Below are 56,710 nucleotides of genomic sequence, written 5' to 3' on the forward strand. Positions count from 1 at the left end.
TCAACGGCGTGGCCGGCACCCGTTTCGCGGTGTGGGCGCCGACCGCGCAGCGGGTCTCGGTGGTCGGCGACTTCAACCTGTGGGACGGCCGCCGGCATCCGATGCGGCTGCGCCACGAAGCCGGCATCTGGGAACTGTTCATCCCGCGCATCACCGTCGGCGAGCGCTACAAGTATGAGCTGCTGTCGGCCAGCGGGCAACTGCTGCCGCAGAAGGCCGACCCGGTCGCCCGCGCCACCGAAGTGCCGCCGTCGACCTCGTCCATCGTGGCCCCGGTCCAGGTCCATGTCTGGCAGGACGAGGCATGGATGGCCGCGCGCCCCAGCCGCGAGACGCCCAATGCGCCGATCTCGATCTATGAAATGCATGCCGGCTCCTGGCAGCGCGAGGCCAGCGACTCCAACCGCAGCCTGACCTGGGACGAGCTGGGCGACCGGCTGATCCCCTATGTCACCGACCTCGGCTTCACCCACGTGCAGATGCTGCCCGTGATGGAGCACCCGTTCGGCGGCTCCTGGGGCTACCAGCCGCTGGCGCAGTTCGCGCCGACCGCGCGCTTCGGCCCGCCCGAGGCGTTCGCCCGCTTCGTCGACCGCTGCCATGCGGCCGGCCTGGGCGTGCTGCTGGACTGGGTGCCGGCGCATTTCCCGTCCGACGCCCACGGCATCGCCCGCTTCGACGGCACCGCGCAGTACGAGCATGAAGACCCGCGCGAAGGCTTCCACCACGACTGGAACACGCTGATCTACAACTTCGGCCGCAACGAGGTGCGCGACTTCCTGATTTCCGGCGCGCTCGAATGGCTGGAGGAGTATCACATCGACGGCCTGCGGGTCGACGCGGTGGCGTCCATGCTGTACCGCGACTACAGCCGCAAGCACGGCGAATGGGTGCCGAACATCCATGGCGGCCGAGAGAACCTGGAAGCGGTCGCCTTCCTGCGTGAACTGAACCGGGTCGTCGCCGAGCGCTGCCCGGGCGCCCTGATGATCGCCGAGGAATCGACGTCCTGGCCCGGCGTGACCGCGCCGCTCGACCAGGGCGGCCTGGGCTTTGCCTACAAGTGGAACATGGGCTGGATGCATGACACGCTGGAATACATCGAGCGCGATTCGCTGTTCCGCCGCTACCACCACGGCGAACTGATGCACAGCATCAGCTATGCGTGGAGCGAGCGCTACGTGCTGCCGGTGTCGCATGACGAGGTGGTCTACGGCAAGCACTCGCTGCTGGGCAAGATGCCCGGCGACGAATGGCAGAAGCGCGCCAACCTGCGCGCCTACCTCGGCTTCATGTGGACCCATCCGGGCAAGAAGCTGCTGTTCATGGGCAGCGAGCTCGGCCAGTGGGAGGAATGGGACCATGACGGCACGCTGCCCTGGCACCTGCTGGACGACGAACGCCATCTCGGCATCCACACGCTGGTGCGCGACCTGAACCACGTGTATGCGGCCGAGCCGTCGATGCACAGCGCCGACGCCGACCCGCGCGGCTTCGCCTGGGTGGTGCAGGACGACTTCGACAACAGCGTCTACGCCTACCTGCGCCGGGGCGACGCCGCGGTCGGCGACGAGCCGCTGCTGGTGGTGCTGAACATGACGCCCGTGGTGCGCCACGACTACCGCGTGGGCGTGCCCGGCGTCGAAGGCCTGGGCATGTCTGCCTGGCGCACGATATTGAACACCGACGCCGCCGTCTACGGCGGCAGCAACGTCGGCAATCCGGAAACACTGATCGCGCAGGACCATCCCAGCCACGGCTATTCCCAGTCGCTGTCGATGACCCTGCCACCCCTATCCGCAATGATACTGAAAAGGAGTACTTGACTATGGCGCTTGCCAGGACCCCGGCCCGCATGACCGCAGGAACGCCCTACCCGCTGGGCGCAACCCCTGATGGCTCTGGCACCAACTTCGCCGTATTTTCGGCGAATGCAGAAAAGATCGAACTGTGCCTGTTCGATCCGACCGGCCGCCGCGAGATCGCGCGCCACACGCTGCCCGAGTGCACCGACGAGGTGTGGCACGGCTACCTGCCGCGCGTGCAGCCCGGCCAGCTCTACGGCTTCCGCGCCTATGGCCCGTACCAGCCGGAAAACGGCCACCGCTTCAACCACAACAAGCTGCTGATGGATCCATACGCGAAGTCCGTCAGCGGCACGCTGCGCTGGAGCGACGCGCTGTATGGCTACCGGCTCGAATCGTCCCGCGCCGACCTGTCCTTCGACCGCCGCGACAGCGCCGCCTTCATGCCGAAGGCCGTGGTGGTCGACGACTACTACAACTGGGGCAACGACCGCTCGCCGGAGATCCCCTGGGAAAAGACCGTGTTCTACGAGGCCCATCTGCGCGGCCTCACGATGAAGAACGAGAACATCGAACAGGAAGCGCGCGGCACCTTCGCCGCGCTGGCCGACCCGTACATGATCGAGCACCTGCAGAAGCTGGGCATCACCTCGATCGAGCTGCTGCCGGTGCACGCGTTCCTGCAGGACCGCCGCCTGCAGGAAAAGAAGCTGCGCAACTACTGGGGCTACAACACCATGTCCTTCTTCGCGCCCGAGCCGCGCTACCTGTCGGACGGCTCGCTCAACGAGATGCGCATGGCCATCCGCCAGCTGCACAAGGCCGGCATCGAGGTCATCCTCGACGTGGTCTACAATCATACCTGCGAGGAAAGCGAGCTCGGCCCGACCCTGTCCTTCCGCGGCCTCGACAACGCCAGCTACTACCGGCTGCATGCCGACAACGCACGCCACTGCGTCAATGACACCGGATGCGGCAACACCGTCAACCTGACCCATCCGCGCGTGCTGCAGATGGTGACCGACTCGCTGCGCTACTGGGTCGACAAGTTCCACATCGACGGCTTCCGCTTCGACCTCGGCGTCACGCTCGGCCGCGAGGCCCACGGCTTCGACGCCGGCAGCGGCTTCTTCGACGCGGTGCGCCAGGACCCTACCCTGTCGAAGGTCAAGCTCATCTCCGAGCCGTGGGACATCGGTCCCGGCGGCTACCAGGTCGGCCAGCATCCCCCAGGCTGGGCCGAGTGGAACGGCGCCTACCGCGACGACGTGCGGCGCTTCTGGAAAGGCGACAACGGCGTGCGCCCGGCGCTGGCCGCGCGCCTGCTCGGCTCCGCCGACCTGTTCAACCACCGCCGCCGCCGGCCGTGGGCCTCGGTCAACTTCATCACGGCCCATGACGGCTTCACGATGAACGACCTGGTCAGCTATAACGAGAAGCACAACGAGGCCAACGCCGAGAACAACCAGGACGGCGCGAACGACAACCAGAGCTTCAACTGGGGCGCCGAAGGCCCGACCGACGACGCCGGCATCATCATCACCCGCGAGAAGATCAAGCGCGCGATGCTGATGACGCTGATGTTCTCCAACGGCACGCCGATGCTGCTGGGCGGCGACGAGTTCGGCCGCACGCAGAACGGCAACAACAATGCGTACTGCCATGACGACGACCTGAGCTGGTTCGACTGGAGCGCGCTGGAAAGCGACGCCGGCCAGGCGATGACCGACTTCACGCGCCGCTGCATCGCCGCCCGCGCCGAGCATCCGACGCTGCACCTGCCGCGCTTCTACACCGGCAACACCGAAGTCGCGCCCGGCCTGATGGACGCCAGCTGGTTCGACGAGTCCGGCAACGACATGACGCCGGAGATGTGGCAGTTCGCCGAGGGCCGCATGCTGACGCTGCGCCGGGTCGCGCAAAGCGAGCCGAACGGCCGCGTGTCGGCCACGCTGCTGCTGCTCAACGCGTACTCGGAAGAGCGTGAATTCACGCTGCCGGCGCCGTTCCAGGATTGGGAAATCCTGGTCGATGCGGCCGAGGCGATCGACGTCGACGAAAATCCGGCATCGGAAGAAGCCAGCGCCGAAGGCGGCGCGCCGCAGGGCGAGGCCGCCGGCCAGGGCGAAGCGACGGCCGCAGCCGCAGACGCCGCAGACGCTGCGCAGGGCGAGGCCGTCGAACCGGCTGCGCCGGCCAAGCGCGTGCGGGCCATCGTCGACAACCGCATATCGGTGGCAGCGCACAGCGCGGTGCTGCTGGGCGTGCGCAGCGTCGCCCTCTGACAGGCACAGTAACCGGAGATTATCTTGAGCAATGAAACCCTGCTGGCGCTGGCCGAAATGGCCGGCATCTCGCCGACGTGGATAGACGCGTTCGGCACCCCGCAAACCGTGTCGCTCGAATCGATCCGCGCGATGCTGGCCGCGCTGGGCATGCCCAGCGCCAATGAAGCCGAGTGCGAGGCCAGCATTGCGGCGCTGGCGACCGAGCGCGCCACGCGGCCGCTGCCGCCGCTATTGACCGCGCAGGTCGGCATGCCGATACCGATAGGCCGGCACCCGGTGCTGCGCGGACGGCCCTACCGGGTCGAGCTGGAAGACGGCAGCGTGGTGGAAGGCCGTTTTTCGGAAGACCCCGAGCAGGCGCTGGAAATCGCGCCGCTGCAGGCGCTGGGCTACCACCAGCTCGAGGTCGGCGAACACCGGGTGACGCTGGCGGTGGCGCCGACGCGCTGCTACAGCGTGTCCGATGCCGCCGCCAGCGCCACCGGCACGCCGGTCGGCGAGCCGCGGCTGTGGGGCATCAGCACCCAGCTCTATTCGCTGCGGCGCCCCGGCGACGGCGGCATCGGCGACTTCGGCGGCCTTGCGCGCTTCGTGCGCCAGGCCGCGGCGCGCGGCGCAGCCGCGGTCGCCATCAGCCCGGTGCATGCAATGTTCTCCGACGACCTGCACCGCTTCAGCCCCTATGGCCCGTCCAGCCGCGTGCTGTTCAACGCGCTGCACATCGACCCGTCGGCGGTGATGGGCGAGGAAACGCTGCGGCAGGTGCTGCAGGAAAACGGACTGGCCGAGGAAGGCGCGCGGCTGGAAGCCAATGAGCTGGTGGACTGGCCGGCCTCCTCCACCTGGAAATTCAAGGTGATGCGCGCGCTGTACCGGCGCTTCACCGCCGCCGGCGGCGCGCCGCTCGCGGCATTCGACGCCTACCGCGCCGAGGAAGGCGACGTCGTCGAGGATCATGCGCGCTTCGAGGCGATGCATGCGTGGCTGCGCGGCCAGGGCCGCAACGGCGACTGGCGCAGCTGGCCCGAGGAATACCGCGACCCGCGCGGCGAGGCGATCGAGGCATTCGCGCGCGAGCATGCGGACGAGGTCGGCTTTCACGCCTTCCTGCAGTGGCAGGCCGCAATCGGCCTGCAGCAGGCGCAGATCGTCGCGCGCGAAGCCGGCATGGCGATCGGCCTCATCAGCGACCTCGCGGTCGGCGCCGACCCGGCCGGCAGCCAGGCATGGAGCCGCTACAACCAGATGCTGCACGGCCTGTCGGTCGGCGCGCCGCCGGACGTGCTGGCGCCGCTCGGCCAGAACTGGGGCCTGGGCGCATTCTCGCCGGTGGCGCTGCGCCGCAACGGCTTCCAGGCCTACCTGGAAATGCTGCGCTCGGCCTTCCGCCATGCCGGCGGCGTGCGCATCGACCACATACTGGGCCTGACCCGCATGTGGCTGGTGCCCGACGGCTTCGCCGCCACCGAGGGCGCCTACCTGCGCTTCCCGTTCGACGACCTGCTGCGGCTGATCGCGCTGGAAAGCTGGCGCAACCGCGGCATCGTCATCGGCGAGGACCTGGGCACGGTGCCGCCCGGCTTCGACGAACGGCTGGCCAGCGCCGGCATACTCGGCATCCGCCTGCTGTGGTTCCAGCGCCGCGACAGCCGTTTCCTGCCGCCGTCGGCATGGTCGAAGGACGCGATGGCGACCACCACCACCCATGACCTGCCGACCGTGTCGGGATGGTGGAAGGCGCTCGACATCGGCTGGCGCGCGCGGCTCGACATGCTCGGGCCCAACGCCATCGAGTCCGGCGAACTCGACATCCGCAATGGCGAACGCAGCGCGCTGTGGCAGGCGATGTCGGAAGCCGGCGTGCTCGCATCGCGCGAGGACCTGCATCCGCCCTCGCTGGACAATCCGCCGATCGACCATGCGATCGCCTACGTCGGCATGACGCCGGCGCCGCTGGTGCTGATCCCGGTCGAAGACCTGCTGGGGCTGGAGGAAGCGCCCAACCTGCCGGGCACCACCGACCAGCATCCCAACTGGCGGCGACGCCTGCCGGGCGTGGTCGACAGCCTGCTCGACACGCCGGCGACGAAGACCCGCATCGACATCCTCAACCAGACGCGCCAGCCGCCGGAGCAGCAAGCATGAGCATTCCCCGCGCCACTGCACGCCTGCAGTTCAACAGCGACTTCACGCTGACCGACGCGCTGGAAGTGGTCGACTACTACGCCGACATGGGCGTGAGCCACATCTATGCGTCGCCGCTGCTGGGCGCGCGCAAGGGCTCGACCCACGGCTACGACATCGTCGACCCGACCCGGGTCAATCCCGAGTTGGGCGGCGAGCCGGCCCTCAAGGCGCTGGTGGCGAAACTGCGCCAGCGCGGCATGGGCCTGCTGCTCGACATCGTGCCCAATCACATGGGCGTCGGCGGCCCGGAAAACCCGTGGTGGCTGGACGTGCTGGAATGGGGCCGCCAGAGCGTCTATGCGCACTGGTTCGACATCAACTGGAACGCGGCCGACCCGGCGCTGACCGGCAAGATCCTGCTGCCCTTCCTCGGCGCGCCGTATGGCGAGGCGCTGGAAAACGGCCAGATCGCGCTGCGTTTCGATGATGCCACCGGCGGCTTCTGGTTCTCGCATCACGCGGAGCGCTTCCCGCTGGCGCCGTCGACCTATGCGCAGGTGCTGACCGCGGTGCCGGCGCTGCGCACGATGACCGCCGGGCTGGAAGCCGGCGCCGCGGCCGACGACCAGGCCGCGCAGCGCAGCCATGCCGCCGCCTGCGCCGCGCTGCGCGAGCTGTGGCAGAAGCCCGAAGGCCGCGCCGCGCTGGAACAGGCGCTGGCGCAGTTCTCGGCCGACAGCCCCGAGGGCCGGCAGCGGCTGCACGGGCTGCTGGAGCAGCAGCATTACCGGCTGACCTGGTGGCGCAATGCGGCCGAGGAAATCAACTGGCGCCGCTTCTTCGAGGTCAGCGAGCTGGCCGGCGTGCGGGTCGAGGCGGACGACGTGTTTGACGCGACCCATGCGTGCATCTTCCGGCTGTATGCGGAAGGCGTGATCGACGGCGTCCGGGTCGACCATGTCGACGGCCTGGCGCTGCCGGCGCAGTACTGCCGCAAGCTGCGCGAGCGGCTGCAGGCCCTGAACGGCCAGCGGCCGGCCGATGTGCCGGGCGGCGAGCCGTACATCGTCATCGAGAAAATTTTGACTGGCGACGAGACCGTGCGCACCGGCTGGAAGGTGCATGGCACCACCGGCTATGAATTCATGGACCAGGTCAGCGCGCTGCTGCACGACCCGGCCGGCGCCGAGCCGCTGCAGCACCTGTGGTTCGAGGTCAGCGGCGACAGCCGCAGCTTCGACGCCCATGTGCAGGCGGCGCGGCGGCAGCTGCTGGCCGAGAACTTTGTCGGCGAGATCGATTCGCTGGTGCGCGCGCTGCATGCGGTCGCGCGCACCGAGCTGGCCACGCGCGACGTCGCCGCCGCGCCGATACGGCGCGTACTGGTCGAGCTGCTGGTGGCCTTCCCGGCCTACCGGACCTATGTGCACGAAGCCGGACGCGAGCCGGAAGACCAGGCATTGCTGGAGCGCGCGCTCAACGAGGCGCGGACGCGCGTGCGCACCGCCGACCAGCCGCTGCTAGCGCTGCTGGCGCGCTGGCTGGGCGGCGAGACGCCGTCCTCCATCGCCGACCCGGCGGCGCGCGCGGAACGCCTCGCGGCGATCACCCGCTTCCAGCAGCTGACGCCGCCGCTGGCCGCCAAGTCGGTCGAGGACACCGCGTTCTACCGCTATGGCCGGCTGCTGTCGCGCAACGAGGTCGGCGGCGACCCGGGCCGTTTCGCGCTGCCGGCCGCGGCCTTCCACCAGGCCAACCTGCAGCGGCTGCGCGACTTTCCGCATACGCTGCTGGCGACCGCCACCCACGACCACAAGCGCGGCGAGGACGTGCGCGCGCGGCTGGCGGTGCTGTCCGAACTGCCGCAGGCGTGGGCCGAGTCGGTGCGCAAGTGGATGGCCGAGCACCAGCCGCTGCGAATCGACCTCGGCGGCGGCCAGTTCGCGCCGTCCGCGCCCGACCAGGCGATGCTGTACCAGATGATCGTCGGCGCCTGGCCGCTGGAGCTGGCGCCGGAAGACCATGACGGCCTGAAGGCCTATGCCGAGCGGGTCGCGGTATGGCAGGAAAAAGCCTGGCGCGAAGCCAAGCGCCAGACCAGCTGGGTCACGCCGAATGCGGCCTACGAGGACGGCTGCCGCGCCTTCCTGATGCACCTGATGGATGGCGGCCGCTGCGCGCCGTTCATCGCCGACCTGCGGACCTGGGTCGACCGCCTGGCCCTGCCCGGCATCTGCAACAGCCTGACCCAGACCGTGCTGAGGCTGGCGTCGCCCGGCGTGCCCGACCTCTACCAGGGCGCCGAGTTCTGGGACCTGAGCCTGGTCGATCCCGACAACCGGCGGCTGGTGAACTACGATGCCCGCCGCGCGGCGCTGGCGGCGTCGGAACATCAGCCCGACTTCGACCCGATGCTGTGGCAAAGCATGCAGGTCAAGCAGCCGCTGATCCAGCGCGTGCTCAAGCTGCGCGCGGCCGAGCCGGCCCTGTTCGACGAGGGCGACTACGTGCCGCTGCAGGCGCGCGGCGCGAAGGCGGACCATGTCGTCGCCTTCCTGCGCCGCCACCAGGGCCGCACGCTGCTGGTCGCCGCGCTGCGGCTGCCGGCAAGCGGCCCGCAGCCCGGCAGCGATGCCTGGGGCGACACCGTGCTGGAGCTGCCGCAGGCGGTGGCGCAGTGGCGCGACGTGCTGTCGGCCGACCATCTGGTCCAGGCCGATGGCGACACCTTGCCGCTGGCGCTGGTGCTGGGCGAGCGGCCGGTGGCGGTGCTGATGGCGGGGTGACGGCCGGATGACGGAAGACAGCCCCGCGCATCGCGCCGATAGCGGGGCATAGCAGTCAACGCGCATGGCCCGACCGGGCGTCCGACACCGTGCGGACGCCCGGTCGGGCCATCTGCGCTGGCGCGGCCCCAGGGCAGGCGCCGCGCAAATTCATCCGGTGCTGCAGGAATGCCGGTAATTTGAGAAAATTCAGGCCGGCGCAATCCTGCCTACCCTATTCATCCAGCCAAAGCGTCCAGTCCCGTTGATGCAGATGCGCGACCACAATGACTACCTCATCCTCGCCAGACCGCAAGCTCGATACGACCGCATGTGACCGCGAACCGATCCATATCCCGGGCGGCATCCAGCCGCACGGCTACCTGGTCAATGTCAGCCAGGACGGCTTCCGGGTGCGACAGGCAAGCGAGAATGTCACCGCGCTGTTCGGCCGGCCGCTGGACGACATCCTTGGCCGCGCGCTCGACGACCTGGTCGGCACGGCTGCGGTGGAAGTGATCGCGCGCTCGCTGCTCAATGCCACCCAGATGCCGCAGCCAGTCTATGCCGGCGCCGTCGCGCTCGGCGAGGCAGGATACTTCGATGTCATCGTCCACCGCTCGGGCAAGGCGACCCTGATCGAGTTCGAGCCGGTGCAGCGCAGCGGCGCCGCCGATTTCCGCCTTCTCTACGCGGTCATGGGACGCTTCCTGAAAACCCTGTCGCATGTCGATTCGGTCGACGCCGTCTGCGAGTACGCGGTGCGCTCGATCAGGGAGCTGACCGGCATGGGCCGCGTCTTCCTGTACAGCTTCGACCATAACGAGGACGCGCTGGTGATGGCCGAGTCGGTGAAGCCGGGCTATCCGTCATATAGCGGCCAGCGCTTCCCGGCCTCGGACATACCGCACCAGGCGCGCCGGCTCTACGTGGCCAACCATGTGCGCCTGATCGCCGACGCCAATTACGAGCCGGCCCGGCTGGCGCCCCTGCTCGACCCTGAAACCGGCGCGCCGACCGACCTCGGCTTCGCCGGCCTGCGCGCGGTGTCGCCGGTGCACCTGCAGTACATGAAGAACATGGGCACGCTGGCGTCGATGTCGATCTCGCTGATCATCAAGGGCCGGCTCTGGGGCATGATCTCGTGCCACGACAAGAACCCGCATTTCATCCCGTTCGAGGTGCGCACCGCCTGCGAGCAGCTGGGCCAGATCCTGGCGCTGCGCATCGAGTCCATCAACGAAAACAACGAGTATGCATACCGGCTGCGGCTGCGCGGCAGGCTGGTGTCCATCCTGGCCGCGCTCAGCCAGCCCGAGGAATTCGTCCACAACATGGCCAGCGCGTCGCAGGACCTGCTGATGCTGATGGACGCCGCGGGCGCCGCGCTGGTGTTCGAGGGCGACACCATCCTGTTCGGCCGCACGCCGCCGCGCGCCGAGGTCGACGGGCTGGTCGAATGGCTGGGCGCGGGCAATGACGAACTGGTCCACACCAATTGCCTGTCGCGCGACTACCCGCCGGCCGCGGCCTTCACGGAATGCGCCAGCGGCATGCTGGCGATGTCGATCTCGCGCACGCGGCGGCATTACCTGATCTGGTTCCGGCCGGAGGTGGTGCGGTCGGTGGAATGGGCCGGCAATCCGGCCCACAAGGACGATGTCCAGGCGGCTCCGCTGACGCCGCGCAAGAGCTTCGAACTATGGCGCGAGACGGTGCGGCACACGTCGGCGCCGTGGCAGCGCGGCGAACTGGAAGTCGCGCTCGAATTCCGCAGCGCCATCCTCGGCATCGTGCTGGCGCGGGCCGAGGAAATGGCCGGCCTGGCCGACGAGCTCGGGCGCGCCAACAAGGAGCTGGAGTCGTTTTCGTACTCGGTGTCGCATGACCTGCGCGCGCCGCTGCGGCACATCGTCGGCTTCGCCGACCTGCTCAGCGAACTCGAAGGCAGCTCGCTGAACGACCGCGCCAAGCGCTACCTGAAGAACATCGGCGATTCGGCGCGCTTCGCCGGCAAGCTGGTCGACGACCTGCTCAGTTTCTCGCAGATGGGCCGGTCGGCGCTGCACGTGGCCGCGACCGACATGCAGCAGGTAGTGAAGGCCGCGATCAGGCGGGTGTCGCAGGATGCGCAGGGCAGGCAGATCGAATGGTCGATCGGGCCGCTGCCGGTCATCCGCTGCGATGCGACATTCATCGAACTTGCCGTTTATAACCTGTTGTCGAATGCCGTAAAATACAGCCGCGATCGTCCGGTGGCGCACATCTCGGTCCATGCCGAAATCAAGGACGACGCAACCGTTTTCCATTTCTCCGACGACGGCGTCGGCTTCAGCATGGAGTACGCGCACAAGCTGTTCGCGGTGTTCCAGCGTCTGCACCGGATGGAGGAATTCGAGGGTACCGGGATCGGCCTGGCCAATGTGCGGCGCATCGTGGAGCGCCACAACGGCCAGGTCTGGGCCAAGGGCGTCCTCAATGAAGGCGCCGTGTTCTCATTTTCGATACCCAAGCAATTACCTGTCTAGGAAGAATTGAATCCGATGCTGAAACCCATACTGCTGGTCGAAGACAATCCCAAGGACCTGGAACTGACCCTGGTCGCGCTGGAGCGCAGCCAGCTCGCCAACGAGGTGATCGTCGTGGAAGACGGCGCCGAGGCGCTCGACTACCTGTACCGGCGCGGCAAGTTCGGCGACCTGCCGGCGGGCAAGCCGGCGGTGGTGCTGCTCGACTTGAAGTTGCCCAAGGTCGACGGGCTCGAAGTGCTGAAGGAAATACGCGGGTCGACCGAAATGCGCAGCCTGCCGGTCGTGATGCTGACCTCGTCCCGCGAAGAACAGGACCTGGTGCGCAGCTACGAGCTGGGCGTCAATGCCTACGTGGTCAAACCGGTCGAATTCCGGGAATTCGTGAAGGCCATCGCCGACCTCGGCATCTTCTGGGCCGTACTCAACGAGCCGCCGCCGGGCCATACCAAGGTGCTGCGCCGGCACTGAGCCAGGCGCGGCTCAGGCGGGCGCGGTCTGCCGCAGACCCTGCCGGATGATCTGCTGCAGGTCGCTCAGCTGGTACGGCTTTTTCAGATAGCTCACATCCTGCCCGTCGAGCTCCGGCGAGCGGCCGTAGCCCGACGCGATCGCCACCGGCATCTGCGGATAGCGCGAACGCACCAGCGCCACCAGCTCGATGCCGGACATCTTCGGCAGCGTGATATCGGTCAGCAGCATCGCGTAGGCTTCTTTTTCCAGCAGCGCCAGCGCCTCCTCCGCAGTGGGGACGCCGGTCGCCTCGTGCCCCAGTTCTTCCAGCATCATCAGCGTCAGGTCCAGCAGGTCGGCATTGTCCTCGACCAGCAGCAGGCGCTGCGGCGCCGGTTCGCGCGCGGCAGCCGGCGCCGAGGCGGCTGCGGCCGCCGCCGGCCTGCGGTCCAGGATCTGCCGCACCTTGGTCGCCAGCTGTTCGCGCCGGTAGGGCTTGGACAGCAGCGTGACGCCCGGGTCCAGCCGGCCGCCGTGGACGATCGCGTTTTCCGCATAGCCTGAGGTGTACAGCACGCCCATGCCGGGCAGCAGCGCGCGTGCGCGGTCGACCAGCTCCGTGCTGCGCAGCGGGCCGGGCATCACGACGTCGGTGAACAGCAGGTCGAAGGATTCCCCGTTTTCGATGATGGCAAGCGCGGACGCGGCGTCGCCCGCCTCCACCACCTGGTAGCCCAGCCCCTCCAGCATCTGGACCACCGTGGCGCGCAGCGCCGGGTCGTCTTCTACCGCGAGGATGCGCTCGCTGCCGCCGGCGGCATTCGCCGACTGGTGCGCGCGCTGCGACTCCACCGGCTCCATGCTGCGCGGCAGGTAGACGCTGACCGTGGTGCCCGTGCCCAGCGTGCTCTCCAGCGCGATGTGGCCGCCGCTCTGCTGCACGAAGCCATAGGCCATCGACAGGCCCAGGCCGGTGCCCTCGCCCGGCAGCTTGGTGGTGAAGAACGGCTCGAAGACCCGCTCGATCAGTTCCGGCGGGATGCCGCAGCCGGTGTCGGACACGGCCACCCGGATGTACTGGCCGGGACGCACTTCCGGGTGGGCGCTCGCATAGCGCTGGTCCAGCTCCACATTTTCCGCGACCAGGGTCAACTGGCCGCGCCCGCCCATCGCGTCGCGCGCATTGAGCGCCAGGTTCAGGATCACGTTTTCAAACTGGCTGGTGTCGATCAGGCTGTTCCACAGCCCGTCGGCGAAGCCGGTATGCACCTCGATGCCTTCGCCCAGCGTATGGCGGACCATCTGGTGCATGTTGTGCAGGATGCCGTCGAGCGGCACGACCACCGGCTCCAGCGGCTGCTGGCGGGCAAAGGCCAGCAGCTGCGTCGCCAGGTTGGCGCCGCGCTCGACCGCGGCCATGGCGACATCGACCCGGCCGCGGTCGGCCTGCGTGATGGCGAGATTCTGGCCCAGCAGCTGCAGGTTGCCGCCGATGATCTGCAATACATTGTTGAAGTCGTGCGCGACGCCGCCGGTCAGCTGGCCGATCGCTTCGAGCTTCTGCGCCTGGTGCAGCGCCGCCTGGCTCAACTCCAGCTCGCGGGTGCGCTGCAGCAGCTGTTCCTGGCTCGTCTGGAGCGACGCATAGGCTTCGTCGCGCTCGGCGCGGGCGCGGTAGGCCTGCGCATGGTAGCGCACCCGCGCCACCAGTTCGGCGCGGGCCGGCCACTTGACCAGGTAGTCGTTGGCGCCGGCGGTGAAGCCGCGCACCTTTTGCTCGGGCGCATCCTGCGACGAGACCAGGATGATCGGGATATTCACGGTTTCCGGCAGCGCGCGCAGCGCCCGGATGACGGAGAAGCCGTCCATGGTCGGCATGCACAGGTCGATCAGGATGACCGAAGGCCGATAGCCAAGCGCCTTCTGCACCGTCATCCTGGCGTCGTACAGGCATGAAACGTCGATGTCGGATTCAGCCGTCAGCATGTCGCAGGCAAGGCTGGCCGCGATTTCCTGGTCATCCACCACGAGTACGCGCAGCAGGTGGTTCTTGTCAGATTCCATACCTACGGCTTTTGCCTATCATTCATACCCCGCTCCGGAAATGTGCCAAAAGCACAATGTTGCCATAAACCACTAAAACTGGTCGCAATTGGCTATCGTCACCGACCAATCGGTGTTCGTCAATGCAACTTCCGGTCACGTTTTCGGGAAACGAGGAATCTTTTGACGAAATCGGTGTCCCGATAGTTCGTTCTTTTGAAAGGCATTATCAAGATGATTAGAAAACGCCTGATACCCGTCCTGCTCGCGATGTCGTTTTGCACCACGGCATTTTCCAACCCGGTATTCACCCCGGCGGCTACCGACGAGCAATATTGCGGCAAGCTCGCGCAGATCGGCGCCAGCGCCTGGCGCACGCGCACCGACGGCTATCCGATGGACCGGGTGCTCACCGAGGTCAACGCCATCCTCAGCACCAAGCCGGACACGCGGGACGATGCGCAGGAGGTCATCGTCGCCATCTATGCCGACCAGTCGGTGAATTCGTCCAGGCAGGCCTATTCCAAAGTCTACGAAGACTGCCGCCAGTAGCCCTCCGTCACATCCCGCCCTCATAACAGCGTCGCCCCGCCTGGACCTCACAGCGCGGGGCTGCTGTCCTGTATCGCCTCGATGCGGCGCTGGCGTTCCTGCTGGATGACCTGCGCGGCGGCAGGTTCCGGAAAGCCCAGGCTGTGCAGCACGAACTGGGACAGCTGCAGTCCGGATTCCAGGGTTTCCGGCACGACCAGGCTGGCGCCGGCGCGCAGCAGCGCTTCCGCATGCGCCTCGTCCCGCGCCCGGGCGAACAGCTGCACGTCCGGATAGTCGCGCCGTATCGTGCGCGCCGCGTGCAGCGCCGAGGCCGAATGGTCCATGGTCAGCACGATGGCGGCGGCGCGCCCGGCGGCAAGCCGGTGCAGAAGTTCGCCGCGGGCGGCGTCGCCGTAGTGCAGGCGGCCGGCCTGGTCGGGCAGCTGGGCCACCAGCTGCGGGTCGTTGTCGATGGCGACATAGGCGATGCCCTGGCTGTCCAGTATCTGCGCCAGCATGCGGCCGATGCGGCCGAAGCCGACGATGATCACGTGGTTGGCCTGCGGCGCGGGCACCTCCGGCGCCGCGGGCAGCGGATGCCGGCGCTGCCACCAGTCGCCGTAGCGGCGGCCCAGCCGCGCCGCCAGCGGCGTGGCGAACATGCTGCAGGCCACCACCAGCATCATGAAGTGCCCGACCTCGGGCGCCAGCAGGCGGCTGGCCACCGCCTGCCCGACGACGATGAAGGCGAACTCGCCGCCCTGCCCCAGCAGCAGCCCGCCTTCCACCGCGCGGCCCCACGGCAGGCCGCCGACCCGCAGCACCAGGCTGACCACGGCGGCCTTCACGATGAACAGGCCGGGCACCGAAAGCAGCAGCCAGAACGGCGCGCCGGCTGCCTCGCGCAGATCGGTCTGCATGCCGACCGACATGAAGAACAGTCCCATCAGCAGGTTGCGGAACGGCGCGATGACGACCTCGACCTCGTGCCGGAACTGGGTCTCGGCCAGCAGCAGCCCGGCCAGGAAGGCGCCCAGCGCCAGCGACAGGCCGGCGGCGGCGGTCAGGCCGGCGATGCCCAGCGTGATCAGCAGCGTCAGCGCCATGAATACCTCGGGCTGGCGCTGGCGCAGGAACAGCCGCAGCAGCGGCTCGAGCGCGCGCCGGCCGAGCAGGTAGATCAGCGCCACCGCGGCCACCGACTTCGCCAGCGTCAGCCCCAGCAGCGGCAGCCAGCCGGCGCCGGTGCCGCCGGCCAGCACGCCGAGCAGGATGAAGATCGGCACCACCGCCAGGTCCTGCATCATCAGGATGGAAAAGGCTGCCTGTCCCAGCGGATACCCGAGCGCCTGCCGTTCGGTCAGCAATTGCATGACGACCGCGGTGGAGGACAGGGACAGCACCAGCCCGAGCACCAACGCGGCTTCGGCCCGGTTGCCGAACAGCCAGGCAAGCAGCCCGATCGCCAGCGCCGACAGCAGCACCTGCGCACCGCCGCCGCCGATAACCCAGCGCCGCAGCGCCCAGAGCCGGGACGCCGACAGTTCCAGCCCGATCATGAACATCAGGAACAGCACGCCGAGTTCGGCCAGCGGCGCAATGCCCTGGGGACGCTGGAACACCAGGTAGCGCAGCCACGAATGCTCGCCGGCCCACAGCCCGAGCCCGTAAGGCCCGACGATCACGCCTGCGCCGAGAAAGCCCAGCACCTGGTTGATGTTCAGCCGCTGCAGCAGCGGCATCAGCACGCCCGCCAGGGCCAGGAACAGCAGCGCCTCGCGCAGGAAAGGCAATGCGTCGGTGTGTTGCACGTGTTTATCCTTGTTTGCGGGGCCGGCAGGCGTCGTGGCCCGGCAGAACAGGGATTATTGCATTGCGGAGCATCGCCGAAGGAAAGACTGCGGCCCGGCAACCGCTGTTTGCGATGCGTCAGCCGCCGGTCCCGCCCTCGCGGCTGAGACGGATGAGGAGGCGCACGACCTCGCGCACGATCTGGCGGTACGGTTCGTCGAGCAGCTTCAGGTCGGCCAGCAGCTTCAGGTCGGCCGGCCCGGGACTGCCGGCCGGGGTTGCCGTTTCCTGCCGGGCCGCATCGCTGCCGTAGCGCAGCCAGTCGACCGGCACCACCAGCCATTCGGCCAGGACGCGCATCTTGTCCTGGGTCGGGATTGCATCGCCCACCAGCCACTTGCGCGCCGCATGAACGGTGATCGGCGGGCCTGGAAAGCGGATATTGAATTCCCGTGCGAGTTCGGTCGGACTATCGGGCGAATGATGCGTTTGCCGCAGCATGTTTTTCAGGCGCTGGCTGAATGCCTGGCGCTCGTTGAAAATCTTGACCATTAGGCAACGCTCCTTACTTGTGGTTACAAGCAGCGGTTTCCTGACCGGCCATCCGGCACGGCCAGGCAGTGCAAATGTGACGATTCCAGGCAATGATGCGATGGCGGCCTCACCGCAAAACCTTGATTCTACGACAATATTATCAGCGAGCTCAGTTGTCGAAACGAAATGCTCTCGATACCGTGTCGACGAGGGTACTCTAACGTTCCGCGCCATTTTGCAAGCGCCTGGCGATCGTTTCTGACGCCGATATTTCGATTAACGCAAACTTTATTGCGAAACGCCTAGTACCAATGGCCACCCCGTACCGTACATCACCCGTATGCTGGTCCTATTGGCAATATTTAAAACTTGTTTAAAAGCTACCCATGCCGTTCCGAATAGAAATATTATAATGACAAGTGTTGTAAATATGTTGAATGAATGAAATCTTTTTATTTAGCAATTTACTTTGGAGTAAGAAAAATTGATACTTGGTATGTGTACTAACAATTATCCTTTTCATTAACACCTCTTCGCCGCCGCCATGAGAATTGCCGTACTCGATAACGATCGTCACCAGTCCGAACTGGTGTGCCAGGTACTCTCTACCGCGGGGCACGGATGCCAGACCTTCGGCTCCAGCCGGGAGCTGATGACGCAGGCGCGTCGCGACAGCTTCGATATGCTGATCATCCACTGGCACCTGCCGGAAGGCGGCGCGTCGGAAGCGGTGCACTGGGTGCGCGACCGGTTCTCGGCGACCTTTCCGATCATGTTCATCACCGGCCGCTCGAATGAGGACGACATCGTTGCCGGCCTTGCCGCCGGCGCCGACGACTACATGATCAAGCCGATCCGGCGCGGCGAGCTGGTGGCGCGGGTGCAGGCATTGCTGCGCCGCGCCTACCCGACCCAGAACGCGGTCGAGCAGATCCAGTTCGGCGGCTATGTATTCCAGTCGCGCACCGGCCGCGTGACGATGCAGGGCAAGCCGATCGACGTCACGCAGAAGGAATTCGACCTCGCGCTGCTGTTCTTCCGCAACCTCGGCCGCCCGCTGTCGCGCGCCTACATACTCGAGGCGGTCTGGTCGCGGGACGTGCAGATCCCGTCGCGCACCATGGACACCCATGTGTCGCGCGTGCGCAGCAAGCTGCAGCTTCGCCCGGAACACGGTTTCCGCCTCGCGCCGGTCTACAGCTACGGCTACCGGCTGGAGCAGATGTCGTCCGGCGGCGTGAACAATGCCGCCCACAATGGCAGCAAGCACAGCCCCGTGAACGACAGCGACGCGGCCGACTGAGTCCGGCCAACGCCCGGCGCCGGACGGCAGCAGGGGGAGCACGGTATAATTGGCCCTCAATTTTCCCCCTTTGTTCCATGCAACTGCTTGCCGTCGGGCTTAACCACCACACCGCGCCGCTCTCGCTGCGCGAAAAAGTCGCCTTTCCGTCTGACCGGATAGGCCACGCCGTGGCGTCCGCGCGCAACTGGTTCGGCGGCCAGCTGGCCGGCGGCGGCGAAGCCGCCATTCTCTCCACCTGCAACCGCACCGAACTGTATTCCGCCAACCGGCTGCAGGCAGGCGCCGACCAGGCGGTCGACGCGACCGGCCGCTTCCTTGCCGAATATCACCAGCTTCCCTACGCCGACCTGCGGCCCTACCTGTACATGCTGCCGCAGGACAATGCGGTGCGCCACGCGTTCCGCGTCGCCTCCGGCCTCGACTCGATGGTGCTCGGCGAACCGCAGATCCTGGGACAGATGAAGGATGCGGTGCGCCAGGCGGAAGCCGCCGGCGGGCTGGGGACTTACCTGCACCAGATGTTCCAGCGCACGTTCGCCGTGGCCAAGGAAGTGCGCAGCACCACCGAGATCGGCGCGCACAGCGTGTCGATGGCGGCGGCTGCGGTGCGCTTGTCGCAGCGTATTTTCGACCGCATTTCCGACCAGAACGTGCTGTTCATCGGCGCCGGTGAAATGATCGAACTGTGCGCCACGCATTTCTGCGCGCAGAACCCGAAGAGCCTGACGATAGCCAACCGCACGCTGGAACGCGGCGAAGCGCTGGCGCACCGTTTCAACGGCCGCGCCATCATGCTGGCCGACCTGCCGGACCAGCTTGCCCAGTTCGATATCGTTGTCTCCTGCACCGCATCGTCGCTGCCGATCATCGGCCTCGGCCTGGTCGAACGTGCAATCAAGGCGCGCCGCCACAAGCCGGTGTTCATGGTCGACCTGGCCGTGCCGCGCGACATCGAGTCGGAAGTCGGACGTCTCGACGACGTGTTCCTCTACACCGTCGACGACCTCGGCGCCGCGGTCCAGACCGGCATGGAAAACCGCCAGGCCGCGGTCAGCCAGGCCGAAGCCATCATCGAGACCCGGGTCCAGTCCTTCATGCACTGGATGGACAGCCGGGCGGTGGTGCCGGTGATCCAGGAACTGCATGAAAGCAGCGAGCAGATGCGCACCGCCGAACTGGAGCGAGCGCGCCGCCTGCTGGCGCGCGGCGAGGATGTCGACGCCGTGCTGGAAGCCCTGTCCAAGGGGCTGACCGCGAAATTCCTGCATGGCCCGCAGCAGGCGCTGCACCATGCGCAGGGCGACGAGCGGGCCCGCCTCGCAACCCTGCTGCCGCAATTGTTCCGTACCCGGCGCTAGCGGCGCTGCACTGTCCCGCCCGTCCGCGGCCTGCCGGCTGCGTCCCAGTACCGCCCATTCCGGAAATAAACGATGAAACCATCCATGCTCGCCCGCCTCGACCAGCTCGCCAACCGGCTGGAAGAAATCAATTCCCTGCTGATGCAGGAAGGCGTCACCGACAACATGGAGCAGTACAGGAAGCTCAACCGCGAACATGCCGAACTCGGCCCGCTGGTCGACCTCTACCAGCAGTACACCCAGGCCGCGAGCGACGTCGAGACCGCGCAGGGCATGCTGGCCGACCCGGACATGAAGGAGTTCGCGCAGGAAGAAATCGGCGCGGCGAAAGCCCGCATGGAGCAGATGGAAATCGACCTGCAGAAGCTGCTGCTGCCGAAGGACCCGAACGACGAGCGCAACATCTTCCTCGAGATCCGCGCCGGCACCGGCGGCGACGAGTCGGCGCTGTTCGCCGGCGACCTGCTGCGCATGTACACCCGCTATGCCGAGCGGCAGCGCTGGCAGGTCGAGATGGTGTCGGAGTCGGCGTCGGAAGTCGGCGGCTACAAGGAAGTCATCGTGCGCATCGTCGGTTTCGGCGCGTACTCGCGGCTCAAGTTCGAGTCCGGCGGCCACCGCGTGCAGCGGGTGCCGGCGACCGAGACCCAGGGCCGCATCCATACGTCGGCCTGCACGGTCGCGGTGATGCCGGAAGCCGACGAGATCGGCGACGTCGACATCAACCCGGCCGACCTGCGCATCGACACCTACCGCGCGTCCGGCGCCGGCGGCCAGCACATCAACAAGACTGACTCGGCGGTGCGCATCACCCACCTGCCGACCGGGCTGGTGGTCGAATGCCAGGACGACCGCAGCCAGCACAAGAACAAGGCGTCGGCGCTGAAAGTGCTGGCGGCGCGGCTGAAGGATGCGCAGCTGCGGGCGCAGCAGACCAAGGAAGCCGCGACCCGCAAGTCGCTGATCGGCTCGGGCGACCGGAGCGAGCGCATCCGCACCTATAATTTCCCGCAGGGCCGGATGACCGACCACCGCATCAACCTGACGCTGTACAAGCTGGACTTCATCATGGACGGCGACCTCGATGAACTGACCAACGCACTGATGGCCGAACACCAGGCCGAGCTGCTGGCCGCCCTGGGCGACGACCTGTAAAACTTCCCGAGAATGGAACCCACCATGAACCCTTACCGTCCCGTACTGCTCGCCGCCGCCTTCATTTCCATCGTCCTGCTCGGCGTTGCGCTTTACCTGCAGCATGGCATGAACATGCTGCCCTGCCCGCTGTGCGTGCTCCAGCGCTACGCCTTCGCCGCGGTGGCGCTGATCTGCCTGGTGGCTGCCGGCCTGCCGCCCGGCGGCCAGCGCGCCGGCGCCGGGCTGGGCCTGCTGGCCGCGCTGGCCGGCCTGGGCACCGCCGGCTGGCACCTGTGGATCAAGGCGCATCCGAATGTCTCGTGCGGCATCGACCCGCTGGAAACCTCGCTCAACACCATCCCGACCGCGCAGCTGCTGCCTTTCCTGTTCCAGGCCGACGGCCTGTGCACCACTGAATATGCACCGATCATCGGCCTGTCGATTCCGCAATGGTCGCTGATCTGGTTCGCCGTGCTGGCCATCGTGCTGGGACGCACCGCGCTGCGCGGCATTCCCCGCCGATGAGCGACAGCGCGCCGCTGGCCGGCCGCTCGCTGGCGCAGGTGCTGGCGCAATCGCCGCTGGACCCGCTCGAGACCCGCATCCTGCTGGGCCATGCGCTGGGACTGTCGCGGGTGCAGCTGATCACCCGCGCCGACCGGCTGCTCGACGCCGGCGAGGCGGCCCGCCTGCAGCAACTGTTCGCGCGCCGGCTGGCCGGCGAGCCGGTCGCCTACCTGACCGGCGAGCGCGAGTTCTACGGCCTGGACTTCAAAGTCACGCCGGCGGTGCTGATCCCGCGCCCCGACACCGAGTTGCTGGTGGAACTGGTCTGCGCCCGGCTGCCCCGGGGCGGCAGCGTCCTCGACCTGGGCACCGGCTCGGGCGCCATCGCGGTCGCCATCGCCCATGCCCGGCCGGATGCGCAGGTCAGCGCGCTCGACGCCAGCGCCGCGGCGCTGGACGTGGCCCGCTTCAATGCGGCGCGCCACGACGTGCGGGTCGATTTCCTGCAGAGCGACTGGTACGCCGGGCTGGCCTCGCAACGGTATTCGATGATCGTCGCCAACCCGCCCTACATCGTTGCCGGCGACAGTCACCTGTCGCAGGGCGACCTGCGCTTCGAGCCGGTCGATGCGCTGACCGACCATGCGGACGGCCTGTCGGCGCTGCGGGCCATCGTCGCCGGCGCGCCGGGCTTCCTTGCGGAAGGCGGCTGGCTGCTGATGGAGCATGGCTACGACCAGGCCGCGCCGGTGCGGGCCCTGCTGCAGGGCTGGAGCCAGGTAGAAAGCTGGCGCGACCTGGCAGGAATAGAACGCGTGACCGGGGCAACCCGTAGGGTGTAATAGGCGAAGCGCATTACACCGCGCCCCGCACGGGGAAATCGGTGGTTTTTCGACCGGTGTTGCGATGCGCCGGCGCCTGTTACAACCTACGAATCTGCTACGGCATCGCCCCGGATTGCGTATCATCCAACGCTTGTTTTCACATTCAATCCCTATGCTGCCTTCCATCGAACAACGCCTGGCCAACGAACTGGCCGCCCGGCCGGCGCAGGTTGCCGCCGCCATTGCCCTGCTGGACGAGGGCGCCACCGTGCCCTTCATCGCGCGCTACCGCAAGGAAGCCACCGGCGGGCTGGACGACATCCAGCTGCGCCTGCTCGAAGAACGGCTGCGCTACCTGCGCGAACTCGAGGACCGCCGCGCCGCGGTGATCGCCTCGATCGAGGAGCAGGGCAAGATGACGCCGGCGCTGCTGGACGCCATCAGCCATGCCGAGGACAAGACGCGGCTGGAAGACCTGTACCTGCCCTACCGCCAGAAACGCCGCACCAAGGCCCAGATCGCGGTCGAGGCCGGCCTTGCGCCGCTGGCCGAGGCGCTGCTGGCGGACCCGATGCTGAGCCCCGAGGCGGAAGCCGAAAAATACCTGAAGCCCGCCTTCAAGACCGACGGCGCCGACAATCCCGGCGTGCCGGACGTGAAGGCCGCGCTCGACGGCGCCCGCCAGATCCTGATGGAACGCTTCGCCGAGGACGCCGGCCTGCTCGGCGCGCTGCGCGACTACCTGCAGGAGCATGCGGTGGTCGAGTCGAAAGTGGTCGAGGGCAAGCAGGACGCCGGCGAAAAGTTCGCCGATTACTTCGACTATTCGGAAACCCTGTCCACCATCCCGTCGCACCGCGCGCTGGCGCTGTTCCGCGGCCGCCGCGAGGAAATGCTGAACGTGGCGATGCGCCTGGACAGCGAGGAGGAAAAGCCGAAATGGGATGCGCCGCATAACCCGTGCGAAGGCCGGATCGCCGCCCGCTTCGGCATCGGCAACAAGAACCGCCCGGCCGACAAGTGGCTGGCCGACACCGTGCGCTGGACCTGGCGCGTCAAGCTGATGATGCACCTGGAAACCGAGCTGATGGGCGCGCTGCGGGAAAAGGCCGAGCTGGAAGCCATCAATGTCTTCGCGCTGAACCTGAAGGCGCTGCTGCTGGCCGCGCCGGCCGGCCCGCGCGTGACCATGGGCCTGGACCCCGGCCTGCGCACCGGCGTCAAGGTCGCGGTGGTGGACGCGACCGGCAAGGTGGTCGACACCTCGACCATTTACCCGCACCAGCCCCGCAACGACTGGGACGGCTCGCTGCACACGCTGGCGCTTCTGGCCGCGAAACACGGCGTCACGCTGATCTCCATCGGCAACGGCACCGCGTCGCGCGAGACCGACCGGCTGGCGCAGGACCTGATCAAGCGCCACCCCGAAATGAAGATGACCAAGATCGTGGTGTCCGAAGCCGGCGCCTCGGTCTACTCGGCATCCGAGTTCGCGTCGCGCGAGCTGCCCGACATGGACGTGTCGCTGCGCGGCGCGGTGTCGATCGCGCGCCGGCTGCAGGACCCGCTGGCCGAGCTGGTGAAGATCGACCCGAAATCCATCGGCGTCGGCCAGTACCAGCATGACGTCGGCCAGTCGCAGCTGGCGCGCACGCTCGACGCGGTGGTCGAGGATTGCGTCAATGCGGTCGGCGTCGATGTGAACACCGCGTCCGCGCCGCTGCTGGCGCGGGTGTCCGGCCTGAACGCCAGCGTGGCCCAGGGCATCGTCAACTACCGCGACGCGAAGGGCATGTTCACCTCGCGCGCGGCGCTGCGCAGCGTGCCGCGGCTGGGCGACAAGACGTTCGAACAGGCGGCGGGCTTCCTGCGGGTGATGGCAGGCGACAATCCGCTGGATGCGTCGGCGGTGCACCCGGAGTCGTATCCGCTGGTGGAAAAAATCCTGGCCGACCTGAAAAAGGACGTGAAATCCGTCATTGGCGACAGCGGGCTGTTGAAATCGCTGAATCCGGCAAGATATGCGGATGACCGGTTCGGCCTGCCTACCGTGACCGACATCCTGAAGGAACTCGACAAGCCGGGCCGCGACCCGCGGCCGGAATTCACCACCGCCACCTTCAAGGACGGCGTCGAGGAAATCGGCGACCTGCGGCCGGACATGGTGCTGGAGGGCGTGGTGACCAACGTGGCGGCCTTCGGCGCATTCGTCGACATTGGCGTCCACCAGGATGGGCTGGTCCACATCTCGGCGCTGTCCAACACCTTCGTGAAGGATCCGCACACGGTGGTCAAGGCGGGCCAGGTAGTCAAGGTCCGGGTGCTGGAGGTGGACCCGAAGCGCAAGCGCATCGCGCTGACCATGCGGCTGTCCGACAGCGCGCCCGTGGCCGGCAAGCCGGAACAGCGCGGCGACCGCAACGATGCGAAGCGGCTGTCGCAGCATCAGCAGCGCCAGGGCCAGAACCAGGGCAAGCCGGCCCCGGCCGCAGGTGCGATGGCGGCGGCGTTTGCGAAGCTGAAGTCGTAAATAACTTGAATATCGTGCACGATGAGCGAACGAGACCGTATTTTTCTATAATGGACGCATTTACTTAAGCGAGGCAGTCATGAGCGACGTACAAAGCTGGATTAAAGAAACCGTGACCGGCAACCCGGTCGTGTTATTCATGAAGGGCACCGCGCAGTTTCCCCAGTGCGGTTTTTCGGGCAAGGCCATCCAGCTGCTGAAGGCCAGCGGCGCGGAAAACATCGTCACCGTCAACGTGCTGGAAGACCCGGAAGTGCGCCAGGGCATCAAGGACTACTCGAACTGGCCGACCGTGCCGCAGCTCTACGTGAAGGGCGAATTCGTCGGCGGCTCGGACATCATGAACGAGATGTACGAGTCCGGCGAACTGCAGTCGCTGATCAAGGGCTGAGCATGCCCGCCCCTGCCGACGCTGCCGGAGGCAGGGGCCAGGAACAGCCGCCGCCGGCCCCGCAGCGGCGGCTGATCATCGCCATCACCGGCGCCACCGGCGCCGTCTACGGCATACGCCTGCTGCAGGTGCTGCGGGAGACGCCCGGCGTCGAAACCCACCTGATGCTGTCCGAGGCCGGCGTGCTCAACCTGCACCAGGAACTGGACATGAACCGCAAGGACGCCGAGGCTTTCGCCGACGTGGTCCACAACGTGCGCGACATCGGCGCGTCGATCGCCAGCGGCTCCTTCCAGTCCGACGGCATGATCGTCGCGCCGTGCTCGATGAAGACCCTGGCCGCCGTGGCCCATGGCCTGTCCGACAACCTGATCACCCGCGCCGCCGACGTGGTCCTGAAGGAGCGCCGCCGGTTGGTGCTGATGGTGCGGGAAACCCCGTTCAACCTGGCGCACCTGCGCAACATGACCGCCGTGACCGAGATGGGCGGCATCATCTTCCCGCCGCTGCCCGGCTTCTACCAGCGCCCGCAAAGCATCGCCGAGATGGTCGACCACACGGTGGGCCGGGTGCTGGACCTGTACGGCGTCGCGCACAGCCTGACGCCGCGCTGGAACGGCATCCGGGCCGGCTGAGCCGGTATCGCGGCATGCGCCGAGCCAGGCGCGTTGCGCGATCCTGCCATGCCCGCCAAGACCTGCGCCCGGGCGCAATGCCCCACCCGCCGCCTCCCTTTCCCCGCCCTGCCTGCAACGTCCGCCAATTTCCCTGCATCCGGTTTCCGCCGCCGCGCGTATCACGTATTCCACATGACGTATGAATTTTGTCGATTTCTTCATACAATTGCGCGTAGCCATCCATTTGGCCGTGCTCAACTTCCGGGAATGCCATGACGTTGCAGAATCCGCTCGACTTCCGCTTCAGGCGCACTGCGCTGGCCGCCGCCCTGCTGGGCATCGGTACGGTAGCGCTGCCTGCCGCTGCGCAGGAACAGACCCTCAACGCGATCAGCGTCGAAACCTCGCGCACCAGCCAGCTCGGCATCGCGGACTCGGCAAACGCCGGCGTCGTCACGCAACAGCAGCTCGAGGCACGGACCGTCTACCGGCCCGGCGAGATGCTGGAAGCGGTGCCCGGCCTGATCGTCAGCCAGCATAGCGGCGAAGGCAAGGCCAACCAGTTCTACCTGCGCGGCTTCAACCTCGACCACGGCACCGACCTGCGCACCACGGTCGACGGCATGCTGGTCAACCAGCGTTCCCATGCGCACGGCCAGGGCTGGACCGACCTGAATTTCATGATCCCCGAACTTGCCAGCCGGCTGGAGTACCGCAAGGGGCCGTATTACGCTGCCGAGGGCGACTTCGCCGCGGCCGGCGCGGCCAGCGTGGTGTATGCCAACAGGCTCGACGCCGGCATCGCCAGCATAGGCATAGGCCAGAACGGCTACCGGCGCACGCTGCTTGCGGATTCGCCCGCGCTGGGCAACGGCAACCTGCTCTATGCGCTCGAACTGTTCCACAACGACGGCCCGTTCACCCGCGGCGACGACTACCGCAAGATCAACGGCGTGCTGCGCTACGGCCAGGGCAACGAGGCCAACGGCTACAACGTGACGGCGATGGCCTATCGCGGCCGCTGGAATGCCACCGACCAGATCCCGAAGCGCGCGGTGGACGCCGGCGAACTGGGCCGCTTCGATTCGATCGACCCGAGCGACGGCGGCGTCGCGCACCGCTACAGCCTGTCCGGCGCCTGGCACCGCTCCGATGCCGCCGGCTCGACCAACATCAACGCCTACGTCATCCACAACAAGCTCGACCTGTACTCCAACTTCACCTACTTCCTCGACGACCCGGTCAATGGCGACCAGTTCAACCAGGCCGACCGCCGCACCACGCTGGGCCTGAACGCGAGCCGCACGATCCCGACGCCGTTTTTCGGCAGGGAGTCCGAGACCACGCTGGGCCTGCAGCTGCAGAACGACAATATCTTCAACGGCCTCTACAACACCGCCGCCCGCGAACGCCTGTCGACGACCCGGCAGGACCATGTCGTCGAAACCAGCGCGGGCCTGTATATCGAAAACAGCACGAAGTGGGCCGACAAGTTCAGGACCGTCGCCGGCCTGCGCGAGGACTTCTACCGCTTCGATGTGAATGGCGACAACCGGGCCAACGCCGGCCGCGCCAGCGACAGCATCGCCAGCCCGAAGCTGAGCCTGATCTTCGGCCCCTGGGCAAAGACCGAGTACTACTTCAACGTCGGCTCGGGCTTCCACAGCAATGACGCGCGCGGCGCCACGATCACCGTCGACCCGAAAGACCCGTCGACGCCGGCCGAGCGCGTCGCGCCGCTGGTGCGTTCGAAGGCGGTCGAGGTCGGCGCCCGCACCGAGATCATCCCGGGCCTGCAAAGCGCGCTGTCGCTGTACCGGCTGGACTTCGACTCGGAACTGCTGTTCGTCGGCGACGCCGGCAGCACCGAAGCCAGCCGGCCGAGCCGGCGCTACGGCATCGAGTTCAACAATTATTTCAAGCCGACCCGCTGGCTCACCATCGACGCCGACCTCGCCTTTGCGCGCGCCCGTTTCCGCGACGACGACGCCAGCGGCCGCCGCATTCCCGGCGCGGTGGAAGGCGTGGCCTCGATTGCGATGGCGGTCGACCATGTCGGGCCCTGGTTCGGCGCGCTGCAGCTGCGCTACTTCGGGCCGCGCCCGCTGACCGAGGACAATAGCGTGCGCTCGAAGGGCACGTCCACGCTCAATGGCCGCATCGGCTACCGGATCAGCCCGACCATGCGCGTCGAGCTGGAAGGCTACAACCTCGCCAACCGGCGCGATTCGGCGATCGACTACTACTATGCGTCCCGGCTCGCCACCGAGCCGGCGGGCAGCGCGACGCCGGACGTCCATTTCCACCCGATCGAATCGCGCTCGTTCCGGGTGACGCTGACCGCGAACTTCTGAGCGCGAACTTCTGAGCGAACGCCCGGGCGGGCGGCGTCAGGTCTTCGGCTGGTAGTGGAAGTGCGTGTGCTGCCTGCTGCTGGGCGTTTCCATGTCGACCGGGACGATATGGATATTGCCGTGCCTGACGCCGCTCTGCGCGATCAGGCTGTTGGCGAATGCGCTCACTTCGCGGTAGCGGCCGCGCAGCACCAGCGTCTCCAGGCAGTTGTGATGGTCCAGGTGCACGTGCATGGTCGACACGCAGATGTCATGGTGGTCATGCTGCAGCATCGCCACCCGGCTCGCCAGCTCGCGCTCGTGGTGGTTGTAGATATAGCTGACATTGGCGACGCAGTGCTGCGCCTCGTTGGTGTTCTTGCGCTCGACTTCGAGCCGGCCCCGCAGCAGGTCGCGGAAGGCCTCGGAGCGGGTCTGGTAGCCGTGGCCTTCGATGAGCTCGTCGAACTGCTCGGCCAGCTTGTCCTCGACGGAAATGGTGATGCGGCGCATGGATGGACCCGGATGGATGGCTGTCTTGGAATCCGGTGATCTTATACCAGTACCGGACCGCAAGGCCCGATGAAACGCCGTGGGGTGCAATAAGCGTTAGTGCATTACACCATGCGTTGCGAATGGGCGGCGGTGGTTAAGCGACCATTGGTGCAATGCGCTGCGCTTATTGCACCCTACGAGCCTACGAGCCATGCCGACGTACCGGAGCCGTCGGCCTCGCCCGGTACGCCATCAAAGGTGCTGGCCGCAATGCGTGCTATGCCTGCGACGCCAGCACCGCGGCCAGCGGCGCGGTCCAGCCGACGATGCCGCCCTGCGCGCTGATCATCGCCACCGTGGCGTCATGGAAGGCCTGGAAATAGCTGGCGGCCGCGTCCTCCACCAGCAGGCACTCGTAGCCGCGGTCATTGGCTTCGCGCATCGTGGTCTGCACGCAGACCTCGGTGGTGACGCCGGCCAGCAGCAGGTGGCTGATGCCGCGCGCGTCCAGCATCGCCTGCAGGCCGGTCGCATGGAAGGCGCCCTTGCCGGGCTTGTCGATCACGGCTTCGCCGGCCAGCGGCGCGACCTCGTCGACGATCTGGTTGCCGGGCTCGCCGCGCACCAGGATGCGGCCCATCGCGCCGCTGTCGCCGATGCGCAGGCCCGGGTCGCCGCGCAGCCGCTTCGCCGGCGGGCAGTCGGACAGGTCGGGCAGGTGCGACTCCCGCGTGTGCACGACCAGCATGCCGCGGCTGCGCGCGAATGCCAGCAGCGCGGCCACCGCGGGCACGATGCGCGCGAGCTGCGCCACGTCGTTGCCCAGCGCGGCGCCGAAACCGCCCGGCTCGATGAAGTCGCGCTGCATGTCGATCACGACCAGTGCGGTGCGCGCCGGCGGATAGAGGTAGGCATAGGGCACCGCGTCGATCCGCGCCATGCCGGCGGGTCCTGTCGTTTCAGCTTGCATCGTCTACGCTCCGCTCTCTCGTGAATAGGCGACGCCCTGCCGCGCCAGCATGCGGGCCGCCGCCAGGCACAGGTCCTCGCGCCACGGCGCGGCGATCAGCTGCACGCCGATCGGCAAGCCGGCCTCGCCCGCGGCCGGCCACAGCGGCACCGTGCAGACCGGCAGGCCGATGCAGGACACCGGCTGGGTCAGCAGGCCCATGCTGGCCCGCAGCGGCAGTTCCCGTCCGCCGATGGAAAACATCGCGGCGCCGGCCGCCGTGGCCTGCACCGGCGTCGCCGCTGCGATCAGCAGGTCGGCATCGGCGAACAGCGCCAGCGCTTCCGCATGCGCGCGGCGGCGCACGCGCTGCGCCTGCGCCAGCCAGGCCGCCGGCATCAGCGAGCCGGCCACCAGGCGGTCGCGCGACAGCGGTTCATAGTCGTCATAGCGCCCGATCAGCCGGGCCCGGTGCAGCGCGCCGCCTTCCGCGCCGGTGATGACGAAGGCGGCCGAGCGGGCCGCTTCGGCGCCGTGCCATTCGAGCCTGCGCGAGGCGCCCAGTGCAGCCGCGACCGTCTCCACCGCTTCGAGCGCGGCGTCGCCGGCCCAGCGCTGGAACCATCCGCCCAGCACGGCGACGCGGCTGCCCTGGAGCATGGAAAGCTGGTCCAGTAGCGGCGACACCGGCGACGCCGGCCGCTGCGCGCAGGCCGGGTCGCGCGCATCCGGCCCCTGCAGCGCATCGTAGGCCACGGTGAGGTCGTTGACATCGGCCGCGAACGGCCCGAGATGGTCGAGGCTGTGCACGAAGGGAAAGGTGCCGGTGCGCGGCAGCCGGCCATACGTGGGCTTGAGGCCGAAGATGCCGCAGAGCGACGAGGGCACGCGGATCGATCCGTTGGTGTCCGAGCCCAGCGTCAGCGGCACCATGCCGCCGGCGACGGCGGCAGCCGACCCGCCCGACGAGCCGCCGGCGATGCGGCTTGTGTCGTGCGGGTTGCGGGTCGTGCCGTAGTGCGTGTTCTCGGTGGTGAAGCCATACGCATGTTCATCCATGTTCAGGGCCCCGACCAACAGCGCGCCGGCCTCGCGCATCCGTCGCACCAGCTCGGCGTCCGCGGCCGCCGGCGGGTTGTCGCGGTTGACCTGGCCGCCGGCCAGCGTGACCTCGCCTTCGATGTCGAACAGGTTCTTGACCGCATAGGGCACGCCGGCCAGCGGCGGCAGGCGCTTGCCGGCGGCCCGCAGCGCATCGACGGCCGCCGCTTCGCCGCGGGCGCGATCGAGCGTCAGCCGGGTAAAGCTGTTCAACGCCGGGTCGCGCGCGCGGATGCGCGCCTCGGCGTCGGCCAGCAGCTCCCCGGCGCTGGCCGCGCCCGAACGCACCTGCGCGGCCATGTCCAGCGCGCTGCGCATCATGGCAGGAACACCGGCGCCGGCTCCAGCGCAAGGTCCAGTTCCTGCTGCATCAGCACCGCGGCGATGGCCGCGATGCCGGCGAACTGCGCGGCGACGCCCGCTTCCTGTTCCGCGCTCAGGCGATACCCCTGCAGCAGCAGGGCTTCATGGACATATGCCGCGTTCTGACCGTCATTCATTTCCGCTCCGTGGGTAATGGCCGTGGATGCCGTTCTGGCGCCGCGGCCGGGCCGGCATGCCTGTCGCCGCCGCATTCATCCGCGCTGGTAGGCCTGGGTCAGGTAGGCCGGCGCGGTCTGCCGGCCTATCAGCCCCGCCACCGCCAGCAGCGCCAGCAGGTAGGGCAGCATGATCAGCAGCGCGCTGGGCACCTGCACGCCGATGGTCGGCAGGAAGAACTGCAGCGCGGTCGCCGCGCCGAACAGCAGGCAGGCCAGCAGCATGCGTCCCAGCTTCCAGTTGCCGAAGATGATGGCGGCGATCGCCAGGTAGCCGCTGCCGCTGGTCATGCCCTCGGTGAAGGTATGGATGTCGCCGATGGAGATGAAGCAGCCGGCGACGGCCGCCATCACGCCCGAAAACAGCACGGCGCCATAGCGCAGCGCCGTCACCGACAGGCCCGACTTGTCGACCGCGCGCGGCGCGGCGCCGGCCGCATGCAGCGCCAGCCCCAGCGCGGTGCGGCGCATCATGAAGGCGGTCAGCGCGATGACGACCAGGCCGAGGTAGAACAGCCAGACCTGCTCGAACACCAGGTTGCCCGCCAGCGGGATATCGCGCAGCAGCGGCGGCGACCATTTCGCCAGCCCCGGTATCGCCGCGCTGGAGCGGCTGCCGAAAATCTCGCGGTAGGCCAGCGTCGTGCCGCCCAGCGCCAGGATGTTGATGCCGATGCCGGTCACGATCTGGTTGGCGCGCAGCGTGATCGACAGGAAGGCCTGCAGCAGCGCGACAGGCAGCACCGCCAGGATGCCCAGAGCCAGCCCGGTCATCGGGTCGCCGGTGGCCCATGCGCCGACCGCGCCGGCGAAGGCGCCGGTCAGCATCATGCCTTCCAGGCTCATGTTGAGCACGCCGGCGCGCTGGCTGACCAGCTCGCCGGTGGCGCCCAGCAGCAATGGCGTGGCGAAGCGGATCGCCGAGCCGATGAAGACCGCGGACAGTTCCCAGTTCATTGGCCGGCTCCCTTGCGGTCGGCCCACAGCGCCGCGCCGGCCACGGTAAGGATGATCAGGCCCTGCACCACCTGCACCAGCGCCGACGGCACCGAGGCCGCCATTTCCATGTTGATGCCGCCCGAGCGCAGGAAGCCGAACAGCAGCGCGCCGGCGAATACGCCCGGTATCGAGCCGCGCGCCAGCAGGCCAACCACCAGGCCGTCGAAGCCGTAGCCGGACGAGAAGCCGCTCTTAAGCGCGTACTGGTCGCCCTGCAGCATGACCGCACCGGCCAGGCCGCCTAGCGCGCCGGCAGCCGTCATCGCCAGCATGACGGTGCGGGCGATCGGCATGCCGGCCTGGCGCGAGGCCAGCGGGTTCAGGCCGACCGCGCGCAGGTGGATGCCGAACAGCGTGCGCGACAGCACCGCGGCCACCAGCAGGCCCAGCAGCGCCGTCAGCGGCAGGCCGACGTTGAGCGGCATCGATTCGTCGCCGAAAAAGAACGGCAGCCTGGTCGCCGCCGGGATTTCCAGCGACTCGGGCAAGGTGCCGGAATTGGTCATCGGCTGGCGCAGCAGCCGGTCCGACTGCACCGACCAGTACAGCAGCCAGACGCCGATGAAGGACAGCATCAGCGTGCTGATCACTTCATTGGTGCCGGCGCGCGCCTTCAGCACGCCCGGCAGCGCGCCCCAGGCGGCGCCCGCCAGCGTGCCGGCAAGCAGCGGCAGGATGAAGGCCAGGCCCAGCGGCAGGCCCTGCACGCCGCCGTACAGGCTCACGGCCGTGGCGGCGATGGCGCCGACCGCGATCTGGCCCTCGCCGCCGACATTGGTCAGGCGCGCGCGGTCGGCCAGCACGAAGCCGATGCCGACCAGCGCGAAGATCACCGCACGGTTGACCGACGCGCCGATCGCATAGGGCGAACCCCAGGCGCCGTCGGCAAAGGCGGACAGCGCCTCGCCGACCGGGACGCCGGTCAGCGCAACCAGCACGACGCCGAGCAGCAGCGCGGCGGCCACCGCCGCCAGCGGCATCAGCTGCGCGGGCGACAGCGGTAATTTCAGGCCCAGGTGCGGGCGCAGGACCTTATCCATGGGCCTGCCCCGCCATCATCGCGCCGATGCGTTCGCGCTGGTCGGCGCCGGCCGGGCAAGTGCCCATGATGCGGCCGCGGTACAGCACCACGATGCGGTCGGCCACCGCCAGCAATTCATCGAGTTCGGACGAGATCAGCAGCACCGCGACGCCGGCGTCGCGGGCCGCGCGGATATGGTCGTATACCGCGCCCACCGCGCCGACATCGAGGCCGCGGGTCGGCTGCGCGGCGACCAGCAGCGCCAGCCCGTCCTGCGTCAGCTCGCGCGCCAGCACGGCCTTCTGCTGGTTGCCGCCGGATAGGCCGCCGAAGGCCACGTCCTCGCTGGCCGCGCGCACGTCGAAGCGGCGCATCAGTTCGCGCGCGGCGCGGCGCATCGCGGCGCGGTCCAGCAGGCCGCGCCGGGTGAACCTGTGCAGCTGGTTCAGGAAAATGTTTTCGGCGACCGACAGGCCGGTCACGCAGCCCACCGCGTGCCGGTCCTCGGGCACGATGCCGACGCCGGCGCGGGTGATGTCCTGCGGCGTGCTGCCGTTGAGCGCCCTGCCGCCGACGAAGAAGCGTCCGGCCGACGGCCTGATCATGCCCGACAGCGCGCCCGCCAGCTCGGTCTGGCCATTGCCTTCGACGCCGGCGATGCCGACGATCTCGCCGCGGTTGACCACCAGCGTGAAATTGTCCAGCCGCAGCGCGCCGTGCGCATCGGTCACGGTCAGGCCGTCGACCTGCAGCACTTCGTCGCGCAAATCGTTTGACGGCAGCCGCGGCGGCCGCGGCGCCTGCTGCCGCTGTCCCTGCGGCGGCGCTGCGCCGTCGCGCGCAATCATCGCCGCCACCAGGCGGTCGATGTCCTCGGCCGGCGCGGTCGACGTCGCCACGGTGCGGCCGGCACGCAGCACGGTCACGCGGTCGGCCACCTGCCTGATCTCGGCCAGCTTGTGGGTCACCAGCACCACGCTGCAGCCGCTGTCGGCGACGCGCCGGCATACCGCCAGCAGCGCGGCGATCTCGTCGGGCAGCAGCACCGCGGTCGGCTCGTCGAGCACCAGCAGCCGCGGTTCGCGCATCAGGCACTTGACGATCTCCACGCGCTGCCGCTCGCCGACGGACAGGTCGGCGATGGCCGCGTCCGGGTCCAGTTCCAGCCCGTACTGCGCGACCAGCGCGCGGATGCGTTCGGCTGCCGCGCGCCGCCTGAGCAGCCCGCGCGCCTGCCCCAGCAGCAGGTTGTCGGCGACGGTCAGGTCCTCGACCAGGCTGAAATGCTGATGCACCATCGCGATGCCGCGGGTCAGCGCATCGGCCGGGCCCTTGGGCCGATAGCGCGCGCCGTCCAGCAGCATCGTGCCGCTGTCGGGCGCATGCACGCCGAACACCAGGTTGCACAGCGTCGACTTGCCGGCGCCGTTTTCACCCAGCAGGCAATGGATCTCGCCGGCGCGGATGTCCAGGCTGACCTGGTCCAGCGCCGTCATCGCGCCGAAGCGCTTGCCCACGCCCTTGAGCTGCAGCCAGGCGCCGTCGGTGTCTTCCCGCGCGATGGCGGCGGCCATGGCGGCAACCGCGGCGGCGGTCGATGGGGCGAAGGCGGCATGCATGCGGCTAGCCTTCCAGCACCTTGATCTTGCCGTCCATGATGTCCTTCTTGATCTGCTGCAGCTTGGCTTTCTGCTCGGCGCTGGCGCCGCAGATCGTCATGTCGGACGCTTCCGGCCCCATGGCCAGGCCGAAGGCCTTGTAGCCCGGCTTCCAGGCGCCGGCGACGGTCTGCGCAATCGCGTAATGCACCTGGTAGCCGACGCCGGTGATGCTGTAGGCGACATACAGCGGGTCGCTGCCGCAGCGGTCGGTGTAGCTGCCGATGATGTGCGTGCCCTTTTCCTTCGCAGCCTGCTCCATGCCGCGCAGGCCGAGATTGAGGATGTGGTAATGCACGTCCGCGCCCTGCGCGATGGCGGCCAGCGTGGCTTCCTTGGACTTCGACACATTGTCGAAGTCGCCGGTGTAGTTTTCCACGTACTTGATCTGCGGATTGATCGCGCGGGCGCCGTTGCCGAATTCCTTGCCGGCGTTGACGATAGAAGGAATCTCCATGCCGCCGACATAGCTGACCGCGCCGTTCTTCGACAGCATCGCCGCGGCGGCGCCGGCCACGTAGGCGATCTGCGCCTGCTTGACGTCGTAGCCCGCGATGTTGGGCGCGGACTCGCCCTGGTTGCCGCCGACGATAGAAAACTTCTTGTTCGGGAAGCGCTTGGCCACCTTGAACACCGCGGCCTGCGTCTGGCCGCCGATGCCGATCACCAGGTCGTTCTTGGACGCCAGGTTGGTCAGCGCCTGCTCCATGTCCGCATAGTTAATGTTCTCGATCATCTGCACCTTGATCTTGCCGCCGAATTCCTTCTCCGCCTGCTGCAGGCCGGTGTAGCCGGATTCCATCCAGCCCTTGTCCGACTTGGAGCCGGGAATCAGCACGCCGACCTTGACCGGGTCGGCCGCGTGCGCGGCGCCCACGACGGTTGCCATGGCGAGCGCCGACAGGGACAGGATGAGTCGGCGGCGATGTGGCGAATTGCGATCCATCTGGCACTCCTTTTGCATTGGGGGGAAATCGATTTGCGTCATGTCATTCACAGCGATTCCCATTCATAGCAATTTCGATGCCATTGCCGCATCGCCCCCATCCAGGAGAATTCCATGCCCGATGCCGTCCCTCTCCTCGCCCGGCCAGCCGAAGGCATGCTGGGCCATAGCCCCAACACCGCGTGGCGCGCCAGCCCGGCCGAAGTGGACATGGCCGTGCCGCCGCCGCGCCCGGTGCTGGCGCGCATCGCTTGCCAGCCGCAGTCCGTGCTGCTGAACCTGCGCCAGACCGCCATTGTCGTGGTCGACATGCAGAACGACTTCTGCACCAAAGATGGATGGGTCCACGAAATCGGCGGCGATCCGACACCAAACCGTGCACCGATCGCACCATTGCAGCGCCTTCTGCCTGCGCTGCGCCAGGCCGGCGTGCCTGTCATCTGGCTGAACTGGGGCAACCGCGCCGACCTGGCCAACATGCCGCCCAACCAGATCCACCTGTACAAGCCTTCCGGCGCCGGCACCGGCCTCGGCGACCCGCTGCGCAGCAATGCCGCGCCGGTGCTGGAAAAAGACTCGTGGGCGGCGGCGGTGGTCGACGAGCTGGCGCCCGAGCCGACGGACATCCGGGTCGACAAGTACCGGATCAGCGGCTTCTGGGACACGCCGCTGGACAGCATCCTGCGCAACATGGCGATCCGCACCGTGCTGTTCGCCGGCGTCAACATCGACCAGTGCGTGCTGCACACGCTGAGCGACGCCAACTTCCTCGGCTACGGCTGCCTGCTGGTGGAAGACTGCTGCGCCACCACCTCGCCCGACTTCTGCGCGGAAGCCACGGTATGGAATGTGAAGAAATGCTTCGGCTTCACCACCGACAGCGCCAGCGTGCTGGCCGGGCTGGAAAGCGCACGGCCCGCATGATGCCCGCGCCGCCCGACCTGTTCGGCGCTTTCGTGCCCGGCGCGCGCTGCACCGTGCCGGCCAGCGGTTGCGGCGCGCTGGACGGGATGGCGCTGGCCGTGAAGGACCTGATCGACATTGCCGCCGCCGTCACCGGCGGCGGCAACCCGCACTGGGCAGCCAGCCACGAGCCGGCCGCGACGCATGCGCCGGCGGTGGCCGCGCTGCTGGCCGCCGGCGCCCATGTCTGCGGCAAGACCATCACCGACGAACTCGCCTTCAGCCTGGAAGGCCGCAACTGGCACTACGGCACGCCGGTCAACCCGCTGCTGCCGGACTGCCTGCCGGGCGGCTCGTCGAGCGGATCGGCAGTGGCGGTGGCGGCCTGCCTGGCCGACGTTGCGCTGGGCACCGACACCGGCGGCTCGGTCAGGGTGCCGGCCGCCTTTTGCGGCATCTACGGCTTCCGGCCGACGCACGGGCGCGTGCCGCTGGACGGCGTGCTGCCGTTCGCGCCCAGCTACGACACGGTAGGCTGGTTCGCCCGCTCGCCCGCGCTGCTGGCCGACACGGGCCGCGCGCTGCTCGATGCCCCCGGCGTCGTCATGCCGGTCCGGCGGCTGCTCCTGGCCGCGGATGTCCTGGCGATGGCGGAACCACGCTGCGCGGCCCTGCTGCGCAGCGCGGCGGAAGCGCTCGGCGCGGGCACATCGGTCGACGTGTTCGCCGGCCGGGCGCCGCAATGGCAGGCCTGCTACCAGGTCCTGCAGGGCGCGGAGATCCGGCAGACGCTGGGCGACTGGATCGCCGCCAGCAAGCCGCTGTTCGGCCCGGACATTGCGCCCCGCTTCGCGTCGGTGATGGACATCGCCGACGACGACATCCTCGCCCAGCAGGCGCTGCGCCTGGACATCGCCAGGCGCCTCGATGCGCTGCTGGCGGACGGGACGGTGCTGGTGCTGCCGACCGTGCCGGTGTCCTCGCTCCGCAAGTCCGCCAGCCGCGCCGCCATCGGCGCATTCTACGAAGCCGCCCTCGCGATCAACTCGATCGCCGGCCATGCAGGCCTGCCGCAACTGGCAATGCCGGTCGGGCAGGTCGACGGCAAGCCGGCCAGCCTGTCGTTTGTCGCGGCCAGGGGCATGGACGAGGCGCTGCTGGCCGAAGCGGGCCGCTGGAGCGCGCTGCTGAAGGCCGACGGGTTCGGCGCCTGATCCCGGCAGCGCCGGCCACGTCCGGCGGCCAGGCGGTTGTCCCGATGCGCCAGATGCGCATGCCTGCGGCAGAACCGCGTTGTTATTCATTCACCCCATCGGCTGACCATCGAGATGACTTGCGCCATTCCGCTCGCGGCTGGAATGGGCTGTCGGGTGCGCTGGGCGAGTTAGTGCGTTCCGGCGTCGAACCAGGCGGTCGATCTGCTGGCGTGTCCAGTCTGGGCGGCGCCTCTCTGCCTTCCGGGCTGCTGGCGATGACCATGCACCTTCCAGTCGATGTCAGGATTTTTTACAAGACAGGCACCGCAATTTGATTGGTTTTTGGCAACTCATTAATAAACAACAACTATTTCCAAATGGAACAGTTATTGCTATGACAAAAGTATCGATCCTTCATTTCAATCTACTGGAGACACCCTTGAAAACCTCGATACTGTCCATTCCTGCACTGGCTCTGGCAACGCTGATGGCACTGCCGGCAGCCCATGCTGCGGTTGTCACCGCCAACAACCCTGCCGGCGACTCCTTCACCAATACGTCTGAAAGCAACCAGGGCATGGCCATCGTTGGCAGCGGCTGGTATTACAACAACGTCCGGGCAGGTGCGAACATCGGCATCGATACTGACTATCCGCGCTCAGGCAATGGATCGGTATCGTTCACCGCACCCCACAACGGCAAGGCAGACATCGAGTACTTGCCCGGCGCAATACTGCTGAACGGCAATTATGTGTCGACAACTTCCCTCGGCCTGCTGTCGTCGCTGACGACGATGTCGTATGACTGGTACCGCGATTCCGTCAGCGTTGCCGATAACCGCCAGCATCCGTCGCTGCGCGTCCTGCTCGACGCGGACGGCAATCTCGCAACCGTGGGCGATCGGGGTGGCCTGGTATTCGAGCGCGTTTACAATAATCTTGGCATGCCGGTCGACCAGTGGGTCAGCGACACTGTTTCGGATTCCACCTTTGTCTGGAACTTCGGCCTCGGCGTAGGGAACAATTTTTCCATCGATACGTAATACTTACGCGTACGACAGCACCCTGGGCGATTGGAAAGCTTATTTTCCGAATGCGACGATCATCGGGTTCAGTTCGGGCGTCGGCAGTGGCTGGAATGCATACAGCGGCGCCGTGGATAACATTTCATGGACGATAAACGGGGTCACGACGACATCCAACTTCGAAGTCGCCTCGGCGCAAGTGCCGGAACCGGCGTCCCTGGCCCTGTTCGGAATAGGCCTGGTGGGCTTGCTTAACCTGCGCAGAAGGAAGGCTCTTTAAGCCTCCGCACGCCTTACATCCGGCGCGGCTTTCGGAGGGGAGCCGCGTTCCGGGACAAATCGCCCATCTTCTCGATGTGCGTGCTTCCACGGAAACGCGGGCCGCAAGCATGGCGCTGCCGCGATTCGCCGCTTAATGTCGCACGGCCTGTGTCATGAAGAAAACACGGCATGAATGCCGTGCCGATTGCCTCGATCCCGGACCAGACCGGGATATCAACCAGCCCGTTTCAAAATTGCCTGCCAGCAGAGCCTGTCCGGGCCTTTACAGGGCATCGGAAAACAAAAAGCCCAACCTTGTGGGCTGGGCCAAGTGCTTGAATTAACTGGTGCCGGCTGCAGGACTCGAACCCGCCACCCCATGATTACAAATCATGTGCTCTACCTGATGAGCTAAGCCGGCAAAGAGCGAAATTATACGTTATTTGATACGCGTCAGTGTAGGGCGGCCGCCGCCCTTTTTCGGCGGATCGGGGGTGTCGTCGGGCGCGTCGGATGACTGGCTTTCAGCAGTGTCGGCCTGCGGCGTCGGCACGGCGGTCAGCGTCGGCGTTTCGGCGACCGGGGGCGCTTCGGGCGCGGCTTCGGGTTCGGGCTTGCGGGTGACTTCGAAGGCCATGCCCTGCCCGTTTTCACGGGCGTAGATTGCGACAACGTTATTCACCGGCACGAAGATTTCGCGGGAGACGCCGGCGAAACGCGCGTGGAAATGAATGAAGTCGTTGTCCATTTTCAGGCCGCTGGTCGCGCTGAAGCTGATGTTCAACACGATTTCGCCGTTCTTGACGAATTCCAGCGGCACCTGGGTTTCACCGTCGACCATCGCGGCCAGGTACGGCGTGTAGCCGTTGTCGGTGCACCATTCGTAGATGGCCCTGAGCAAATAGGGTTTGGTTGACGTTTCTGACATGGTTCAGGTTGTCCAGCTGGCATAACAGTAGGCCGTCCCGGGCGTCATGGCCCGGCTTGCGCCGGCGCCATGATGCACATCGGGACAGGATGGCACGGACGGCAACAGCAATTACCGGCGCATCACTTTTTCGGACGGCGTCAGCGCTTCGATATAGGCCGGGCGCGAGAAGATGCGTTCGGCGTATTTCATCAGCGGCGCTGCAGTCTTCGACAGCTCGATGCCATAGTGGTCGAGGCGCCACAGCAGCGGCGCAACGGCCACGTCCAGCATCGAGAATTCGTCGCCCAGCATGTACTTGTTCTTCAGGAACAGCGGCGCAAGCTGGGTCAGGCGGTCGCGGATCTCGTTGCGCGCCTTTTCCAGGCTCTTGTCGCCGGCCTTGGTCTTTTCGTTTTCCAGCGTGTGGACGTGGACGAACAGCTCTTTTTCGAAGTTGAACAGCATCAACCGCGCGCGGGCGCGCATCAGCGGGTCGGCCGGCATCAGTTGCGGATGCGGGAAGCGCTCGTCGATGTATTCGTTGATGATGTTGGACTCGTACAGCACCAGGTCGCGCTCGACCAGGATGGGCACCTGGCCATACGGGTTCATCGTGGAGATGTCTTCCGGCTTGTTGAAGAGGTCGACATCGCGCACCTCGAAGTCCATGCCTTTTTCAAACAGGACCAGGCGGCAGCGCTGGGAGAATGGGCAGGTCGTGCCCGAGTAGAGAACCATCATTTTTGCAGTTCCTTAAAAACAAACAGGGTGAGGCCGGAACGCCTCACCCCTGGATCACCTGCCGCAAGCCCGTTCCGGACAGGCGGCAGCCTGATTTTTTTACTTCACTTCCCGCCAGTAGCTGGCACTCAGGCGCCACACCAGGACCAGCAGTATACCGAGGAACAGCAGCACCCAGACGCCAAGCTGGCGGCGCGTGTTCTGCGCCGGCTCGCTCATCCAGTTCATGTAGGCAACCAGGTCGGCTACCGCGGCATCGTAGTCGAGCGCGGACAGCTTGCCCGGCTTGACCTGCTCGAAGCCGACGAACTTGTGGACGGTTTCGCCACTGTGCGCGTCTTTTTCCTCGACGAATTTGGCATTGCGCACGCCCTGCAGTTCCCACAGCACGTGCGGCATCGCCACGTTCGGGTAGACCAGGTTGTTCCAGCCGGTCGGCCGGGTGCTGTCGGCGTAGTAGGTGCGCAGGTAGGTATAGATGTAGTCAGGGCCGCTGCCCGCCTCGGACGCCTTGGCCCGGGTGATCACGGACAGGTCCGGCGGCGCGGCGCCGAACCAGGCCTTGCCGTCGGCCGGGGTCATCGCCGACTTCATCAGGTCGCCCACCTTGTCGGTGGTAAACAGCAGGTTGGCCTTGATCTGGTCTTCCGACAGCCCGATGTCGCGCATGCGGTTGTAGCGCATTGCCGACGCGGAGTGGCAGTTCAGGCAGTAGTTGACGAACAGCTTGGCGCCATTCTGCAGTGAAGCCAGGTCGGTGCGTTCCGGCGCATGGTCCAGCGGGAAACCGCCTTCGCTTGCCATCGCAAGCGAGGGCAGCAGGACCAGGGCCGCAATCATTTTTTTCAGGAATTTCATTCTTGTGATCCTTTGCGGCTTAATGCGGATGGAACGTGACGCGGCTCGGTACCGGCTTGAACTGGCCGGCGCGGCTCCACCATGGCATCAGCAGGAAGAAGCCGAAGTAGATGAAGGTGCAGATCTGCGACACCAGGGTGCGGCCCGCGGTAGGCGCCTGCACGCCGAGGTAGCCCAGGGTCACGAAAGCAATGCCGAACAGGATGTAGACATACTTGTGCCAGGTCGGGCGATACCGGATCGAACGCACTGGCGAATGATCGAGCCAGGGCATCAGCGCCAGGATCACCACCGATGCGCCCATCAGCACGACGCCCCAGAACTTCGCGTCCAGGAACAGCATGCCGACGATGACGACCAGGCCGATGACCGCAGCGATCAGCTTGATGCTGCCGGAAAGCCGCGACTTCAGCATCAGCAGCGCGACGTAGGCGGCGACGCCGGCGATCAGCGCATACATGAACTGGGACGTCGTTGCGCGCAGCACCGAGTAGTACGGCGTGAAGTACCAGACCGGCGCAATGTGCGGCGGGGTCTTCAGCGAGTCGGCTGGCAGGAAGTTGTTGTACTCCAGGAAGTAGCCGCCCATTTCCGGCGCGAAGAACACGACCGCGCTGAAGATGGTCAGGAAGATGGTCACGCCGAACGCATCGTGCACGGTGTAGTAAGGATGCGATGGAATCGCGTCGAGCGGGTGGCCGTCCGGACCCAGGTTGTCCTTGACTTCGATGCCGTCGGGATTGTTCGAACCCACTTCATGCAGCGCGATCAGATGCGCGGCCACCAGTCCCAGCAGCACCAGCGGGATGGCGATGACGTGGAAGGCGAAGAAGCGGTTCAGCGTGGCGTCGGAGACCACGTAGTCGCCGCGTATCCACAGCGACAGGTCGGGACCGATGAACGGAATCGCGGAGAACAGGTTGACGATCACCTGTGCGCCCCAGTAGGACATCTGGCCCCATGGCAGCAGGTAGCCGAAGAAGGCCTCGCCCATCAGCGCCAGGAAGATGCCGACGCCGAACAGCCAGATCAGCTCGCGCGGCTTGCGGTAGGAGCCGTACATCAGCGCCCGCAGCATGTGCAGGTAGACGACGATAAAGAAGGCCGATGCGCCGGTCGAGTGCATGTAGCGCACCAGCCATCCCCACGGCACGTCGCGCATGATGTATTCGACGGAAGCGAAAGCCAGGTTCGCGTCCGGCTTGTAATGCATGACCAGGAAGATGCCGGTCACGATCTGGATCACCAGCACCAGCATCGCCAGCGAGCCGAAGATGTACCACCAGTTGAAGTTCTTGGGCGCGTAGTACTGGCCCCACTGGTCGTTCCACAGCTTCGAGAGCGGGAAACGGGAGTCGACCCAGTTCAGGGCCTTTGCGCTGACAGGCGCGTCGGCCGGCAGCTTCTTTTCGACGAATGCCATGATTTATGCCTCACCTTTCTCGTCTTTGCCGATCACGAGCTTGGTGTCGCCGGCAAACATATACCGTGGCACCTGCAGGTTGTCAGGAGCCGGCTTGTTCTTGAAGACGCGTCCGGCCAGGTCGAAGGTCGAACCGTGGCATGGGCACAGGAAGCCGCCCTGCCAGTCTTCCGGCAGCGAAGGCTGGGCGCCGGGTTGCAGCTTGGTGGTCGGGGAACAGCCGAGATGGGTGCAGATGCCGACGGCAACCAGGTATTCCGGCTTGATGGAACGGTACTCGTTGCGCGCATATTCCGGCGTCAGTTCATCGGGATTGCGCTGGGACTTCGGATCGGCCAGCTGGTCGTCCAGCTTGGGCAGCCCCGCCACCATTTCAGGCGAACGCTTCAGAATCCAGACCGGCTTGCCGCGCCACTCGACAGTCCTGAGTTCGCCCGGCGCCATGCCGGCAATGTCCACTTCCACCGGCGCACCGGCTGCCTTTGCGCGCTCCGAAGGCTGGAACGTCGACACAAATGCGCCTGCCGTCGCCAGTCCTGCAACACCGCCCACCGCACAAGTGGTAGCCAGCAGCACACGTCGACCGGAGTCAACCTGCTTATCGTTACTCATACCAACCCCAATCAGTCAAAATGCGAAATCTGTACGAAACTTCTAGCAACCTTAAATTATATCGGAGCGCCGCACTGTTTTAAAGAAAATACATCTTTCCGCGCGCAATTAACGTGCATGCCCTTAGTCCGGCCGGCATTCGAATGGCAGCCGCGCTGCGTGATTTTGAAGTTCGGTGAACGAATCAGTGCTACCAACCATTAAATACATTACAATTTTTTCGCACAACTCAACGGAGGGACGGCAGATGGGCATGATTCAGGAATTCAAGGCATTTGCGATCAAGGGCAATGTGGTGGACCTGGCGGTCGCGGTCATCATAGGCGCGGCGTTCGGCAAGATTGTCGACTCCCTGGTGCAGGACGTGATCATGCCGGTGGTAGGACGCATATTCGGCGGCCTGGATTTTTCCAACTACTACCTTCCGCTGAACAACCAGGCGATGAACCTGACGCTGGTCGAAGCGAAAAAGGCGGGCGCGGTGCTCGCCTATGGCAATTTCATCACGATCCTGCTGAACTTCCTGATTCTCGCCTTCATCATTTTCCAGATGGTCAGGCTGATCAACAAGGCAAGGACGCTGTCGTTCCGGCGCCAGCAGGAAGTGGAGGACGCGGCGCCCGCCGCGCCGCCGTCCGAGGACATCATGCTGCTGCGCGAGATCCGGGACGCGCTGCGCAGGACCGACATTCCGCGCTAGGGACGGGCTTTCAGCGCGGTCATGCGCAGCAGGCCGCGCCGCTGCGCTTCGAACACCGCTTCGCCGCGGGAATGCACCGCCAGCTTCGCATAGATGTTCTTCGCGTGGGTCTGCACCGTGCCCACCGAGACGGACAGCATCCTGGCGACGCCGCCGTAGCTGTCACCGCGCGCGATGAGGTCGAGGACAGTGGTTTCACGCGGCGTCAGCAGCACGCGTCCGTCCTCCTCGGCGAACGTGGGGATCGCATCGCGCAACTGGGACAAGACTTTACGGGCGATTACCGGGCTAATGGGCGAGCCGCCCGAATGCAGCTCCATTAATGCCCGCACGATATCCACCCGTCCGGCTTCCTTGAGCACATAACCGGCGGCGCCGGCCTCGATGCAGGCCAGCACGCTGGCGTCGTCGCTGGACATGGTGATGACCATGATGCCGCACCGCGGCCAATGGCCCACGCAGGCGCGGATGACCTCGATGCCCGAGCCGTCGGGCAGGCCCAGGTCGGTCAGCAGCAGGTCGACCGGCGTGGATTTCAGCCATTCGAGCGCCGGGCGGACGCTGTCGAATGCGCCGACCAGCCGCAGCGCCGGCTCGGATTCGATTGCTGCGGAAAAGACCTTGCGGGTGACGTTGTCGTCTTCGACGATCACGACGTTGATCGGTTTACGGACTGCTGGTTGCGCCATCATCATCATTTTTCCTGTCTGTCCAATGGTCGGCGTTGTGGTGAACGCTTTGGCGCGGACCGTGGACGGCTGCCTGTAGGCATGTCGGCCGGCAATCCGCACCCTCTTGAGAAAGCCGGCGCTTTCGTAACGGCGACCCGCGAAACATGACAGGGCCACAACCGTTTCATGATGCGACGCAATGAAAGGCACAAGCTGCCAGCGCTTTCCATGCAGGTTGGGCGCTGAGCGGACTAGACAGGATTGTCGATATCAATGAAGCGATGCTGAATGCCGAACCGGGCCGCGAGGTGCTCGCCCAGCGCCTGCACCCCGTAGCGCTCGGTCGCATGGTGGCCGCAGGCGAGATAGGCGACGCCGGATTCGCGCGCCAGGTGAACGGTCTGTTCGGAAATCTCGCCGCTCAGGTAGGTGTTTGCGCCGGCGACGATCGCGTCGTCGAGATAGCCCTGCGCGGCGCCGGTGCACCAGCCGACCCGGCCGGCCGGCTGCTGCGGATCGCCGATCAGCAGCGGCGCGCGGCCCAGGCGCTGCCCGATGCGGGCCGCCAGCTCGCCGACCGTGCGCAATTGCGGGTCGTCGGGCAGGCCCAGCCAGCCCAGATCGTTCTCGCCGAACTGCCCGTCGCGCACCAGGCCCAGCTGCCGCCCGAGCTGCGCGTTGTTGCCCAGCTCCGGGTGCATGTCGAGCGGCAGATGATAGGCGTACAGGTTCAGGTCGTTGGCCAGCAGGCTGCGCAGCCGGTGGCGGCGGGTGCCGGTGATGCGGCCGTCCTCGCCGCGCCAGAAATAGCCATGATGGACCAGGATGGCGTCGGCCCGGTCGGCCAGCGCCGCCTCGATCAGCGCCAGGCTCGCGGTGACGCCGGTGACCAGCCTCGCGATGCGCCCGCGGCCCTCGACCTGCAGGCCGTTTGGGCTAAAATCACGGATGCGCCTGATATCAAGCAGACCAGCCAGATATTCCGACAGCTGCTCGCGATCCACTGATTGCTCACTCACCGTTTACCACCCTTCTTCTTTATGCGACGTCTCTGGTTAGTGTTTGCCCAAACCGTCACAATCGGTCTGGCCCTGTGGTTCATTGTAGCGACCCTGAAGCCCGACTGGGCGCCGCGCATCGGCGGCGGCGCCCAGCAGGTGCGCCTCAACAATTCGACCGTGCCGATGCAGGAAGCCATCGCGCCGCCCAGCCCGCACCAGGGTTCCTACCGCGAGGCGTCGCAGCGGGCGATGCCGGCGGTGGTCAATATCTTTACCAGCAAGGGCGCCAAGACGTCGCGCAATCCGCTGATGGAAGACCCCCTGCTGCGCCGCTTCTTCGGCGAACGCCAGGGCGAGCAGGAAGAAAAGCAGTCCAGCCTGGGTTCCGGCGTCATCGTCAGCCCGGAAGGCTACATCCTGACCAATAACCACGTCGTGGAATCGGCCGACGAAATCGAGATCGCGCTGGCGGATGGGCGCAAGGCAGCGGCGAGGCTGGTCGGCACCGACCCGGAGACCGACCTGGCCGTCATCAAGGTCGACCTCAAGGACCTGCCGGCGATCACGCTGGCGCAGCTCGACCAGACCCGGGTCGGCGACGTGGTGCTGGCGATCGGCAATCCGTTCGGCGTCGGCCAGACGGTCACGATGGGCATCGTCTCGGCGCTGGGCCGCAATCACCTCGGCATCAACACCTTCGAGAATTTCATCCAGACCGATGCCGCGATCAACCCGGGCAATTCGGGCGGCGCGCTGGTCGACACCAACGGCAACCTGCTGGGCATCAACACCGCGATCTATTCCCGCACAGGCGGCTCGCTCGGCATCGGCTTCGCGATCCCGGTGACGACGGTCAAGACCGTGATGGAATCCATCATCCGCACCGGCCAGGTGGTGCGCGGCTGGATAGGCGTGGAGCCGCAGGACATCACGCCCGAACTGGCCGAAAGCTTCGGCCTGGAGCGCAAGTCGGGCACCATCATCGCCGGCGTGCTGCGCAACGGCCCGGCCGACCGCGCCGGCATGCGGCCCGGCGACATCCTGATCGAGGTCGACGGCCAGCCGGTCAAGGACACGACGGACATGCTCAACGTGATCGCCCAGCTCCAGCCGGGCAAGAAGGCCGGGATGAAAGTGCTGCGCAAGAACGCCGAGGCCAGCCTCGACGTCACCGTCGGCACCCGCCCGAAAATGCAGACCGCGCCGGCCGAGTAAGCGATGCACGTACGCGACCTCGCCCAATACCTGGCCGAACTGGCCGAGAACAATAACCGCGCCTGGTTCGTGATGAACAAGCCGCGCTACGACATCCTGCGCGCCGAGTTCCTGGAAATGACGACAAGGCTGATCGCCGGCATTACCCGGTTCGACCCCGCGGTAGCAGCCTGCAATCCGAAAAAAGCCCTGTTCCGCATCAACCGCGACCTGCGCTTCGCCCGCGACCCCAAGCCCTACAAGACCCACTTCTCCGCAGCCATCACCGCCAGCGGCCTGAAAAAGCCCAGCCAGGGCGGCGGCCCCGCCTACTATTTCCACGTCGACGAAACCGGCCAGCTCCTGATCGCCGGCGGCGAGTACATGCCGCCGCCCGACCGCCTGCGACAGATACGCCGCCAGGTGATCGCCGACGCCGACGGCTTCTCCGCCATGCTGAAAAACCGCAAGCTGCGCGCCGCCTACGGCGACCTGCAAACCGAAGGCAAGCTGACCCGCCCACCCAAGGGCTTCGACGCCGACACCCCGCATGCCGACTACATCCGGCACAAGAGCTTCATCGTCTGGAACGAGCGCAGCGTCGCTGGCATGACTGGCGACGAGATGGAGCGCATCGTGCTGGAAAACTTTCGCGATGCGCAGGCGTTGGTTCAGTGGCTGCGCACGGTGCCGGGGGACAGCCAGGGCGAGATGGCGCCGAGCCGGAATTAATAAGCCACAGCCTATCAAGCCGAAAAGCCACCTTTAAACAAAGCAGTTTCGCGCAGCGACCAAAGCAGTTGCCCGCGCAGCGACCGTTGCCGTTGCAGTTAGCCCCGCGCAGCGACCGTTGCCGTTGTTTGTGAACTGGCCGTTGCTGTGGCAGTGGCTGTTGCCTTTGAAGTGGCCGTTGCAGTGAATCCCCGTTAGATGGCGACGCGTCGCCATCTAACGGGGATTCACTGCAACGGCAACGGCCACTTCACAAGCAGCGGCAGCGGCAAGGGCAAGGCCAACCGCAACGGCCATCGCCACCAACCTCCCCGCAGGCATGCCCCCACCTCACCCCCCCGAGCTTCCCTCCGTATTTTCCTCCGGCGCCCGCGTCGCCCGCGCAAACAACGGCGCCGCCAGCAACCCAATCTCAAACAGCACGCACATCGGCACCGCCAGGAACAGCTGGCTCATCACGTCCGGCGGCGTCACCACCGCTGCGATCACGAACGCGCCGACGATCACATACGGCCGGATGGCTTTCAGCTTCTCCACCGTCATCAGATTCATCCGCACCAGCACCACCACCACCACCGGCACTTCGAAGGTCACCCCGAACGCCAGGCACATGGTCATCACGAAGTCGAGATAGTTTTCAATGTCCGGGGCCACCGTGATCGATTTCGGCGCAAAGTCGTAGATGAAGCGGAACACCTTGCCGAACACGAAGAAGTAGCAGAATGCGACCCCGAGGACGAACAGCAGCGAGGAGGACACCACCAGCGGCGCGACCAGCCGCTTCTCATGGGTATACAGGCCGGGGGCGACGAAGGCCCAGACCTGGTACAGCACCCACGGCAGCGCGATGATGAAGGCCGCCAGCAGCGTCACCTTCATCGGCACCAGGAATGGCGTGATCACGCCGGTGGCGATCATTTTTGCGTCGCCGGGCAGCGCGATCATCATCGGGCGGGCGATGAAGTCGTAGACCGCGGCGGGGCCGGGCCAGATGGCGACCAGCGCGAGGAAGACGAGCAGCACCACGGCCACCGCCTTGACCAGGCGATTGCGCAGTTCTACCAGGTGGGAAATAAAGGTGTCCTGCGCGCCGGCTTGCGGTTCTTCAGCCATTTAATAAAACGAGTTGGTGGATTTGCGGCTGCCTGCGGGGCGATACCGGGCGACACGGGCGGCGCCTGAAATGACCCGGGACTTGCGGCCGTTTTGCCGCTTGAACCAGGTCGGCACGGCGGACGTGCGGGCCAGCTTCTTCTTGCGGAAACCTTTTGCCTTGACCGAATGCTGCTCGGGCGTCGGCGGGTCGATCAGCGGGTTGGTCGACCCGGTGAAATCGTCGTTCCAGCCGCTGCTGACGGCGTCGCGCACTTCCGACGCATTCTGCGAGATCGACTGCTCGACCGTGCTCGCCGCGTCCCTGACCTCGGCCTGCATCTTGCGGAATTCGTCGAGGTCGATTTCGCGGCTGACTTCCTGCTTCACATCATTGATGTAGCGCTGCGCGCGGCCGAACAGCGAGCCGGCCATGCGCGCGACGCGGGGAAGCTTTTCCGGGCCGATCACGACCAGCGCCACCACGCCGATCATGGCGATCTTGGTCAGGCCGAGATCGATCATGGGGCGCTACCCTGCGCGATATGCATGCGCTGTCAGCTCCGGTTCTTTTCTTTGGCCTCGACGTCGATGGTCGCCTTGTCGGCCACCGTCGGCGGCGCGCCGGCAACCCGGTCTTCCTCGCCCTTGACGCCGTCCTTGAAGCCCTTGACTGCCTTGCCGAGGTCGGAACCCATGTTGCCTATCTTCTTGGTGCCGAATACCAGCATCACGATGACCAGCACGATGAGCCAGTGCCATACGCTGAATGAACCCATTTGTTTCTCCTTGCGGAACGCTGTGTTCCAGATTGATTTGCCGGATTACCGCTGTCCGCGCCACGGACGCGGTCCGCCGATGACGTGCAGATGCAGATGGTATACCTCTTGCCCGCCATCCGGTCCGGTGTTGAACAGGCTCTTGAAGCCACCGGCGCCGGCTTCGGCGTCGTAGCCGCAACCCAATTGTTGCGCCAGTTTCGGCGCGAGCAGCATCATTTTACCCAACAACGCCGCATGCCGTTCGCCGCAGTCGGCCAGCGTCGCGATATGTTCCCTGGGCACGATCAGCACATGGACCGGCGCGGCCGGGTTGATGTCGTGAAATGCGATCAGGTCCTCGTCCTCGTGGATGAGCTTCGAAGGGATCTGGCCGGCTGCGATCTTGCAAAAAATACAGTTGTCCAACTTGTTCTCCATTGGTTGCCGCGGCGATGTCGAAGGCGTTGTCAGCAGCGATATTCAGTCGCGCCGCTCTTCATGCCCGCGCTAGGACAGCTTGCGGCTCGCTTTTTCCTCGATGCCCGAGATGCCTTCGCGCCGCGCCAGTTCCTTGAGCACGTCGTCCGGCGTCAGATTAAACTGCGCCAGCATGACCAGCGTATGAAACCAGAGGTCGGCGCATTCGTACAACACCTTGGCATTGTCGCCGTCGACGCGCGCGTCCTTGGCCGCCATCACCGTTTCGGTCGCTTCCTCGCCGATCTTTTTCAGGATCGCGTCGTCGCCCTTGGCGAAAAGCCGGCTGACGTAGGACTTGTCGGGGTCGCCGCCGTTCGCCGGCTTGCGCGACTCGATCACTTCGGCCAGCCGCCTTAAGGTATCGCTCATGCTTTTGGTTTCTCTTTACTGTAAATGCTGTCGGGATTCTTCAGCACGGGGTCGACCGCCAGCCACTCGCCGTCAGCGGCGCTGCCCTCGAATTTCTGGAAAAAGCAGGAATGCCGGCCGGTATGGCAGGCGATGCCGTCGACCTGCTCGACTTTCAGCAGCACCACGTCCTCGTCGCAGTCGAGCCGGATCTCGTGCACCTTCTGCACGTGGCCGGACTCCTCGCCCTTGTGCCACAGCTTCTTGCGCGAGCGGCTCCAGTAGACCGCCTGGCCGTACTCGACCGTGCGCGACAGCGCTTCCCGGTTCATCCAGGCAAACATCAGCACGTCGTTGGTCGCCACTTCCTGCGCAATCACCGGCACCAGGCCGTTCTCGTCCCAGCGCACCTTGTTCAGCCATTTTGCCTTGACGCTCATGCCAGCCTCACCGCGATGCCGCGCTCGGCCATGTAGCGCTTGGCTTCCTGCACCGTGTGCTGGCCGTAATGGAAGATGCTGGCCGCCAGCACCGCGTCGGCATGGCCGGTCTTCACGCCGTCGGCCAGGTCCTGCAGGCCGCCGACGCCGCCGGAGGCGATGACCGGGATGCTGATCGCATCCGACACCGCGCGCGTGAGCGCCAGGTCGAAGCCGGAGCGGGTGCCGTCGCGGTCCATGCTGGTCAGCAGGATTTCGCCGGCGCCCAGCATCTGCATCTTGCGCGCCCATTCGACCGCGTCCAGCCCGGTGTTCTTGCGGCCGCCGTGGGTATAGACCTCCCAGCGGTTGTCGGCGCCGCGCTTGGCGTCGATGGCGACGACGATGCATTGCGAGCCGTACTTGTCGGCCGCGTCCCGCACCAGCTGCGGGTTGGTGACGGCCGAGGTGTTGATGCTGACCTTGTCGGCGCCGGCGTTGAGCAGCCGCCGCACGTCTTCCACGACGCGCACGCCGCCGCCCACCGTCAGCGGGATGAAGACCTGCGAGGCCACCGCCTCGATGATGTGCAGGATCAGGTCGCGCTCGTCGCTCGACGCGGTGATGTCGAGGAAGGTCAGCTCGTCCGCGCCCTGGTCGTCGTAGCGGCGCGCGATTTCCACCGGGTCGCCGGCGTCCCGCAGCTCGACAAAGTTGACGCCTTTCACTACCCGGCCGGCCGTGACGTCCAGGCAGGGAATGATGCGTTTTGCCAGTGTCATGACTGCCCGGCTTCGCGCTGCGCGTCGACGCTGGACAGGTCGTCGGCCCGTTCCTGCGCCTGGCGCAGGTCGAGCGAGCCTTCGTAGATCGAGCGGCCGCAGATCACGCCTTCGATGCCCTCGTCCTGCACCGCGCACAGCGCCTCGACGTCGCGGATGTCATGCACGCCGCCCGAAGCGATGACGGGTATCGTCATGCTGCGCGCCAGGCGCACGGTGGCCTCGATGTTGACCCCGCCCATCATGCCGTCGCGGCCGATGTCGGTGTAGACGATGGCCTCGCAGCCGTAGTCCTCGAATTTCTTCGCCAGGTCCAGCACTTCATGGCCGGACAGCTTGCTCCAGCCATCCGTGGCGACCTTGCCGTCCTTCGCATCCAGGCCGACGATGATCTGGCCGGGAAAGGCGCTGCAGGCATCGTGCAGGAAACCCGGGTTCTTGACCGCGGCGGTGCCGATGATGATGTAGGACAGGCCGCCGTCCAGGTAGCGCTCGATGGTGTCGAGGTCGCGCACGCCGCCGCCGAGCTGCACCGGGATCTCGTCGACATCGTTGTCGATCGCATACTCGCGCACCGCCTTGATGATGGCCTTGACGGCCAGCTCATTGCGCGGCTTGCCGGCAAACGCGCCGTTCAGGTCGACCAGGTGCAGGCGGCGCGCGCCCTGGGCCAGCCAGTGCCGCGCCATCTCGGCCGGGTCTTCGGAAAATACGGTCGCTTGCTCCATGTCGCCCTGTTTCAGGCGTACGCAGTGTCCGTCTTTGAGATCGATAGCAGGTATTAGCAGCATGGCTAAGGGGGAATGTCAGGTTGATGGAAGAAATGGAGGAAATGCTCAGGGCTTCCAGTTTGCAAAGTTGCGGTACAGCTGCAAGCCGGCCGAAGCGCTTTTCTCCGGGTGGAACTGGGTGGCGAAAATATAATCGCGTCCGACCGCGCACGCAAATTCGCCGCCGTAGTCGGTTACGCCGTAGACATGCGTCGCGTCGCCGGGCGCCGCATGGTAACTGTGGACGAAATAGAAATAGCTGTTGTCCGCGACGCCTTCCCACATCGGGTGGCCCGCGGTCTGGCGCACGCGGTTCCAGCCCATCTGCGGCACCTTGAAGCGCGAGCCGTCTTCCTGCAGCCGGTCTTCGAGGTTGAAGCGGACCACCTTGCCGGGCAGCAGGCCCAGGCAGGGCGTGTCGCCTTCCTCGCTCCAGTCGAACAGCATCTGCTCGCCGACGCAGACGCCCAGCAGGGGCTTGATTTTCGACGAGGCGATCACCGCTTCTTCCAGCCCGGAGCTGCGCAGGCTGCGCATGCAGTCGCGCATCGCGCCCTGCCCTGGCAGCACGATGCGGTCGGCGGCGCGGAGGTCCGCGACTTCACCGGAAATGCGCACGTCGGCTTCGGGCGCGACATGGCGCAGCGCCTGCGCCACCGAGCGCAGGTTGCCCATGCCGTAATCCACTACCACGATCTTGTTCATGTTGGAAAGGAAACCTCGTTGCCGGGTTTACAGGCTGCCCTTGGTCGACGGGATGGTGCCGGCGGCGCGCGGGTCGAGTTCGGCGGCCATGCGCAGCGCACGGCCAAATGCCTTGAACACGGTTTCGCACTGGTGGTGGGCGTTGACGCCGCGCAGGTTGTCGATATGCAGCGTGATCAGCGCGTGGTTGACGAAGCCCTGGAAAAACTCGTGGACCAGGTCGACATCGAAGTTGCCGATCATCGACCGGGTAAATGGCACGTGGAATTCAATGCCGGGACGGCCGGAAAAGTCGATCACCACGCGCGACAGCGCCTCGTCCAGCGGCACGTAGGCATGGCCGTAGCGGCGCAGGCCCTTCTTGTCGCCGACCGCCTTGGCGACCGCCATGCCCAGCGTGATGCCGACGTCTTCCACCGTGTGGTGGGCGTCGATGTGCAGGTCGCCCGTGGCCTGGATGTCGATGTCAATCAGGCCATGGCGCACGATCTGGTCCAGCATGTGGTCCAGGAAAGGCACGCCGGTGTTCAGGTTCTGCTTGCCGCTGCCGTCGAGATTGATGGCGCAGCGGATCTGGGTTTCGTTGGTGTTGCGGACAACTTCCGCAATGCGTGGCGTAGACATGAATTAAACCAGGTTAGGGAGCGAGCGCGGTCTGGAGGGCGTCCAGGAACAGCTTGTTTTCTTCCGGGGTGCTGACCGTGACACGCAAACAATTATGCAGCAAAGCGTGCATTTTACCGACATTTTTGACCAGCACCTTCTGTTCCAGCAGCCGGGCGTGGACCTGGGTCGCGTCCAGCCCCGGCCGATTGATGCGCAGCAGCACGAAATTGGCTGCCGACGGGAAAACCTCGACGCCGGGCATGGCTGCCAGCAGGTCGCGCACCCGGCTGCGCTCGGCGCGCAGCAGCGCCGCCTGCTCGTCCAGCACCTCGCTGTGCGCCAGCACGAACTCGGCGGCGGCCTGGGTCAGCACGTTGATGTTGTACGGCGGCCTGACTTTCTCGATTTCATTGAGCAGCGCGGCGCTGGCCGACAGGTAGCCGAGCCGGATGCCGGCCAGGCCCAGCTTGGAGACGGTGCGCATCACCACCAGGTTGTCGAATTCGGCCAGGCGCGGCATGAAGCTGGTTGGCGCAAATGGCTGGTAGGCCTCGTCGACCACCACCAGGCCGCTGTCGCCGACCGCGCGCAGGATGTCGACGATGGCGGCCTCGTCGAACAGGCTGCCGGTCGGGTTGTTCGGATACGCCAGGTAGGTGATGACCGGCTTGTGCTCGGCAATCGCGGCCAGCATCGCGTCGCGGTCCAGGCTGAAGTCGGGCTTCAGGTCCACGCCGACGAATTCCAGCCCGGCGAACTGGGCCGACATCGCATACATGACGAAGGTCGGCACCGGCGCCAGCACGCGGGCGCCGGGCCGGGCGCAGGCGACCGACAGCATGGAGATCAGTTCGTCGGAGCCGTTGCCCAGCACCACGTCGTAGCCGTCCGGCACGCCCAGCTTGTCGCAGATCGCCGCCTTCAGCGCGGTGTAGGACGGCGTCGGGTAGCGGTTCATCGCGACGTCGGCCAGCCGCCGGCCGAGTTCCGCGCGCAGCGCTTCGGGCAGCTGGTACGGGTTTTCCATCGCGTCGAGCTTGGTGCAGCCGGCGGCGTCCTGCACATGGTAGGCGGACAGCGCGCGGACGTCGGGACGGATGATGTTGTCTATCAGGGACATGGTGTGCTCACGGTTGCGGCGGCGTCCGCTTCGGGCTGCAGCGCCGCCAGTCGTTGTTCTATCAGTTTGCAGTAGTCGGGGTTGAGTTCGAAGCCGACGAAGTCGCGATTGCAGCGGCGCGCGGCCACTGCCGTGGTGCCGCTGCCGAGGAAGGGGTCCAGCACCAGACCGCCGGGCGGGCAGGATGCTTTCACCATGCGCTCGATGATTTCCAGCGGCTTCTGGGTCGGATGGTCGGCGCGCTCCCGGTGTTCCCGGTGCAGCCGCGACACGCTCCAGACATCCTTCGGGTTGTAGCCCATTTCCAGCCACTTGGCGCCGACGAAGATCGAGCGCGAACGGGCCTTCTTGGTCTCGGCGTCGTACGGCACGCGCACCGCGTCGATGTCGAAATAATAATCGCGGGCATTGACGAAGAAGCCGACCGTGTCATGCACCGACGAATAGCGCCGGGTGCTGCCGCCCATCGACGGCACCCGGCGGTCCCAGATGATCTCGTTCATCATCGTCATCCGCTGCTTGAGCATCACGAACACTTCCGGGCTGTAGCGCCAGGTCAGGAAGATGTAGAGGCTGCCGCTGGGCTTGAGCTTCTTCAGCGCCGCGTCGACCCAGGCCGCGGTCCATTCCAGGTAGGCCGCGCTTTCCATCCGGTCGGAATCGTTGCCGTAATCCTTGCCGAGGTTGTACGGCGGGTCGGCGATGATGAGGTCGGCCACGCCGTCCGGCAGCCGCGCGATTCCCTTGACCGCGTCCTCGCAGAAAACGCGGTTGCGCCAGTTATCCAACGCCGGGCCCGCGCGTCATTTGAAGCGGAACTCGGCCGAGCGGGCATGCGCCTGCAGGCCTTCGCCATAGGCGAGTTCGGCCGCCACCTGGCCCAGCGTGCGGGCGCCCGCCTCGCTGACCTGGATCACGCTGGAACGCTTCTGGAAGTCGTATACGCCCAGCGGCGACGAGAAGCGCGCGGTGCGCGAGGTCGGCAGCACGTGGTTGGGGCCGGCGCAGTAGTCGCCGATGGACTCGGACGAGAAGCGGCCGAGGAACATCGCGCCGGCATGGCGGATGCGGTGCGACCACTGCAGCGGGTTTTCCGCCGAGATTTCCAGGTGCTCGGGCGCGATGAAGTTGGCGATCTCGCAGGCCTCGTTCATGTCGCGCACCTTGATCATCGCGCCGCGGTCGGCCAGCGACGTGCGGATGGTGTCGCGGCGCGGCATGTCGTCCAGCAGCCGGTCTATGCTCTGCTGCACGCGCTCGATGTAATCGGCGTCCGGGCAGACCAGGATGGACTGCGCCAGCTCGTCATGCTCGGCCTGCGAGAACAGGTCCATCGCGACCCAGTCGGGGTCGGTGCTGCCGTCGCACAGCACCAGGATCTCGGACGGCCCGGCGATCATGTCGATGCCGACCGTGCCGAACACGCGGCGCTTGGCGGCGGCGACATAAGCGTTGCCGGGGCCGACGATCTTGTCGACCGCGGGAATGATGTCGGTGCCGTAGGCCAGCGCGCCGACCGCCTGCGCGCCGCCGATAGTGAACACGCGGCTGACGCCGGCGATCGCGGCGGCGGCCAGCACCAGCGGGTTCTTCACGCCGGCCGGAGTCGGCACCACCATGATGATTTCCTGCACGCCGGCGACATGCGCGGGGATCGCGTTCATCAGCACCGACGACGGGTAGGCGGCCTTGCCGCCCGGGACATAGATGCCGACCCGGTCCAGCGGCGTGACTTTCTGGCCCAGCACAGTGCCGTCGTCCTCGGTGTAGAGGAAGCCGTCGGAGCCGCATTCCTGCTTCTGCCGCTCGTGGTAGGCGCGCA

General features: G+C 66.5%; 54 protein-coding genes and 1 tRNA gene (2 of these 55 cut by a window edge). 23 read left to right on the top strand and 32 right to left on the bottom strand.

Annotated elements, in window-relative coordinates:
• The 6 genes from glgB to QOL82_RS15190 form a co-directional block, all read left to right on the top strand.
• On the top strand, window positions 1-1,826 hold the 3' portion of the coding sequence (gene glgB, locus QOL82_RS15165) for a 1,4-alpha-glucan branching protein GlgB (protein ID WP_283443130.1). Its footprint begins 451 nt before the window's first position; the window shows 1,826 of its 2,277 coding nt (coding positions 452-2,277); its start codon lies off the left edge, out of view; it ends in the stop codon at window positions 1,824-1,826.
• 29 nt (window positions 1,827-1,855) lie between these two features.
• Window positions 1,856-4,090: a glycogen debranching protein GlgX gene (glgX, locus tag QOL82_RS15170; RefSeq protein ID WP_430438489.1), complete on the top strand. Its 2,235-nt coding sequence runs from the start codon at window positions 1,856-1,858 to the stop codon at window positions 4,088-4,090.
• A 24-nt stretch (window positions 4,091-4,114) separates the two neighbouring features.
• Window positions 4,115-6,238 (top strand): 4-alpha-glucanotransferase, encoded by a 2,124-nt coding sequence (malQ, locus tag QOL82_RS15175; protein WP_283443132.1) that lies wholly within the window; start codon window positions 4,115-4,117, stop codon window positions 6,236-6,238.
• Window positions 6,235-9,006 carry a malto-oligosyltrehalose synthase gene (gene treY, locus QOL82_RS15180; protein WP_283443133.1) on the top strand — a complete coding sequence of 924 codons (2,772 nt, stop codon included), beginning with the start codon at window positions 6,235-6,237 and terminating at the stop codon, window positions 9,004-9,006. Before malQ ends, treY begins: the two co-directional genes overlap by 4 nt.
• Before the next feature lie 266 nt (window positions 9,007-9,272).
• Window positions 9,273-11,513, top strand: a complete 2,241-nt coding sequence (locus tag QOL82_RS15185; RefSeq protein ID WP_283443134.1) for an ATP-binding protein — start codon at window positions 9,273-9,275, stop codon at window positions 11,511-11,513.
• Window positions 11,514-11,528: 15 nt separating this feature from the next.
• Window positions 11,529-11,984: a response regulator gene (locus QOL82_RS15190; protein ID WP_283443135.1), complete on the top strand. Its 456-nt coding sequence runs from the start codon at window positions 11,529-11,531 to the stop codon at window positions 11,982-11,984.
• A gap of 12 nt (window positions 11,985-11,996) precedes the next feature.
• On the opposite strand, the gene QOL82_RS15195 is transcribed toward QOL82_RS15190, so the two are convergent.
• Window positions 11,997-14,030 (bottom strand): response regulator, encoded by a 2,034-nt coding sequence (locus tag QOL82_RS15195; protein ID WP_283443136.1) that lies wholly within the window; start codon window positions 14,028-14,030, stop codon window positions 11,997-11,999.
• A gap of 213 nt (window positions 14,031-14,243) precedes the next feature.
• On the opposite strand from QOL82_RS15195, the gene QOL82_RS15200 reads away from it, so the two are divergent.
• A complete protein-coding gene (locus QOL82_RS15200; RefSeq protein ID WP_283443137.1) occupies window positions 14,244-14,561 on the top strand; it encodes a hypothetical protein in 318 nt (105 codons plus the stop codon).
• 47 nt (window positions 14,562-14,608) lie between these two features.
• On the opposite strand, the gene QOL82_RS15205 is transcribed toward QOL82_RS15200, so the two are convergent.
• Entirely contained in the window at window positions 14,609-16,354 is a 1,746-nt protein-coding gene (locus QOL82_RS15205) for a cation:proton antiporter domain-containing protein (RefSeq protein ID WP_283443138.1), read from the bottom strand.
• Between the two features lie 118 nt (window positions 16,355-16,472).
• Window positions 16,473-16,886, bottom strand: coding sequence for a hypothetical protein (locus QOL82_RS15210; protein WP_283443139.1), 414 nt, complete (start codon window positions 16,884-16,886; stop codon window positions 16,473-16,475).
• 526 nt (window positions 16,887-17,412) lie between these two features.
• On the opposite strand from QOL82_RS15210, the gene QOL82_RS15215 reads away from it, so the two are divergent.
• The 9 genes from QOL82_RS15215 (at window position 17,413) to QOL82_RS15255 (ending at window position 27,892) form a co-directional block, all read left to right on the top strand.
• Window positions 17,413-18,171 carry a response regulator transcription factor gene (locus QOL82_RS15215; protein ID WP_283443140.1) on the top strand — a complete coding sequence of 253 codons (759 nt, stop codon included), beginning with the start codon at window positions 17,413-17,415 and terminating at the stop codon, window positions 18,169-18,171.
• 77 nt (window positions 18,172-18,248) lie between these two features.
• Window positions 18,249-19,532, top strand: coding sequence for a glutamyl-tRNA reductase (gene hemA / locus QOL82_RS15220; RefSeq protein WP_283443141.1), 1,284 nt, complete (start codon window positions 18,249-18,251; stop codon window positions 19,530-19,532).
• Between the two features lie 72 nt (window positions 19,533-19,604).
• Window positions 19,605-20,687 (top strand): peptide chain release factor 1, encoded by a 1,083-nt coding sequence (gene prfA, locus QOL82_RS15225; protein WP_283443142.1) that lies wholly within the window; start codon window positions 19,605-19,607, stop codon window positions 20,685-20,687.
• Between the two features lie 24 nt (window positions 20,688-20,711).
• A complete protein-coding gene (locus QOL82_RS15230; protein ID WP_283443143.1) occupies window positions 20,712-21,194 on the top strand; it encodes a disulfide bond formation protein B in 483 nt (160 codons plus the stop codon).
• Entirely contained in the window at window positions 21,191-22,018 is an 828-nt protein-coding gene (prmC, locus tag QOL82_RS15235; protein WP_283443144.1) for a peptide chain release factor N(5)-glutamine methyltransferase, read from the top strand. Before QOL82_RS15230 ends, prmC begins: the two co-directional genes overlap by 4 nt.
• 154 nt (window positions 22,019-22,172) lie before the next feature.
• Window positions 22,173-24,530, top strand: a complete 2,358-nt coding sequence (locus tag QOL82_RS15240; RefSeq protein ID WP_283443145.1) for a Tex family protein — start codon at window positions 22,173-22,175, stop codon at window positions 24,528-24,530.
• A 79-nt stretch (window positions 24,531-24,609) separates the two neighbouring features.
• On the top strand, window positions 24,610-24,921 hold the full coding sequence (grxD, locus tag QOL82_RS15245; protein WP_283443146.1) for a Grx4 family monothiol glutaredoxin: 312 nt from the start codon (window positions 24,610-24,612) through the stop codon (window positions 24,919-24,921).
• A 2-nt stretch (window positions 24,922-24,923) separates the two neighbouring features.
• Window positions 24,924-25,556, top strand: coding sequence for a UbiX family flavin prenyltransferase (locus QOL82_RS15250; protein ID WP_283443147.1), 633 nt, complete (start codon window positions 24,924-24,926; stop codon window positions 25,554-25,556).
• Between the two features lie 254 nt (window positions 25,557-25,810).
• The gene (locus QOL82_RS15255; RefSeq protein WP_283443148.1) at window positions 25,811-27,892 is read left to right on the top strand and encodes a TonB-dependent receptor; all 2,082 of its coding nucleotides are present in this window, start codon (window positions 25,811-25,813) and stop codon (window positions 27,890-27,892) included.
• 36 nt (window positions 27,893-27,928) lie between these two features.
• Here QOL82_RS15255 and nikR read toward each other — a convergent pair whose 3' ends face one another.
• The 8 genes from nikR to QOL82_RS15295 all read right to left on the bottom strand — a co-directional run bounded on the left by nikR (window position 27,929) and on the right by QOL82_RS15295 (window position 35,522).
• Entirely contained in the window at window positions 27,929-28,384 is a 456-nt protein-coding gene (gene nikR, locus QOL82_RS15260; protein ID WP_283443149.1) for a nickel-responsive transcriptional regulator NikR, read from the bottom strand.
• A gap of 259 nt (window positions 28,385-28,643) precedes the next feature.
• Window positions 28,644-29,306: a cysteine hydrolase family protein gene (locus QOL82_RS15265; RefSeq protein WP_283443197.1), complete on the bottom strand. Its 663-nt coding sequence runs from the start codon at window positions 29,304-29,306 to the stop codon at window positions 28,644-28,646.
• 33 nt (window positions 29,307-29,339) lie between these two features.
• On the bottom strand, window positions 29,340-30,737 hold the full coding sequence (locus QOL82_RS15270; protein ID WP_283443150.1) for an AtzE family amidohydrolase: 1,398 nt from the start codon (window positions 30,735-30,737) through the stop codon (window positions 29,340-29,342).
• A complete protein-coding gene (locus QOL82_RS15275; protein WP_283443151.1) occupies window positions 30,734-30,916 on the bottom strand; it encodes a DUF4089 domain-containing protein in 183 nt (60 codons plus the stop codon). The genes QOL82_RS15270 and QOL82_RS15275 overlap by 4 nt, the downstream gene beginning before the upstream one ends.
• Window positions 30,917-30,991: 75 nt before the next feature.
• Complete coding sequence (locus QOL82_RS15280) at window positions 30,992-31,912, bottom strand: ABC transporter permease (RefSeq protein WP_283443152.1); 921 nt, start codon at window positions 31,910-31,912, stop codon at window positions 30,992-30,994.
• The gene (locus tag QOL82_RS15285; RefSeq protein ID WP_430438490.1) at window positions 31,909-32,994 is read right to left on the bottom strand and encodes an ABC transporter permease; all 1,086 of its coding nucleotides are present in this window, start codon (window positions 32,992-32,994) and stop codon (window positions 31,909-31,911) included. Before QOL82_RS15285 ends, QOL82_RS15280 begins: the two co-directional genes overlap by 4 nt.
• The gene (locus QOL82_RS15290; protein ID WP_430438491.1) at window positions 32,987-34,594 is read right to left on the bottom strand and encodes an ABC transporter ATP-binding protein; all 1,608 of its coding nucleotides are present in this window, start codon (window positions 34,592-34,594) and stop codon (window positions 32,987-32,989) included. Before QOL82_RS15290 ends, QOL82_RS15285 begins: the two co-directional genes overlap by 8 nt.
• Before the next feature lie 4 nt (window positions 34,595-34,598).
• Window positions 34,599-35,522 (bottom strand): BMP family protein, encoded by a 924-nt coding sequence (locus QOL82_RS15295; protein ID WP_430438494.1) that lies wholly within the window; start codon window positions 35,520-35,522, stop codon window positions 34,599-34,601.
• 171 nt (window positions 35,523-35,693) lie between these two features.
• Here QOL82_RS15295 and QOL82_RS15300 point away from each other — a divergent pair, with 171 nt between their 5' ends.
• The 4 genes from QOL82_RS15300 to QOL82_RS29260 all read left to right on the top strand — a co-directional run bounded on the left by QOL82_RS15300 (window position 35,694) and on the right by QOL82_RS29260 (window position 38,982).
• Window positions 35,694-36,503, top strand: coding sequence for a cysteine hydrolase family protein (locus tag QOL82_RS15300; RefSeq protein WP_430438493.1), 810 nt, complete (start codon window positions 35,694-35,696; stop codon window positions 36,501-36,503).
• Window positions 36,500-37,696, top strand: coding sequence for an amidase (locus QOL82_RS15305; protein ID WP_283443154.1), 1,197 nt, complete (start codon window positions 36,500-36,502; stop codon window positions 37,694-37,696). Before QOL82_RS15300 ends, QOL82_RS15305 begins: the two co-directional genes overlap by 4 nt.
• A 421-nt stretch (window positions 37,697-38,117) precedes the next feature.
• Complete coding sequence (locus QOL82_RS15310; RefSeq protein ID WP_283443155.1) at window positions 38,118-38,720, top strand: hypothetical protein; 603 nt, start codon at window positions 38,118-38,120, stop codon at window positions 38,718-38,720.
• A 181-nt stretch (window positions 38,721-38,901) separates the two neighbouring features.
• Window positions 38,902-38,982, top strand: a complete 81-nt coding sequence (locus QOL82_RS29260) for a PEP-CTERM sorting domain-containing protein (protein WP_430438495.1) — start codon at window positions 38,902-38,904, stop codon at window positions 38,980-38,982.
• 326 nt (window positions 38,983-39,308) lie between these two features.
• On the opposite strand, the gene QOL82_RS15315 is transcribed toward QOL82_RS29260, so the two are convergent.
• The 6 genes from QOL82_RS15315 to petA form a co-directional block, all read right to left on the bottom strand.
• Window positions 39,309-39,384: transfer RNA gene (locus QOL82_RS15315), tRNA-Thr, on the bottom strand.
• Between the two features lie 18 nt (window positions 39,385-39,402).
• Window positions 39,403-39,891 carry a ClpXP protease specificity-enhancing factor gene (locus QOL82_RS15320; RefSeq protein ID WP_283443156.1) on the bottom strand — a complete coding sequence of 163 codons (489 nt, stop codon included), beginning with the start codon at window positions 39,889-39,891 and terminating at the stop codon, window positions 39,403-39,405.
• 111 nt (window positions 39,892-40,002) lie between these two features.
• A complete protein-coding gene (locus QOL82_RS15325; RefSeq protein ID WP_283443157.1) occupies window positions 40,003-40,614 on the bottom strand; it encodes a glutathione S-transferase N-terminal domain-containing protein in 612 nt (203 codons plus the stop codon).
• A gap of 99 nt (window positions 40,615-40,713) precedes the next feature.
• The gene (locus QOL82_RS15330; RefSeq protein WP_283443158.1) at window positions 40,714-41,472 is read right to left on the bottom strand and encodes a cytochrome c1; all 759 of its coding nucleotides are present in this window, start codon (window positions 41,470-41,472) and stop codon (window positions 40,714-40,716) included.
• A 19-nt stretch (window positions 41,473-41,491) separates the two neighbouring features.
• On the bottom strand, window positions 41,492-42,898 hold the full coding sequence (locus QOL82_RS15335) for a cytochrome b (protein ID WP_283443201.1): 1,407 nt from the start codon (window positions 42,896-42,898) through the stop codon (window positions 41,492-41,494).
• A complete protein-coding gene (gene petA, locus QOL82_RS15340) occupies window positions 42,899-43,507 on the bottom strand; it encodes a ubiquinol-cytochrome c reductase iron-sulfur subunit (protein ID WP_283443159.1) in 609 nt (202 codons plus the stop codon).
• Window positions 43,508-43,754: 247 nt separating this feature from the next.
• On the opposite strand from petA, the gene mscL reads away from it, so the two are divergent.
• Entirely contained in the window at window positions 43,755-44,207 is a 453-nt protein-coding gene (mscL, locus tag QOL82_RS15345; RefSeq protein ID WP_283443160.1) for a large conductance mechanosensitive channel protein MscL, read from the top strand.
• Here the strand turns inward: mscL and QOL82_RS15350 are convergent.
• Entirely contained in the window at window positions 44,204-44,899 is a 696-nt protein-coding gene (locus QOL82_RS15350; protein ID WP_283443161.1) for a response regulator, read from the bottom strand. The two genes, mscL and QOL82_RS15350, sit on opposite strands and share 4 nt — an antisense overlap.
• Window positions 44,900-45,129: 230 nt before the next feature.
• On the bottom strand, window positions 45,130-45,897 hold the full coding sequence (locus QOL82_RS15355) for a Nif3-like dinuclear metal center hexameric protein (protein ID WP_283443162.1): 768 nt from the start codon (window positions 45,895-45,897) through the stop codon (window positions 45,130-45,132).
• Between the two features lie 21 nt (window positions 45,898-45,918).
• Between QOL82_RS15355 and QOL82_RS15360 the strand changes: the two genes are divergently transcribed.
• Both QOL82_RS15360 and QOL82_RS15365 read left to right on the top strand, forming a co-directional pair.
• Window positions 45,919-47,094, top strand: a complete 1,176-nt coding sequence (locus tag QOL82_RS15360; RefSeq protein ID WP_283443163.1) for a Do family serine endopeptidase — start codon at window positions 45,919-45,921, stop codon at window positions 47,092-47,094.
• Between the two features lie 3 nt (window positions 47,095-47,097).
• A complete protein-coding gene (locus QOL82_RS15365; protein WP_283443164.1) occupies window positions 47,098-47,805 on the top strand; it encodes a DUF2461 domain-containing protein in 708 nt (235 codons plus the stop codon).
• Window positions 47,806-48,135: 330 nt separating this feature from the next.
• On the opposite strand, the gene tatC is transcribed toward QOL82_RS15365, so the two are convergent.
• From tatC to hisD, 13 genes are all read right to left on the bottom strand, one after another.
• Entirely contained in the window at window positions 48,136-48,918 is a 783-nt protein-coding gene (gene tatC / locus QOL82_RS15370) for a twin-arginine translocase subunit TatC (protein ID WP_283443165.1), read from the bottom strand.
• Window positions 48,919-49,422 carry a Sec-independent protein translocase protein TatB gene (gene tatB / locus QOL82_RS15375; protein ID WP_283443166.1) on the bottom strand — a complete coding sequence of 168 codons (504 nt, stop codon included), beginning with the start codon at window positions 49,420-49,422 and terminating at the stop codon, window positions 48,919-48,921. It lies immediately after the preceding gene.
• Between the two features lie 32 nt (window positions 49,423-49,454).
• Entirely contained in the window at window positions 49,455-49,676 is a 222-nt protein-coding gene (tatA, locus tag QOL82_RS15380; RefSeq protein ID WP_283443167.1) for a Sec-independent protein translocase subunit TatA, read from the bottom strand.
• Window positions 49,677-49,721: 45 nt separating this feature from the next.
• On the bottom strand, window positions 49,722-50,084 hold the full coding sequence (locus tag QOL82_RS15385) for a histidine triad nucleotide-binding protein (RefSeq protein WP_283443168.1): 363 nt from the start codon (window positions 50,082-50,084) through the stop codon (window positions 49,722-49,724).
• Window positions 50,085-50,165: 81 nt separating this feature from the next.
• Window positions 50,166-50,507, bottom strand: a complete 342-nt coding sequence (locus QOL82_RS15390; RefSeq protein WP_283443169.1) for a phosphoribosyl-ATP diphosphatase — start codon at window positions 50,505-50,507, stop codon at window positions 50,166-50,168.
• Window positions 50,504-50,926: a phosphoribosyl-AMP cyclohydrolase gene (hisI, locus tag QOL82_RS15395; protein WP_283443170.1), complete on the bottom strand. Its 423-nt coding sequence runs from the start codon at window positions 50,924-50,926 to the stop codon at window positions 50,504-50,506. Before hisI ends, QOL82_RS15390 begins: the two co-directional genes overlap by 4 nt.
• Window positions 50,923-51,687, bottom strand: a complete 765-nt coding sequence (hisF, locus tag QOL82_RS15400; RefSeq protein WP_283443171.1) for an imidazole glycerol phosphate synthase subunit HisF — start codon at window positions 51,685-51,687, stop codon at window positions 50,923-50,925. Before hisF ends, hisI begins: the two co-directional genes overlap by 4 nt.
• Window positions 51,684-52,478 carry a 1-(5-phosphoribosyl)-5-[(5-phosphoribosylamino)methylideneamino]imidazole-4-carboxamide isomerase gene (gene hisA, locus QOL82_RS15405; protein ID WP_283443172.1) on the bottom strand — a complete coding sequence of 265 codons (795 nt, stop codon included), beginning with the start codon at window positions 52,476-52,478 and terminating at the stop codon, window positions 51,684-51,686. The genes hisF and hisA overlap by 4 nt, the downstream gene beginning before the upstream one ends.
• A gap of 45 nt (window positions 52,479-52,523) precedes the next feature.
• The gene (gene hisH, locus QOL82_RS15410; RefSeq protein ID WP_283443173.1) at window positions 52,524-53,162 is read right to left on the bottom strand and encodes an imidazole glycerol phosphate synthase subunit HisH; all 639 of its coding nucleotides are present in this window, start codon (window positions 53,160-53,162) and stop codon (window positions 52,524-52,526) included.
• Window positions 53,163-53,189: 27 nt separating this feature from the next.
• The gene (gene hisB, locus QOL82_RS15415; protein ID WP_283443174.1) at window positions 53,190-53,786 is read right to left on the bottom strand and encodes an imidazoleglycerol-phosphate dehydratase HisB; all 597 of its coding nucleotides are present in this window, start codon (window positions 53,784-53,786) and stop codon (window positions 53,190-53,192) included.
• A 13-nt stretch (window positions 53,787-53,799) separates the two neighbouring features.
• Complete coding sequence (gene hisC, locus QOL82_RS15420) at window positions 53,800-54,888, bottom strand: histidinol-phosphate transaminase (RefSeq protein WP_283443175.1); 1,089 nt, start codon at window positions 54,886-54,888, stop codon at window positions 53,800-53,802.
• Window positions 54,879-55,676 (bottom strand): DNA-methyltransferase, encoded by a 798-nt coding sequence (locus tag QOL82_RS15425; protein ID WP_283443176.1) that lies wholly within the window; start codon window positions 55,674-55,676, stop codon window positions 54,879-54,881. Before QOL82_RS15425 ends, hisC begins: the two co-directional genes overlap by 10 nt.
• A 15-nt stretch (window positions 55,677-55,691) precedes the next feature.
• Window positions 55,692-56,710: the 3' portion of a histidinol dehydrogenase gene (gene hisD / locus QOL82_RS15430; protein ID WP_283443177.1), read on the bottom strand. Its footprint extends 295 nt past the window's final position; only the last 1,019 of its 1,314 coding nucleotides appear in the window; its start codon lies beyond the right edge, outside the window; the stop codon is at window positions 55,692-55,694.

The sequence above is a fragment of the Noviherbaspirillum suwonense genome, assembly GCF_900182955.1.
Taxonomy (GTDB): Bacteria; Pseudomonadota; Gammaproteobacteria; order Burkholderiales; family Burkholderiaceae_D; genus Noviherbaspirillum_A; species Noviherbaspirillum_A suwonense.

Excerpts from the sequence above, each read along its gene's own strand:
- glgX (WP_430438489.1), top strand. The coding sequence starts at position 1,856 with ATGACCGCAGGAACGCCCTACCCGCTGGGCGCAACCCCTGATGGCTCT.
- treY (WP_283443133.1), top strand. The coding sequence starts at position 6,235 with ATGAGCATTCCCCGCGCCACTGCACGCCTGCAGTTCAACAGCGACTTC.
- QOL82_RS15185 (WP_283443134.1), top strand. The coding sequence starts at position 9,273 with ATGACTACCTCATCCTCGCCAGACCGCAAGCTCGATACGACCGCATGT.
- QOL82_RS15190 (WP_283443135.1), top strand. The coding sequence starts at position 11,529 with ATGCTGAAACCCATACTGCTGGTCGAAGACAATCCCAAGGACCTGGAA.
- QOL82_RS15195 (WP_283443136.1), bottom strand. The coding sequence starts at position 14,030 with ATGGAATCTGACAAGAACCACCTGCTGCGCGTACTCGTGGTGGATGAC.
- QOL82_RS15200 (WP_283443137.1), top strand. The coding sequence starts at position 14,244 with ATGATTAGAAAACGCCTGATACCCGTCCTGCTCGCGATGTCGTTTTGC.
- QOL82_RS15210 (WP_283443139.1), bottom strand. The coding sequence starts at position 16,886 with ATGGTCAAGATTTTCAACGAGCGCCAGGCATTCAGCCAGCGCCTGAAA.
- QOL82_RS15215 (WP_283443140.1), top strand. The coding sequence starts at position 17,413 with ATGAGAATTGCCGTACTCGATAACGATCGTCACCAGTCCGAACTGGTG.
- hemA (WP_283443141.1), top strand. The coding sequence starts at position 18,249 with ATGCAACTGCTTGCCGTCGGGCTTAACCACCACACCGCGCCGCTCTCG.
- prfA (WP_283443142.1), top strand. The coding sequence starts at position 19,605 with ATGAAACCATCCATGCTCGCCCGCCTCGACCAGCTCGCCAACCGGCTG.
- QOL82_RS15230 (WP_283443143.1), top strand. The coding sequence starts at position 20,712 with ATGAACCCTTACCGTCCCGTACTGCTCGCCGCCGCCTTCATTTCCATC.
- prmC (WP_283443144.1), top strand. The coding sequence starts at position 21,191 with ATGAGCGACAGCGCGCCGCTGGCCGGCCGCTCGCTGGCGCAGGTGCTG.
- QOL82_RS15240 (WP_283443145.1), top strand. The coding sequence starts at position 22,173 with ATGCTGCCTTCCATCGAACAACGCCTGGCCAACGAACTGGCCGCCCGG.
- grxD (WP_283443146.1), top strand. The coding sequence starts at position 24,610 with ATGAGCGACGTACAAAGCTGGATTAAAGAAACCGTGACCGGCAACCCG.
- QOL82_RS15250 (WP_283443147.1), top strand. The coding sequence starts at position 24,924 with ATGCCCGCCCCTGCCGACGCTGCCGGAGGCAGGGGCCAGGAACAGCCG.
- QOL82_RS15255 (WP_283443148.1), top strand. The coding sequence starts at position 25,811 with ATGACGTTGCAGAATCCGCTCGACTTCCGCTTCAGGCGCACTGCGCTG.
- nikR (WP_283443149.1), bottom strand. The coding sequence starts at position 28,384 with ATGCGCCGCATCACCATTTCCGTCGAGGACAAGCTGGCCGAGCAGTTC.
- QOL82_RS15265 (WP_283443197.1), bottom strand. The coding sequence starts at position 29,306 with ATGGCGCGGATCGACGCGGTGCCCTATGCCTACCTCTATCCGCCGGCG.
- QOL82_RS15270 (WP_283443150.1), bottom strand. The coding sequence starts at position 30,737 with ATGATGCGCAGCGCGCTGGACATGGCCGCGCAGGTGCGTTCGGGCGCG.
- QOL82_RS15275 (WP_283443151.1), bottom strand. The coding sequence starts at position 30,916 with ATGAATGACGGTCAGAACGCGGCATATGTCCATGAAGCCCTGCTGCTG.
- QOL82_RS15280 (WP_283443152.1), bottom strand. The coding sequence starts at position 31,912 with ATGAACTGGGAACTGTCCGCGGTCTTCATCGGCTCGGCGATCCGCTTC.
- QOL82_RS15285 (WP_430438490.1), bottom strand. The coding sequence starts at position 32,994 with ATGGATAAGGTCCTGCGCCCGCACCTGGGCCTGAAATTACCGCTGTCG.
- QOL82_RS15290 (WP_430438491.1), bottom strand. The coding sequence starts at position 34,594 with ATGCATGCCGCCTTCGCCCCATCGACCGCCGCCGCGGTTGCCGCCATG.
- QOL82_RS15295 (WP_430438494.1), bottom strand. The coding sequence starts at position 35,522 with ATGGCAACCGTCGTGGGCGCCGCGCACGCGGCCGACCCGGTCAAGGTC.
- QOL82_RS15300 (WP_430438493.1), top strand. The coding sequence starts at position 35,694 with ATGCCCGATGCCGTCCCTCTCCTCGCCCGGCCAGCCGAAGGCATGCTG.
- QOL82_RS15305 (WP_283443154.1), top strand. The coding sequence starts at position 36,500 with ATGATGCCCGCGCCGCCCGACCTGTTCGGCGCTTTCGTGCCCGGCGCG.
- QOL82_RS15320 (WP_283443156.1), bottom strand. The coding sequence starts at position 39,891 with ATGTCAGAAACGTCAACCAAACCCTATTTGCTCAGGGCCATCTACGAA.
- QOL82_RS15325 (WP_283443157.1), bottom strand. The coding sequence starts at position 40,614 with ATGATGGTTCTCTACTCGGGCACGACCTGCCCATTCTCCCAGCGCTGC.
- QOL82_RS15330 (WP_283443158.1), bottom strand. The coding sequence starts at position 41,472 with ATGAAATTCCTGAAAAAAATGATTGCGGCCCTGGTCCTGCTGCCCTCG.
- petA (WP_283443159.1), bottom strand. The coding sequence starts at position 43,507 with ATGAGTAACGATAAGCAGGTTGACTCCGGTCGACGTGTGCTGCTGGCT.
- mscL (WP_283443160.1), top strand. The coding sequence starts at position 43,755 with ATGGGCATGATTCAGGAATTCAAGGCATTTGCGATCAAGGGCAATGTG.
- QOL82_RS15350 (WP_283443161.1), bottom strand. The coding sequence starts at position 44,899 with ATGATGGCGCAACCAGCAGTCCGTAAACCGATCAACGTCGTGATCGTC.
- QOL82_RS15360 (WP_283443163.1), top strand. The coding sequence starts at position 45,919 with ATGCGACGTCTCTGGTTAGTGTTTGCCCAAACCGTCACAATCGGTCTG.
- QOL82_RS15365 (WP_283443164.1), top strand. The coding sequence starts at position 47,098 with ATGCACGTACGCGACCTCGCCCAATACCTGGCCGAACTGGCCGAGAAC.
- tatC (WP_283443165.1), bottom strand. The coding sequence starts at position 48,918 with ATGGCTGAAGAACCGCAAGCCGGCGCGCAGGACACCTTTATTTCCCAC.
- tatB (WP_283443166.1), bottom strand. The coding sequence starts at position 49,422 with ATGATCGATCTCGGCCTGACCAAGATCGCCATGATCGGCGTGGTGGCG.
- tatA (WP_283443167.1), bottom strand. The coding sequence starts at position 49,676 with ATGGGTTCATTCAGCGTATGGCACTGGCTCATCGTGCTGGTCATCGTG.
- QOL82_RS15390 (WP_283443169.1), bottom strand. The coding sequence starts at position 50,507 with ATGAGCGATACCTTAAGGCGGCTGGCCGAAGTGATCGAGTCGCGCAAG.
- hisI (WP_283443170.1), bottom strand. The coding sequence starts at position 50,926 with ATGAGCGTCAAGGCAAAATGGCTGAACAAGGTGCGCTGGGACGAGAAC.
- hisF (WP_283443171.1), bottom strand. The coding sequence starts at position 51,687 with ATGACACTGGCAAAACGCATCATTCCCTGCCTGGACGTCACGGCCGGC.
- hisA (WP_283443172.1), bottom strand. The coding sequence starts at position 52,478 with ATGCTGCTAATACCTGCTATCGATCTCAAAGACGGACACTGCGTACGC.
- hisH (WP_283443173.1), bottom strand. The coding sequence starts at position 53,162 with ATGAACAAGATCGTGGTAGTGGATTACGGCATGGGCAACCTGCGCTCG.
- hisB (WP_283443174.1), bottom strand. The coding sequence starts at position 53,786 with ATGTCTACGCCACGCATTGCGGAAGTTGTCCGCAACACCAACGAAACC.
- hisC (WP_283443175.1), bottom strand. The coding sequence starts at position 54,888 with ATGTCCCTGATAGACAACATCATCCGTCCCGACGTCCGCGCGCTGTCC.